The organism is Frankia sp. R82, assembly GCF_023716925.1.
Classification (GTDB): Bacteria; Actinomycetota; Actinomycetes; order Frankiales; family Frankiaceae; genus Frankia.
Genome location: NZ_JAMQQG010000044.1, coordinates 1 through 57,671 on the forward strand (window position 1 = coordinate 1; position 57,671 = coordinate 57,671).

The 57,671-nt window shown below is 71.9% G+C and carries 41 protein-coding genes (1 of these 41 running past the window's edge); 27 read left to right on the forward strand and 14 right to left on the reverse strand.

All coding sequences use genetic code 11. The annotated features are described in order from the left end of the window. Positions 1-206: 206 nt before the first annotated feature. From ND747_RS11155 to ND747_RS11185, 7 genes are all read left to right on the forward strand, one after another. Positions 207-926 (forward strand): acyltransferase, encoded by a 720-nt coding sequence (locus ND747_RS11155; protein ID WP_251733443.1) that lies wholly within the window; start codon positions 207-209, stop codon positions 924-926. A gap of 303 nt (positions 927-1,229) precedes the next feature. Then, complete coding sequence (locus ND747_RS11160; RefSeq protein ID WP_251733444.1) at positions 1,230-4,013, forward strand: aconitate hydratase; 2,784 nt, start codon at positions 1,230-1,232, stop codon at positions 4,011-4,013. A gap of 296 nt (positions 4,014-4,309) precedes the next feature. Then, entirely contained in the window at positions 4,310-5,701 is a 1,392-nt protein-coding gene (gene wecB / locus ND747_RS11165) for a non-hydrolyzing UDP-N-acetylglucosamine 2-epimerase (protein WP_251733445.1), read from the forward strand. Between the two features lie 228 nt (positions 5,702-5,929). Next, positions 5,930-7,192 (forward strand): hypothetical protein, encoded by a 1,263-nt coding sequence (locus ND747_RS11170; protein WP_251733446.1) that lies wholly within the window; start codon positions 5,930-5,932, stop codon positions 7,190-7,192. After that, positions 7,189-8,820, forward strand: a complete 1,632-nt coding sequence (locus ND747_RS29765; RefSeq protein WP_251733447.1) for a toll/interleukin-1 receptor domain-containing protein — start codon at positions 7,189-7,191, stop codon at positions 8,818-8,820. Before ND747_RS11170 ends, ND747_RS29765 begins: the two co-directional genes overlap by 4 nt. A 316-nt stretch (positions 8,821-9,136) precedes the next feature. Beyond that, entirely contained in the window at positions 9,137-9,550 is a 414-nt protein-coding gene (locus tag ND747_RS11180) for a hypothetical protein (protein ID WP_251733448.1), read from the forward strand. A gap of 401 nt (positions 9,551-9,951) precedes the next feature. Beyond that, positions 9,952-12,969, forward strand: a complete 3,018-nt coding sequence (locus ND747_RS11185; protein ID WP_374216210.1) for an AAA family ATPase — start codon at positions 9,952-9,954, stop codon at positions 12,967-12,969. Between the two features lie 37 nt (positions 12,970-13,006). On the opposite strand, the gene ND747_RS11190 is transcribed toward ND747_RS11185, so the two are convergent. Next, positions 13,007-13,846, reverse strand: coding sequence for an inositol monophosphatase family protein (locus ND747_RS11190; RefSeq protein WP_251733450.1), 840 nt, complete (start codon positions 13,844-13,846; stop codon positions 13,007-13,009). A gap of 166 nt (positions 13,847-14,012) precedes the next feature. Here ND747_RS11190 and valS point away from each other — a divergent pair, with 166 nt between their 5' ends. After that, positions 14,013-16,703 (forward strand): valine--tRNA ligase, encoded by a 2,691-nt coding sequence (gene valS, locus ND747_RS11195; protein WP_251733451.1) that lies wholly within the window; start codon positions 14,013-14,015, stop codon positions 16,701-16,703. Between the two features lie 141 nt (positions 16,704-16,844). Next, on the forward strand, positions 16,845-17,987 hold the full coding sequence (locus tag ND747_RS11200; protein WP_251733452.1) for a sigma-70 family RNA polymerase sigma factor: 1,143 nt from the start codon (positions 16,845-16,847) through the stop codon (positions 17,985-17,987). A 407-nt stretch (positions 17,988-18,394) separates the two neighbouring features. Here the strand turns inward: ND747_RS11200 and ND747_RS11205 are convergent, their stop codons facing one another. After that, complete coding sequence (locus tag ND747_RS11205) at positions 18,395-18,910, reverse strand: gamma carbonic anhydrase family protein (protein WP_251733453.1); 516 nt, start codon at positions 18,908-18,910, stop codon at positions 18,395-18,397. A 95-nt stretch (positions 18,911-19,005) separates the two neighbouring features. Further along, on the reverse strand, positions 19,006-19,308 hold the full coding sequence (locus ND747_RS11210; RefSeq protein WP_251733454.1) for a DUF4235 domain-containing protein: 303 nt from the start codon (positions 19,306-19,308) through the stop codon (positions 19,006-19,008). Positions 19,309-19,618: 310 nt separating this feature from the next. Here ND747_RS11210 and dut point away from each other — a divergent pair, with 310 nt between their 5' ends. From dut to ND747_RS11230, 4 genes are all read left to right on the forward strand, one after another. Then, positions 19,619-20,179, forward strand: coding sequence for a dUTP diphosphatase (gene dut, locus ND747_RS11215; RefSeq protein WP_251733455.1), 561 nt, complete (start codon positions 19,619-19,621; stop codon positions 20,177-20,179). Between the two features lie 94 nt (positions 20,180-20,273). Continuing rightward, complete coding sequence (locus ND747_RS11220) at positions 20,274-20,900, forward strand: DUF3710 domain-containing protein (protein ID WP_374216212.1); 627 nt, start codon at positions 20,274-20,276, stop codon at positions 20,898-20,900. A 120-nt stretch (positions 20,901-21,020) separates the two neighbouring features. Then, positions 21,021-21,407, forward strand: coding sequence for an OB-fold nucleic acid binding domain-containing protein (locus ND747_RS11225; protein WP_251733457.1), 387 nt, complete (start codon positions 21,021-21,023; stop codon positions 21,405-21,407). Positions 21,408-21,457: 50 nt separating this feature from the next. Next, on the forward strand, positions 21,458-22,150 hold the full coding sequence (locus tag ND747_RS11230) for a DUF3159 domain-containing protein (RefSeq protein ID WP_251733458.1): 693 nt from the start codon (positions 21,458-21,460) through the stop codon (positions 22,148-22,150). A 49-nt stretch (positions 22,151-22,199) separates the two neighbouring features. On the opposite strand, the gene ND747_RS11235 is transcribed toward ND747_RS11230, so the two are convergent. After that, positions 22,200-22,919 carry a TrkA family potassium uptake protein gene (locus tag ND747_RS11235; protein WP_308204606.1) on the reverse strand — a complete coding sequence of 240 codons (720 nt, stop codon included), beginning with the start codon at positions 22,917-22,919 and terminating at the stop codon, positions 22,200-22,202. Between the two features lie 51 nt (positions 22,920-22,970). Continuing rightward, entirely contained in the window at positions 22,971-23,654 is a 684-nt protein-coding gene (locus ND747_RS11240; protein ID WP_285900343.1) for a TrkA family potassium uptake protein, read from the reverse strand. A 190-nt stretch (positions 23,655-23,844) separates the two neighbouring features. Here ND747_RS11240 and ND747_RS11245 point away from each other — a divergent pair, with 190 nt between their 5' ends. From ND747_RS11245 to ND747_RS11265, 5 genes are all read left to right on the forward strand, one after another. Next, positions 23,845-25,947: an APC family permease gene (locus ND747_RS11245; protein WP_251733459.1), complete on the forward strand. Its 2,103-nt coding sequence runs from the start codon at positions 23,845-23,847 to the stop codon at positions 25,945-25,947. Continuing rightward, entirely contained in the window at positions 25,944-27,308 is a 1,365-nt protein-coding gene (locus ND747_RS11250) for a class I SAM-dependent RNA methyltransferase (protein ID WP_251733460.1), read from the forward strand. Before ND747_RS11245 ends, ND747_RS11250 begins: the two co-directional genes overlap by 4 nt. A 309-nt stretch (positions 27,309-27,617) precedes the next feature. Beyond that, the gene (dxs, locus tag ND747_RS11255) at positions 27,618-29,642 is read left to right on the forward strand and encodes a 1-deoxy-D-xylulose-5-phosphate synthase (RefSeq protein WP_251733461.1); all 2,025 of its coding nucleotides are present in this window, start codon (positions 27,618-27,620) and stop codon (positions 29,640-29,642) included. A 698-nt stretch (positions 29,643-30,340) separates the two neighbouring features. Then, positions 30,341-31,261, forward strand: coding sequence for a lysylphosphatidylglycerol synthase transmembrane domain-containing protein (locus ND747_RS11260; protein ID WP_251733462.1), 921 nt, complete (start codon positions 30,341-30,343; stop codon positions 31,259-31,261). Between the two features lie 872 nt (positions 31,262-32,133). Then, entirely contained in the window at positions 32,134-32,760 is a 627-nt protein-coding gene (locus tag ND747_RS11265) for a hypothetical protein (protein ID WP_251733463.1), read from the forward strand. 105 nt (positions 32,761-32,865) lie between these two features. Here ND747_RS11265 and ND747_RS11270 read toward each other — a convergent pair whose 3' ends face one another. The 8 genes from ND747_RS11270 to ND747_RS11305 all read right to left on the reverse strand — a co-directional run bounded on the left by ND747_RS11270 (position 32,866) and on the right by ND747_RS11305 (position 45,026). Beyond that, positions 32,866-34,275: a DHA2 family efflux MFS transporter permease subunit gene (locus tag ND747_RS11270; protein WP_251733505.1), complete on the reverse strand. Its 1,410-nt coding sequence runs from the start codon at positions 34,273-34,275 to the stop codon at positions 32,866-32,868. 229 nt (positions 34,276-34,504) lie between these two features. After that, positions 34,505-35,128, reverse strand: coding sequence for a TetR/AcrR family transcriptional regulator (locus tag ND747_RS11275; protein WP_251733464.1), 624 nt, complete (start codon positions 35,126-35,128; stop codon positions 34,505-34,507). Positions 35,129-35,909: 781 nt separating this feature from the next. Further along, positions 35,910-37,247 (reverse strand): ferric reductase-like transmembrane domain-containing protein, encoded by a 1,338-nt coding sequence (locus ND747_RS11280; RefSeq protein WP_251733465.1) that lies wholly within the window; start codon positions 37,245-37,247, stop codon positions 35,910-35,912. A gap of 75 nt (positions 37,248-37,322) precedes the next feature. After that, positions 37,323-39,479, reverse strand: a complete 2,157-nt coding sequence (locus tag ND747_RS11285; protein WP_251733466.1) for a 3-hydroxyacyl-CoA dehydrogenase NAD-binding domain-containing protein — start codon at positions 39,477-39,479, stop codon at positions 37,323-37,325. A gap of 75 nt (positions 39,480-39,554) precedes the next feature. Next, entirely contained in the window at positions 39,555-40,781 is a 1,227-nt protein-coding gene (locus ND747_RS11290; RefSeq protein WP_251733467.1) for a thiolase family protein, read from the reverse strand. A 138-nt stretch (positions 40,782-40,919) separates the two neighbouring features. Further along, positions 40,920-42,476 (reverse strand): HRDC domain-containing protein, encoded by a 1,557-nt coding sequence (locus ND747_RS11295; RefSeq protein ID WP_374216211.1) that lies wholly within the window; start codon positions 42,474-42,476, stop codon positions 40,920-40,922. Between the two features lie 312 nt (positions 42,477-42,788). After that, on the reverse strand, positions 42,789-43,628 hold the full coding sequence (locus ND747_RS11300) for a DUF3000 domain-containing protein (protein WP_251733469.1): 840 nt from the start codon (positions 43,626-43,628) through the stop codon (positions 42,789-42,791). A 999-nt stretch (positions 43,629-44,627) separates the two neighbouring features. Beyond that, positions 44,628-45,026, reverse strand: a complete 399-nt coding sequence (locus ND747_RS11305) for a DUF3817 domain-containing protein (protein ID WP_251733470.1) — start codon at positions 45,024-45,026, stop codon at positions 44,628-44,630. A gap of 380 nt (positions 45,027-45,406) precedes the next feature. Here ND747_RS11305 and hemE point away from each other — a divergent pair, with 380 nt between their 5' ends. The 5 genes from hemE to ND747_RS11330 all read left to right on the forward strand — a co-directional run bounded on the left by hemE (position 45,407) and on the right by ND747_RS11330 (position 51,397). After that, entirely contained in the window at positions 45,407-46,471 is a 1,065-nt protein-coding gene (gene hemE / locus ND747_RS11310) for a uroporphyrinogen decarboxylase (protein WP_251733471.1), read from the forward strand. 123 nt (positions 46,472-46,594) lie between these two features. Further along, positions 46,595-48,013, forward strand: coding sequence for a protoporphyrinogen oxidase (hemG, locus tag ND747_RS11315; RefSeq protein WP_251733472.1), 1,419 nt, complete (start codon positions 46,595-46,597; stop codon positions 48,011-48,013). A 70-nt stretch (positions 48,014-48,083) separates the two neighbouring features. Continuing rightward, a complete protein-coding gene (gene hemQ / locus ND747_RS11320) occupies positions 48,084-48,779 on the forward strand; it encodes a hydrogen peroxide-dependent heme synthase (protein WP_251733473.1) in 696 nt (231 codons plus the stop codon). A 539-nt stretch (positions 48,780-49,318) separates the two neighbouring features. Continuing rightward, a complete protein-coding gene (locus ND747_RS11325; protein WP_251733474.1) occupies positions 49,319-49,582 on the forward strand; it encodes a hypothetical protein in 264 nt (87 codons plus the stop codon). Between the two features lie 39 nt (positions 49,583-49,621). Then, positions 49,622-51,397, forward strand: a complete 1,776-nt coding sequence (locus tag ND747_RS11330) for a sugar transferase (protein WP_251733475.1) — start codon at positions 49,622-49,624, stop codon at positions 51,395-51,397. A gap of 27 nt (positions 51,398-51,424) precedes the next feature. On the opposite strand, the gene cysC is transcribed toward ND747_RS11330, so the two are convergent. Further along, positions 51,425-53,266 (reverse strand): adenylyl-sulfate kinase, encoded by a 1,842-nt coding sequence (gene cysC / locus ND747_RS11335; protein ID WP_251733476.1) that lies wholly within the window; start codon positions 53,264-53,266, stop codon positions 51,425-51,427. 35 nt (positions 53,267-53,301) lie between these two features. Here cysC and ND747_RS11340 point away from each other — a divergent pair, with 35 nt between their 5' ends. The 4 genes from ND747_RS11340 to ND747_RS11355 all read left to right on the forward strand — a co-directional run. Further along, positions 53,302-54,147 carry a 3'(2'),5'-bisphosphate nucleotidase CysQ gene (locus ND747_RS11340; RefSeq protein WP_251733477.1) on the forward strand — a complete coding sequence of 282 codons (846 nt, stop codon included), beginning with the start codon at positions 53,302-53,304 and terminating at the stop codon, positions 54,145-54,147. Between the two features lie 189 nt (positions 54,148-54,336). Then, a complete protein-coding gene (cysD, locus tag ND747_RS11345; RefSeq protein ID WP_251733478.1) occupies positions 54,337-55,251 on the forward strand; it encodes a sulfate adenylyltransferase subunit CysD in 915 nt (304 codons plus the stop codon). Continuing rightward, positions 55,251-56,495: a sulfate adenylyltransferase subunit 1 gene (locus tag ND747_RS11350; RefSeq protein WP_251733479.1), complete on the forward strand. Its 1,245-nt coding sequence runs from the start codon at positions 55,251-55,253 to the stop codon at positions 56,493-56,495. The genes cysD and ND747_RS11350 overlap by 1 nt, the downstream gene beginning before the upstream one ends. Positions 56,496-56,702: 207 nt before the next feature. Next, positions 56,703-57,671, forward strand: partial view of an ATP-dependent DNA ligase gene (locus tag ND747_RS11355; RefSeq protein ID WP_251733480.1) — the 5' portion only. Its footprint extends 192 nt past the window's final position; 969 of the gene's 1,161 nt are visible here — the first part of the coding sequence; the start codon lies at positions 56,703-56,705; its stop codon lies beyond the right edge, outside the window.

Below are 57,671 nucleotides of genomic sequence, written 5' to 3' on the forward strand. Positions count from 1 at the left end.
CGCGCGATCCGTGGGCACCGGGCGCATGAGTCCACGCCGCAAGCGGGACGGCCGCCCCCGCCCTGCGCACCCGCCTGCGCACCACCGTGCCCGCCCCTCGTCGCCCACCCACGTCCCCCGGCACGAACGCCGGTGCCGCGGCCGGGCCCGGTGGGAACGGCGCTGCGGATGCTCACGTCCGCCCGGGTCCCGCGGGTGGGGGCCTGGTGCGGCTGCTGCCGGGACTGCCGCGCCGGGTGGTGCGGGCGACCTACCGCAGCTATCTGCTGCGCACCGATCCGGTGCGCTACGCGCGGCGCATCGGGGTCCGGGTGGGGGACGGATGCCGGTTGGTCGAGATCACCGCGGCCACGTTCGGCACCGAGCCGTATCTGATCCGACTGGGCCATCGGGTCGGCATCGCCGGCGGGGTCCGGTTCATCACGCATGACGGCGCGGTGACCCGGCTGCGCCGCAGGCATCCCGACGCCGACGTGGTCGCCCCGATCCGGATCGGTGACGACGTCATGATCGGGCTGAACGCCGTCATCATGCCGGGCGTGACGATCGGCGCCGACGTCATCGTTGCCGCCGGCGCCGTGGTGATGCGGGACATCTCCGCCGGCAGCGTCGTCGCCGGTGCGCCGGCCCGGGTCATCTCCGATGTCGAGCAGTGGGAGCGCCGGGCACTCGCCCGATCGGTGGGCACCGGGCGCATGAGTCCACGCCGCAAGCGGGAGGTGTTCCTGGCCCGCTTCGCCGCCCAGCTCGACGCCGACCTCGACGTCGACCCCACGGCGGAGCGCCGGACCGATCCCAGCACGCACCGCGGTGCCGACCGCGGTGCCGACCGCGGTGCCGACATCGGGGCCGACATCGGGGCCGCGGCGGCGTCCCGGGTGGAGCGGGAGCGGAAGCCGTCTGATATTGTTAGCCTTGCTAAGTAAATGACGTGAGGTGCGACCCAGGACGACAGGGGCAAACCGGGCGTCGAATCGAAGGTCACGTTTCGGTCAACGATTGGTCGATCGGGTCCGTCGGCTGTGTCACAGACCCTCGGGAGCGATCCCTCCCGGTGGGAAATGCCAGGATGGACCCAGAGCCGGCCGACGATGGCCGACGCCGCAGGCGGCCCTGCGTCACGGGTTCGCCGCCGGCGGGGTCGCCATGGCGTTGCCGCAGGGGCGTGGCCATGGTGGCAAGCCCCGCAGCCCGCGGGTGACGGGCGGCGGGTGACGAGGAGGAGAACGATGGACAGCTTCGGCAGTACCGGATCGCTCGCGGTAGGTGACCGCACCTACACGATCAGGCGGCTGGACGCGGTGCCCGGGGCCGGTCGACTCCCCTACAGCCTGAAGGTGTTGCTGGAGAACCTCCTGCGCACCGAGGACGGCGCCAACATCACCGCGGACCATGTCCGGGCGCTGGCGAACTGGGACCCGTCGGCCGCGCCGAGCCAGGAGATCCAGTTCACCCCGGCCCGAGTGATCATGCAGGACTTCACCGGCGTCCCCTGCGTGGTGGACCTCGCCGCGATGCGCGAGGCGATGGCCGCGCTCGGTGGCGACCCGGCGAAGATCAACCCCTTGGCGCCGGCCGAGCTGGTGATCGACCACTCGATCATCGCCGACCACTTCGGCCGTCAGGACGCCTTCGAGCTCAACGCGACGCTCGAGTTCGGCCGCAACCGGGAGCGCTACCAGTTCCTGCGCTGGGGTCAGGCGGCGTTCGACAACTTCACCGTCGTCCCGCCGAACACCGGCATCGTGCACCAGGTCAACCTGGAGTACCTGGCCCGGGTCGTGTTCACGAAGGACACCCCGGAGGGCACGCTCGCCTACCCGGACACCCTGGTCGGCACCGACAGCCACACCACGATGATCAACGGTGTGGGCGTGCTCGGCTGGGGCGTCGGCGGCATCGAGGCCGAGGCCGCGATGCTCGGCCAGCCGGTCAGCATGCTCATCCCGACCGTCGTCGGTTTCAAGCTCACCGGTGAACTGCCCGTCGGCACCACCGCCACCGACATGGTGCTCGTCATCACCGAGATGCTGCGCAGGCACGGCGTCGTCGGCCGGTTCGTCGAGTTCTACGGCGAGGGCGTGGCGAACCTGCCGCTGGCCAGCCGGGCGACCATCGCCAACATGAGCCCCGAGTACGGCTCCACCTGTGCCATCTTCCCGGTCGACGGCGAGACGCTGAACTACCTGCGCCTGACCGGCCGTCCGGCCGCGCAGGTCGCCCTCGTCGAGGCCTATGCCAAGGAGCAGGGGCTCTGGCTTGACCCGAGCTTCGAGGCCGACTACACCACCACTCTTGAGCTCGATCTTTCCACCGTGGTGCCGTCACTGGCCGGCCCGAAGCGACCGCAGGACCGGGTGCCGCTGTCCACCGCGAAGGCCGCCTTCCGCGCCGCGCTGCCCACCTACGCCAAGGCCACCACCCTCGCGAACGGCGGTGCCGACGAGGCCGACGCCGAGTCGTTCCCGGCCTCCGACCCGGCCGCGGCCTTCGCCGACAAGCCGTCGGACGCCCCGGTGTCGGTCAACGCGGTCGCCGGCCCCGTCGCCGACCGTCCGTCCCGGCCGACGCCGGTGACCCTGGCCGACGGCACCGCCGTCGAGCTCGACCACGGCGCGGTCGCGATCGCCGCGATCACGTCCTGCACCAACACGTCCAACCCGCAGGTCATGATCGGCGCGGCCCTGCTGGCCCGCAACGCCGTCGAGAAGGGCCTGACCCGCAAGCCGTGGGTGAAGACCACCCTGGCCCCGGGCTCCAAGGTCGTCATGGACTACTACAACCGGGCCGGGCTCGTGCCGTACCTGGACAAGGTCGGCTTCAACCTGGTCGGCTTCGGCTGTACGACCTGCATCGGCAACTCCGGGCCGCTGCCCGACGAGATCAGCGCCGCGGTCAACGAGGCCGACCTCGCGGTGGTCAGCGTCCTGTCCGGCAACCGCAACTTCGAGGGCCGGATCAGCCCCGACATCAAGATGAACTACCTGGCGTCCCCGCCGCTGGTCGTCGCCTACGCGCTGGCCGGCACGATGGACATCAACCTCGATACCGACCCGCTGGGCACCGGTTCGGACGGCCAGCCGGTGTACCTGCGCGACATCTGGCCGAGCGAGGCCGAGGTCACCGCGGTCGTCGCCGACGCCGTGCAGGCGGAGATGTTCGAGTCCGACTACGCCGACCTCTCCGGAGACGAGCGCTGGCAGGCGCTGCCCATCGGCGACGGCGGCGCGGTCTCCCAGACCTTCGGCTGGGTACCCGACTCCACCTACGTCCGCCACCCCCCGTACTTCGAGGGCATGGCGGCCAAGCCCGAGACCCGCACCGACATCGTCGGCGCCCGGGTCCTCGCCCTGCTCGGCGACTCGGTCACCACCGACCACATCTCACCCGCCGGCAACATCAAGAAGGACTCGCCGGCCGGCCGTTACCTCACCGAGCACGGCGTCGCCCCGCTCGACTTCAACTCCTACGGCTCACGGCGCGGCAACCACGAGATCATGATCCGTGGCACCTTCGCCAACATCCGGCTGCGCAACAAGCTCGTTCCCGGGGTCGAGGGCGGCGTGACCCGCCACCTGCCGGACGGCGAGCAGCTGGCCATCTACGACGCCGCCCAGAAGTACGCCGCCGAGGGGGTCCCGCTGGTCATCCTCGCCGGCAAGGAGTACGGCTCGGGCTCGTCGCGTGACTGGGCAGCCAAGGGCACCTCGCTGCTCGGTGTGCGCGCCGTCATCGCCGAGTCCTACGAGCGGATCCACCGCTCCAACCTGATCGGCATGGGCGTGCTGCCGCTGCAGTTCCCCGAGGGCCAGTCGTACGAGTCGCTCGGCCTCACCGGCGAGGAGACCTTCACCATCACCGGCCTGGCCGACGTGGACGAGAAGACCCCGACCATCACCGTCCAGGCTGGCGACACGTCCTTCGAGGCGGTCGTGCGCATCGACACCCCCGGTGAGGCGGAGTACTACCGCCACGGCGGCATCCTGCTCTACGTCCTGCGCTCCCTGCTCTGACCTTCGTCCCCGCGGTGCCGGCCGGCACCGGCATGCGGCCTCGGCTGCGGGAGCTCGACTCCCGTCAGCCGGGGCCGTTTCCGTCGGGGCTTCCTGGGGGACGAGGCGGCGTGGTCGGGAGGTGGGTGGCGAGAGCGGCCACCGGGACTTCGGGTTACTAGAAAGATACGGAGGGTGATAGCTTCCTCGGTGACGGCTGCGGTCGGCGGAGGTGTCCGGATCGGACGGGGTGCGATCTCGGTCGTCGGTGACTATCCGTGCGTCCGATATATCCGTGCGTGCCGGGGGGAGTCCGTATGCCCAGTGAGACGTCGATGGTGGCGAGGGAGACGTCGGAGCAGACGGGGCCGTCGGTGCCCACCGTGCCCTCCGCGCCGCCGGGTGGCCGGTCGGCCCCGCTGGTGCCGCAGCCCAGTGGGCCACGGCTGCGGCGCGCGCCGGTGGGCGTGGCCCGGCCAGCAGTGGCGGTGCCGAAGGCGTCCGGACCCCTGGAACGCCGGTTGAAGGTGCTGGTCCTGGTCGGTACCCGCCCGGAGGTGGTCAAGCTCTCCCGGGTCCTCGCGGTCCTCGACCGCGCCGTCGACCTGCGGCTCGTGCACACCGGGCAGAACTACGACCACGAGCTGTCGCAGATCTTCTTCGACGAGCTCGGCGTGCGCCATCCCGACCACACGCTCGACGCCGCCGGCGCCACCCCGGCGGAGACGATCAGCCGGCTGATCGGCCAGATCGACCCGGTCCTCGCCGCCGAGGCACCCGATGCCGTACTCATCTACGGCGACACCAACACCTGCTACGCGGCGATCGCGGCCAAGCGACGTCGGATCGCGGTGTTCCACCTCGAGGCCGGCAACCGCTGCTTCGACGAGCGGGTCCCCGAGGAACTCAACCGCCGGGTCGCCGACCAGCTCAGTGACGTCCACCTGGCCGCGACCGAACGCGCCCGCGGCCACCTGCTCGCCGAAGGACGCCCGACCGAACGCATCTTCGTGGTCGGCTCGCCCGTGCGGGAGGTGCTCACGCACTACGCCCCGCTGATCGACACCTCCACCGTGCTCGCCACCCTGGGCGTCCAGGTGGGACGGTACCTGGTCGCCAGCATCCACCGGGAGGAGAACACCAACCGGCCCGAGGCCCTGCACGCGCTGGTGGAGTCGCTCAACCGGCTGGCCGTCCGGTACCGGCTGCCTGTGATCGTCTCCACCCATCCGCGTACGCGTGACCGGCTTGCCGAGCTGCGCCGCGCCGGTCGGGCCCCACTCGTCGACGACCGGATCCGGTTCTGCCGGCCGTTCGGATTCAGTGACTACATCGCGTTGCAACGGGCGGCCCTGTGCGTGCTGTCCGACAGCGCCGCCCTGACCGAGGAGGCCTCCCTGATCGGGTTCCCGGCCGTGCTCGTGCGGGACGCCCATGAGCGCCCCGAGGGGATGGATCGCGGTGTGCTGGTGTCCAGTGTGCTGCACCCCGACCGGATCCGCGCCGCCGTCGAGCTGGTCGTGCGCGAGGCCGAGAGCGACCGCCGCCCGCGGATCGTCGCCGACTACGCCGCGGACGACGTCTCCCGCCGCGTCGTCCACATCATCGTCAGCTACGTCGACCACATCCGCCGCACCGTCTGGTTCGACGACCCGCCCCTGCCCACCGGTTCGGCCTCGACAACGTCGGCCCCCGCGGAAAGCCACTGACACTCGCCGATCCATTGCTCGGTGTAATCGAATGCCCGGGCTCGTCGCCTGCTCTTGAGCAAGAACCCATGGTCGTGCGGGTCGGGTCTCACCGTCGTCGGGTGATCGGCGTTGCTCCTGGTAATTATCGAAAGTGAGATCGACGGTCACTCCCCACCCGGTCCCAACCGGCTGCCGCGTTCAACCTGAGATGTCGTAATCTGTGGCGATCGGGTGATCGGGGGCGGTATGTGGGGCGCTGACGGCATGCAGATGCCCGGCTGGCACGGAAACGACGGTAACGCGGCCTATCTGGACAAGACACTTCGGCACCAGCCGATCGAACTTGCTCTGGACGAAAGCGTCTCCGGCCTGGAGATCTGGCGGATGTTCGCCCGGGCGACGCTTGTGTCCCTGTTCGTGATGGTGGCCTTCTTCACGCTTGCGATCGTGGTCGCGCTGCTGCAGGGGCTTTCTGACAGCAGCGGTGACAGCGGTCTGGGTGGCTTCGGCTACGCCGCCGCCGGAACCCTGGTCAAGATGGGCACCTTTGTCTCCACGGCTGTCTTCTGGATCCTCTTTCTGGTCCTACGGCACCGGGAGCCGGTCGGGGAATGGCGCGTCCTGCTGGCGGACTCCGCCGACCGGACGACGTCCGTCTACACCCAGATCGCTGGCACGGTACGAAAGCGTCAGATTCCAGTGAACGTGTCCTATCGCCGGGTCGCGACCGGGCTGGGGCGCCGCGAGGTCAGCAGTCGCCTGATCCTCACCTATGAGGACTACACCGCCTACGTCTCGGTCTTTCCGTACGGCACGGGCCTGTACCTCGGCTGGATGATGTGGCGGAACCGGCGTGGCGCGAAGCTGGTCGTGCAGTTTTTCGCCGACCTTGTCGGCACGCTGCTGGGGCGGACGGATCCCGAAGGAAGGATGTTGCGAACGGAGTCGGCGCGGGCGATGCGGGAGGGAGTGCATGCCGCCTGTCGCGAGGGCCTGTATGTCGCTCTGGACGGACGCGATGTACCTGCCGAGTTCGGCTTTCCCGACGGTCTCCCGCCCATCGACGAGCAGCGGGTTCCGGTCGCCCACGCGAGCCGAACCGCGCCGGCCGGCCCAGTTCCCGCGCCCGGTACGGGGCCCCGACCATGGCCATCTGGTCCGGCGGTGCCACCCGGTCAGCCCGGCCAGCCGTGGTCACCGAGCCAGCCGGCGCCACCAGGGCAGCCGTGGCCGCAGCAGCAGTTTTGGCAGGCGGAGCAGCCTCAGCAGTCCTATGGACCGGGAAGCTACGGGCCGTCGGGTCATGGTGGCGAGGTGGGGCAGTCGCTGCCTCCTGGACTGCCACCGGCCCCGTTCTGGGACGCTGCTGATCACCATCAGCAGGACATCGACCGGACCTACAGCCCGGAGTCCGACAATCCTTATCGGATTTACCCGTCGCAGGAGCAGGCGCACGGGCCTGTTTCACCCTGGCCACCGCCGGACGAGGAAGCCGGGACGCATCGGTGAGTGCGCACGGGGCGCCAGGGGAGGACGACGTTCTGATCGAGGCGTCGGAACTCGGCATCTGGGCATGGGTTGGTCTGCGGCTGTTCCCAGGCGGCCAACGGGCGACGGCGGCCACGCCAGATGCCCTCGCGGACCAGCACCACGCCGCCGCTCGGGCGGGCGACCAGGAGTGGCTGGCTGCGCATGGCACCGCGGGTGACGGAAACCGGTTCGAGATTCGGTATACCAACGATCCATCCACCAGGACGGTCAGCGCCGTTCTGCTCGGCCAGATCCACCGTCCGCCCCATGCCGGAACCGATATCGTCGCCGCCGCGCGGGTCCTGCGCGACGACCTGGCCGCGACCCCCGGCCACGTGCGGGCCGAGGCGCTCACCTCGGCGGACGAGATCCGCCGCCAGCTCCGGCCGTTCACGCCGGATCTCGGCTCGGTGTTCGAGGTCCGAAAGCGGCTGGCCTGGGCGCCCTGCACCCGCCGGGATACCGGCCGGTGGATCTGCCTGGCCGTCGTCCCGTTCGATGGCGGCGGGCTCACCTGGGAGGCGGTGTGGGCAGAGCTTGCCGACCTGCCACACCGGGCGCTGGTCAGCGTGTGCCTGGAGCCCTATTCGATCAGCCCGGGACTGCGGATCCGTCTGCAGAATCTCGCCGGTGAGTACACCCGACTGGCCGCGCCAGGCACGGCGGTGCCGGTCTGGGGTGTCGCGGTCGCCTCCGATCCGTTCGCCGCGGCCGTTGCCCCGCTCTACCTGGACGCGGTGCGGCGCTACGTCGGCCGCGTCTACCGGCTGCGCATCTCGATCGTCAGTGAGGCACCGCTGCCGGCCAGGTTCGCCGAGACGCTTGCCGGCACGGTCAGTGCGTCCGGCGACGGCGCCGCGGTGGTGTGCCGCCCGGTCGGGCACGAGGCGCAGCTGGCCTGGCAGCACATCGCTGTCTCCGGCCAGGGCTGGCTGGACGCCGCCTACCGTCAGGGCGTCCCGCCGGGCCAGTTGAGACCGGAGGAGCAGATCCTCACCGATCTGGTGGACGCGCGAGAGGGCGCCGCAGCCTTCCGGTTGCCGTACCAGCTGCCCTGGCGTCGCCCCCTGTTCGACTCGGGCGAAGCGCCCGCCGCGTCCGCCGCGTCCGCCCCGTCGGTGCCGGCTGCCGTAGAGCGCTACGACCTGTTCGTCAGCTACAGCCGGCTCAACGGAGAATGGGTGCACACCGTTCTTGTGCCTCGGCTGCGCGCGGCGGGTCTGCGGGTGGCGATCGACAGCGAGAACTTCCGGATCGGTGCCCCGATCCTGAGTGAGATCGAGCGCGTCCTGGAGGAGAGCCGCCGCACCCTGCTGGTTCTCACTACTGCCTACCTGCGCAGCGAATGGGCCGAGTTCGAGCACCTGCTGACCCAGACCGCGGATCCTGCCAACCGCCGGCTGCGCATCATCCCCATCCTGTTGGAACCGGTCCGCCTGCCGGCTCGCATCGCGATGCTGAACCATCTCGACCTGAGCCGACCACAGCGGGTCGAGGAGGGTCTGCACCGGCTGATCGGACAGCTCCTCGGTCCGGTGGGTGCCGGTTCGGATCAGGGATCTCCCGGATCCGGAAACGGTGATCGTCCCGAGAACTGGGGGACGTAGAGTACTGAACCGGCTGTGGAGGGTGACCACACCTGCCCGGGTACTGGGATGCCACCGTCACGTTCGTCCATGCCGTCGAAGAGGGAACCGCGAACACCCGCGGCGCGCTCGACTCCGGCGACCCGTTCGACCTCCTCGCCGACGTCGGGGCCGGCCATGGCCCCCCGGCCCCCCGCCGCCAGCCGGTGTTCTCGGCGCCCTGGCGGGCCTCCGTCAGGATGAGGGTGGAATCAGGGATCTCCCGGACGCAGAAGGTACCCGTCGTCGCGAAGGCTTTGGGACGCCAGGCACTGAACAAACTGTGGAAGGTGACCGGATGCCCGGGTACTGGGATGCCACCATCAAGTCCGTCTATGCCGTCGAGCAGGCGACCGAGAACACGCTCGGCGTGGTCAATCCGGGAGGCGCGTACGACATCCTCGCGGATGTGGAGGTCGGCGGCGGGCTCATCTCGTTCGGTGGCGCGAAGTATGTCCTGACCGTCACCGTGCGGAACCAGAGCACCTATCAGATCGTCTATACGGACAGCGCCACGGGTACCTTCTCCCCGCAGGGTGGTCAGCTGCCGCCGACCGCGAGTCAGGAGATCCGGGTGGCGGTGCCCGACACCGGGACCGCCAGCGAGGGCGACGTGCTCGACGTGATCGCCACCTTCCGGCTCACCTCCGGCGCCTTCACCAACGCGACCACGGACACGAGCCCGCGCTTCGTGGTCTCGAACCCGCTCTGACTGGCGGGCCGCCAGCCGGCGTCGCCGAGTCGACGCCGGCCGGCGGAAATATTTGTACCGAATAAGAACCTGGGATGGCCCCGGCGGGATTGCCGCCGGGGCCATCCTGTCTGTAGCGGTATGGGCGCCTCGCGGCGGTAATGCGGCGTTTGGTCCGGTCGGTGCTGTCGCTCGGGTGGCAGCAGCCTGCCTGACACCTGGCCTGGCCATGAAAGCGGCCGAAAGGCCAGGTCAGCGATATTTTTCGGGATGGTTGCGCCGCTGGGGTGATCAGGGGTCGATGGTCCTTTGTTGAGGTGTGCCACGAAAAAGCATGTTGGATGCCGGCGGTCCACGGCAGGATTACGTACACGGCAACGGCAACGGCAACGGCAACGGCGTCGCGGGGAGGGACGATCGTCGTGGAAGGTGCGTGGGTTGTCACCGAGAAGAATTCGCGGACATATCCCGGCCTGGTGGGTCGGGATCGGGAAATCCGGTTCATCGAAAGCCTGCTTTCTGGTGATGTCTCACGCTGTAACACGTTGGTCATGCGCGGCGAGCCGGGGGTCGGGCGGACCGCGCTGTTGCGGCATGCCGAGTGGCGGGCCACCACACCGGGCGGGCCGTCGGCACGGGTGCTGTGGCTGCGGGGAGCCGAGTCGGAGTCGGCGCTGCCGTGCGCCACACTCGCCGATCTGGTGCTGCCGTTGCGGGGGTGTCTGGGGGAACTCCCCGATGCGCAGCGCTCCGCGCTGGAGATCTGCCTCGCGCTCGGGGAGGGCGCACCGCCCAGCCCGTACGCCGCCTGCGCGGGCACCCTGAACCTGCTCGCCGCCGCGGGGGAGCAGCATCCACTGCTGGTGCTCGTCGATGATCTGCAGTGGGTCGACGAGGTGTCGCGGCAGGTGCTGCTGTTCGTCGCCCGGCGGCTGGTACGGCAGCGGGTCACGATGCTGATGGCGATCCGTGCGGATGCGGTGTCGATGATCGACGGCTCGGGACTGCCGGGCATCGAGGTGGGCGGGTTGTCCCGGGACGCCTGCGCCGAGTTGTTCGCCTCCCGCGGCGTGCCCATTGCGCCGTGGGTGCTCGAGGATCTGGTGCACCGGCTGGGCGGTAACCCGTCGGCGTTGCTGGACACGGTGGAGGCGCTGCGCGCGACGCAGCTCGGTGGGAACGAGCCGGTGCCCGAGTTGCCCGCGCCCGGGCGGCGCCTGCACCGGGCCTGGGCGGAGCGCATCGACGAGCTGCCCGAGTCGACCCGGGCAGCCCTGGTCATGCTGGCCATCGGCAACGGCCTGCCCGCGGCCACCCTGGAACGCGCCCTCGTCGTCGATTCCGGTTCGCTCGCCGACCTCGACGCCGCCCACCGGGCGGGCCTTGTCCGCCACGGCGAACGTCTCCCGTCTGACGCCGGGTTGGGCACTGCCGGGTTGGGGGGTGCTGGGCTGGGGGGCGCGGTGAGCCTGGTTCATCCGCTGCTGCGGGCGGTGGTGCTGGAACGGGCGTCCCCAGCGGCACGGCTGCGGGCCCAGGCGGCCCTCGCCGAGGCCTGCGACGGGGATGCCGGGGTCTGGTTCGCGGCCGCCACGGCCAGCGGGCCGGACGACGAGATTGCCCTGGCGCTCGCCGAATCAGCGAGGCCCGCCCGCGCCCGGGCCGGCTACGGGGCATCGGCGCAGGCCTGGCACCGCGCGGCCGAGCTCACCGCCGACCATGCGCTGCGGAGTGCACGGTTCCTGCGGGCGGCGACGGATGCCAGCCTCGCCGGGTTCGCGCAACAGGCCTGCGCCTGGGCGGACGCGGCAGGCCGGGACGGCACCGACCCTGCCGTGCGGGCCGATGCCGATCTGATTCGCGGCCGGATTCTGATGTGGTCGGGACATCCGACCCGGGCGTACGAGCAGCTGGTCCACGCGGCGGTGGCGGCGCGGGAGCACGACCCGGGCCGGGCGGCGGCGCTGTTCGCCGAGGCTGTCCAGGCCGCGCTGCTGGTTGGCCGGACCGACCTCGCGGTCCGCACCGCCGGCCATGGCACGTCACCGGCCGGGTCCCGCGGCGCGTCGGATGGCGTGGGCGGCGAGGACGATCTGCCCGGGCACGGTCAGGGCGGGCTGATCTACCGGGCACGCGCTCTGGCCGTGGCCGGTGAGGTGGAGACGGCACGGGTGTGCCTGCGCGATGCCGCCGACCAGCTACGCGCCGCCGACCCCGTCGCCGACCAGCAGTTGCTCACCGTTGCCGGCCACACCCTGCTCGACCTCGAACGGGAGCCCGCCGCCGCGCGGTTGTTGTCCACCGTCGTCGAGGAGGCCCGCCGGGCCCATGCCCCGGCCATCCTGCCGTACGCCCTCGCGGTGCGTGGCCAACTGGAATGCTGGCGCGGCCTGTGGGCCGCGGGGTACGCCGACGGTGAGGATGCGCTGCGCTGGGCCGAAAAGCTCGGGCAGGTTTCCGCGCTCGGCCACAGTCTGGTCCTGCTCGCCCGGATCGACGCGGCCCGGGGCGACCGCGAGCTGTGCGAGCGGCGCATCGCCCGGCTCCGAGCCGAGTCCGGCCCGTATGGCATCGATCTGCTCGACCTGCATGCCGACAGCGTGCTGGGCCTGGCCGCGATCGGGGACGGCGACCACGACGCGGCGGCGCTCGCCCTGACTGCCGCGTGGGACCGGGCCCGTCGGCACGACCCCGGCAGCCTCATGGCGATTCCGCTCGCCGCGGACCTCGCCGAGGCGCTCATTCGCGCCGGTGACCAGGCCCGCGCGACCCCGATCGTCGACTGGCTCGCGCACCGGGCCCGCGCCACCGGTCTCGCCTGGCCCGCTGCCGTCGCGGCCCGCTGCCGTGGGCTGATGGCCGACGGGCTCACCGCTGCCGAGGCGGCGTTCACCGACGCCGATCGGGCCCTGGATCGGCGTCGAATGCCCTTCGAGCGGGCCCGGACCCGGCTGTGTCAGGGCGAGGCCCTGCGACGACTACGCCGCCCCGCCGCGGCCCGGCCGCCGCTGCGGGAGGCTCGCGTCCTGTTCGAATCCCTCGGCGCCCGCCCCTGGGCCCGGCGGGCCACCGCCGAGCTGCTCGCCGCCGGCGGTGGCGGTCGCAGCCCGCAGGCAGGCCCCGACCACGGCCTGGATCGTGGCTCGGGACGCGGTGCGCACCGCGTCCCGGACCATGGTCCGGATCGCCGGCCCGGGCCCTGGGAGTCCGGTGCCTCACCGGTGCCGATCGACCAGCTGACTCCCGCCGAACTCCAGGTTGCCCGTGCCATCGGCGACGGGATGAACAACGCCGAGGCCGCCGCCGCTTTGTTCGTCTCCCGTAAGACCGTGGAGACCCACCTGACCCGGGTCTACCGCAAGCTCGGTCTGCGCTCCCGCTCCGAGCTGGTCCGCGCCCTTGTGATCGCGCGTGTCCCGGGCCCCCGGTCGGATGACTGAGCACGGGTCCGGCCCGACCGGTCAGGCGGGCGGGCGGTCAGTCGCGGTCGGCGGGCGGGTCCTCGGCAAGCAGCGCGACCAGAGGTGCGTACAGGGCTGGGGGAGCGGCGACGGTGAGGCCCTCGCCAGCCGGGCCGCCCCGCAGGTCGCTGACCCGCAGGCCGGCCTCGGCGGCGATCAGGCCACCGGCGGCGTGGTCCCAGGGCTTGAGGCCGCGCTCGTAGTAGGCGTCGAGGGTGCCGGCGGCCACGGCACACAGGTCCAGGGAGGCCGCGCCCATCCGGCGGATGTCGCGAACCCTCGGGATCACCCGGGCAACCACCGTGGCCTGGGCAGCCCGGCGACCCTCGGTATAGCCGAAACCGGTGGCGACCAGCGCATGGCCCAGCTCCGACTCGGTTGATCCGGTCAGCGCCACGCCGGCCTGGGATGCACTGCCGGCCGAGGCCGGCGCGTGGCGAAACGCCCCGCCGCCGCGGGTCGCGGTGTAGGTGACGCCCAGCGCCGGGGCGTGCACGACGCCGGCGACGACCTCGCCGCCCACCTCGGCGGCGATCGAGACCGCCCAGTTCGGCAGGCGGTAGAGGAAGTTGACGGTGCCGTCGAGCGGGTCGACGATCCAGCGCACCCCGGTGGAGCCGGGGGAGTCGGACCCCTCCTCGCCGAGCAGCCCGTCACCCGGGCGCAGTTCGCCGAGCCGGCGCGCTACCAGCGCCTCGGACGCCCGGTCGAGCGCGGTGACGATGTCGGTCGGCGAGGACTTCGTCGACTCGGCGGCCACCGTCCCCTCCCGACCCAGGGCAAGCAGCTCCCCGGCCTCGCGGGCGATCGTCAGGGCGACGTCGAGCAGGACGTCCGGATCGGGCAGGTCGCTCATCGGAGGGCGCTCCATGCACTCGGGCGGTCGGGGCACGTGACGGTTCGCCGACGTGGCACGCTCATCCTGCCAAGAGCTCACCGATCGCGTACCGATACCCGGCGGGGACGGAGCACGCGGGGTGGTGGGGGTCGGGAACGATCGGCGGGCCCGTAGGATCGTTGTCGTGGTTGCAGCAGACGGATCGGACCGATCGACCCGCGGGGTGCCCGCGAAGCCCGCCCTCGACGGCATCGAGGCACGCTGGTCGGCCGTATGGCAGGACGAGGGCACGTATGCCTTCGACCGCACGGCCGAGCGTGCCCGGGTGTACTCCATCGACACCCCGCCGCCGACCGTCTCCGGGTCGCTGCACGTAGGCCACGTCTTCTCCTACACGCACACCGACGTCGTCGCCCGCTTCCAGCGGATGCGTGGCCGCGAGGTCTTCTACCCGATGGGGTTCGACGACAACGGCCTGCCGACCGAGCGTCGGGTGCAGAACTACTTCGGCGTGCGCTGCGACCCGTCCCTGCCGTACGACCCGGCGTTCACCGCGCCGGCGAAGCCCGGCAAGGACCAGCTGCCGATCTCGCGGCGCAACTTCGTCGAGCTGTGCGAGCAGCTGACCCTCGAGGACGAGAAGGGCTTCGAGCAGCTGTGGCGCCTGCTCGGCCTGTCCGTCGACTGGTCGCGCACCTATGCCACCATCGACGCCCGCTCGCGGGCCGTCGCGCAGCGGGCGTTCCTGCGTAACCTCGCCCGCGAGGAGGCCTACCTCGCCGAGGCGCCGACCCTGTGGGACGTCACGTTCCGCACCGCCGTCGCCCAGGCCGAGCTGGAGGACCGGGAGCGTCCCGGCGCCTACCACACGCTGGCCTTCCCTCGGACGGCCGCACCCTCCGGTGCCGCTGTTGCCGAGGTCGCGGCGGGGTCCGACGCCGATCCAGTGATCATCGAGACGACCCGGCCGGAGCTGCTGGCGGCCTGCGTGGCGCTGGTGGCACATCCGGACGATCCGCGCTACCAGCCGCTGTTCGGCTCCACGGTGCGCACGCCCCTGTTCGAGGTCGAGGTGCCGGTGGTCGCCCACCGGCTCGCCGACCCGGACAAGGGCTCCGGCATCGCCATGATCTGTACGTTCGGTGACCTCACCGACGTCATCTGGTGGCGCGAGCTGCGCCTGCCGACCCGGGCCGTCGTCGGCCGGGACGGGCGGCTCGTCCCCGACGCGCCGGACGCGATCACCTCGTCCACGGGACAGGCGCACTACGCCGAACTCGCCGGCAGGACGGTGCACAGTGCCCGCACCCGCATCGTCGAGCTGCTCACCGAGTCCGGCGCGCTGCGCGGCGAACCGCGGCCGATCAGCCATCCGGTGAAGTTCTACGAGAAGGGCGACCGCCCGCTCGAGATCGTCACCACCCGCCAGTGGTACATCCGCAACGGCGGGCGGGACGAGTCGCTGCGCGCCCGGCTGCGCGGCCGTGGCCAGGAGCTGGCCTGGCACCCCGAGTACATGCGGGTGCGGTACGAGAACTGGGTGGACGGCCTCAACGGCGACTGGCTGATCAGCCGCCAGCGGTTCTTCGGCGTCCCGTTCCCGGTCTGGTACCCCCTGGACGAGGACGGCACCCCGCGCTACGACGCGCCGATCATCCCCGACGAGGCGTCGCTGCCCGTCGACCCGTCCAGCGACCTGCCGCCCGGCTACACCGAGGCGCAGCGCGGCGTGCCCGGCGGGTTCGCCGCCGACCCGGACGTGATGGACACCTGGGCGACGTCCTCGCTCACCCCGCTGATCGCCAGCGGCTGGGGCAGCGACCCGGACCTGTTCGCCCGGGTCTTCCCGATGGACCTGCGCCCCCAGGCCCACGAGATCATCCGGACCTGGCTGTTCTCCACCGTGGTGCGTTCCGAGGCCGAGTTCGGCGTGCTGCCGTGGTCGAACGCGGCGATCTCCGGCTGGATCCTCGACCCGGACCGCAAGAAGATGTCGAAGTCCAAGGGCAACGTGGTCACCCCGCTGGCCACCCTGCAGGAACTCGGCTCGGACGCGGTCCGCTACTGGGCCGCCTCCGGGCGCCCCGGTACCGACACCGCCTACGACGTCGGCCAGATGAAGACCGGGCGTCGCCTGGCCATCAAGATTCTCAACGCCAGCCGCTTCGCGTTGGGCCTCACCGCCGAGCCAGATGCCACCGAAACGGGTGTCGCCGAAACGGGTGTCACCGAGACCGCGCCGGATGCCGTCGCCTCCGAACCGGCGCGTCTGGCGGCCGCGGTGGTCGAGCCACTGGACCGGGCGCTGCTCGCCGCGCTCGCCGACGTCGTGGACGCGGCCACCGTCGCGCTGGACGGCTACGACTACGCTCGGGCACTCGAGCTCACCGAGTCGTTCTTCTGGCGGTTCTGCGACGACTACGTGGAGCTCGTCAAGGGCCGGGCCTACGGCTCGTTCGGTGCCGAGGGCGCCGCGTCCGCGCAGGCCACGCTGACGGTGGCGCTCTCGGCGCTGCTGCGGCTGTTCGCCCCGGTGCTGCCGTTCGTCACCGAGGAGGTCTGGTCCTGGTGGCAGACCGGCTCGGTGCACCGCGCCCCCTGGCCGGACGCGGCCGAGATCCGCAAGCTCGCCGACTCCGGCCGTCCCGACCTCCTCGACGCGGTCGGCACGGCGCTGGCCGGTGTGCGCAGGGCCAAGTCCACGGCGAAGGTGTCGATGAAGGCCGAGGTCGCCGAGGCCCGCATCGCCGGTGACGCCGACGTCGTCGCTCTCGTCGGGGCCGCCGCCGCCGACCTGCGCAGCGCCGGCGGCATCCGCGAACTCACCCTCACCCCCACCACCGGCGACCTCACCGTCGACGTAACCCTGGCCTGACCCCGCGTCCGTTCTGGGAACCGTTGCAGGAGCGGTGGCGGTGGCGGTGGCGGTTCCGCGGAACCGTGGACGTCTGCGTGTCACGTCCGCGCCGGCTCGCTCGTCCAGGTAAGGAGGCTGTCGAGCCCGCCGGAGGTTTCCATGACGTCGACCGACCCGTCGTCCCCCGTCTCGTCCGACCCGGATGTCTCGTTCGTCCTGGGCGCTGCGTCCGAGGCGGCAGCTGCTGGGGTGGCGGCGCTGGCCGAGGAGTTCGAGGGGGAGCGGGGGCATCTGCGGGCGGTGGCCTACCGGCTGCTCGGGTCGTTGGCCGACGCCGAGGACGTGGTGCAGGAGGCCTGGCTGCGGCTTCAGCGGGTCGACGCGGATGAGATCGACGATCTGCGGGCGTGGCTGACGGTGGTCGTCTCGCGGTTGTGTCTGGACCAGCTGCGTTCGGCCCGGGTCCGGCGGGAGGGATATGTCGGCCCGTGGCTGCCCGAGCCGCTGGTCCGCTGGTCCGGCGGTGGCAGGGGCGGCGGTCGCGGTGGCGAAGTGGACGGGCTGGGTGCGGGGGTCACCGGATCAGGTGCCGTGGTCGGAGCCATCGGGGTAACCGGAGCCATCGGGGTAACCGGGGCGGTCGCCGCGGCCGGGACGACCGGCGGGGTGGACGGGCAGGCGGATCCGGCCGACCGGGTGACGCTTGCCGAGTCGGTGAGCATGGCCATGATGGTTGTGCTGGAGGCGCTGAGCCCCGCCGAACGGACGGCCTTCATCCTGCATGACGTGTTCGGCTACGACTTCACCGAGATCGCCGACGCCACCGGACGAACCCCGGCAGCGGCCCGCCAGCTCGCCAGCCGGGCGCGCCGGCACGTCCGGGACCGATCGGTGCGCTTCGAGCCTGATCCCAGGCTGCGCCGGCAGGTCGCCGACGCCTTCCTCACGGCCGCCGCCGGCGGCGACCTCGCCGGACTCACCACCCTGCTCGACCCGGACGTCATCGTCCGCTCCGACGGTGGTGGCCTTGCCCGCGCGGCCCGCCGTCCCATCTTCGGCGCCGACCGCGCCGCCCGGTTCGTCATCGGCATTATCGACAAGGGCCTGGTCGACGCCGGCCCGCAGGCCTGGACCCGCCCCGTCGAGGTCAACGGTGAACCCGGCTTCGCCTACCACGACGGAACGCAGCTACGTACCATCGCCAGCCTGCACATCGTGGACGGCCGGATCGCCGAGATCAACATCGTGGTGAACCCCGACAAGCTCCGCCACCTCACCGCCGCCTCCACCCACCCGGCCTGACGATGATCGAACCCGGCACCTGGCCCGACAGTCGGCCCGCTGGCTCGGTCCGATGCCTGCCCGCCGTCTGCCGTCCGCCGACCAGCCGTGAGAAACCGTCCGCATCCGAAGGATGGCTCAGAGCGTCAACTGCTACGCCTCGTGACCATCCGGCCCGCTGACGGCCGTATCGCCGGCGCACATCGACTGGTTGATGGGTGCTGGCGACACGCCCGGGACGCTTCTACCGGGACGAAAGGGGCAAATTCGCGAAATTAGCCCTGTACAAGGACCACAAAGATCGACACGCCCGGGAATTCGTGGTGTGGCGGCGCAGGAGTGTAATAACGGTGCGTAGCTGCCAGGTCGATGGTGCCGGCGGTTAAGCCGAGGGTGCTGGGGAAGCTGGCGGTGGTCGATGCTGGCGGTCAGTCGAGGCGGCGCAGTTCCCTGCGGTAACGCTGGCCGTTGGCGGCGTAGATCGAGGCGCCGAGGAGCTGGATCGACGGATCGTTGCCGGGGACGATCGTGGCTGGGATGCCCAGCGCCCGGGACCGCTCCGGGACCCGGGTGCCGCCGACGACGACGGCGCCGGCCCCGACCAGCGCGCCCCGCCCGATCCGCACCCGGTGCAGCACGATCGAGCCGGAGCCGATCAGGACACCGTCCTCGACGACGCAGCCCTCCAGATGGGCCAGGTGCCCGACGGTGCAGTCGTCCCCGACAACCGTCGGGTACTCGTCGGTGGCGTGGATGACCGTGCCGTCCTGGATGGAGGACCGGGCGCCGATGATGATGCGCCCGTAGTCGCCGCGTAGCACCGCCGACGGCCACACCGTCGACTCGGGCCCGATCGTCACCGACCCGATGACGGTCGCGTCCGGATGGACGTAGGCGGTCGGGTCGATGGCGGGGACGGCATCCCCCAGGGCGTACACGGCCATCCGAGCTCCTTGCCGGTGAGGATGTGGTGCGATCGGCCCATCCTGCCCGCCGTGCCGCCCTGATGCGGGCCCGGCCGGGGACCCGACCGGGAGGGCTAGTCGATGTCCAGCTCGGGTCGGAGCATGCCGGGAGGCGGGGCGCCGGTGGCCCTGGCCCAGGTGCGGGCGGCGGCGCGCTCGGCTGCCAGGCGTCCCAGGCCGATCGCCAGGCCCGAGATCGCCGCCCAGGCGATGGCCTCGACCAGCGCCGTGTCCGGGTCGGCCGGGTTCACCGGCGGATCGGACCGGCGCACCTTCTTGTATGCGAGGGTCACCCCGCGGCTGGCCGCCGTTCCGGCGAGCGCGGTCGCCGCGCCGCCGACGACCTTCCAGCCCAGTTTCGATGCCGCCTTTGCCACCCCAACGTCCCTTCTGCTGCTGAGCGGCCCAGGTGGGCCGGCTCGTGCTGTCCTTTCCCGGATGCCGTCGGTTACTCCAGACCGGCCGACGCACCGTACGCCGTCCGCCGTTCCGCCTTCCTATCTGATCACGTCGGCGTGCGGATTACCGGCGGTGGGACGGCCCGGGTCGGGAGACGGCGCACGATGGCCTAAGGTGCTGAACCGTAGTGGCTCCAACCATCAGTAGCTCCGACCACCAACAGGTCCGGCCGTCAGCATGTCTGGCCGTCAGCATGTCTGGCCATCCCGTGGCAGAAGCAGGAGATCGATGACCGCCACCGAGCCGACCATCACCACCCCACCGGGGTGGTATCAGGGAGCGGCCCATCCGGGGCAGGGGCAACCGGGTCAGGTGGAGGTGCTCGTGCGACGGCTGGACCCGGAGCTCGCCGGGCCGGTCTACGCGCAGCCGTCCGACGCGGGTGCGGACCTGGTCAGCGCGTCGGATGTGACGCTGGCACCGGGGGAGCGGGCGGTGGTCGGGACCGGGACGGCGATCGCGCTGCCCGAGGGGTATGCGGCGTTCGTACATCCGCGCAGTGGTCTGGCCGCCCGCCACGGAGTGACAGTGGTCAACGCGCCGGGGACGGTGGACGCCGGTTACCGTGGTGAAATCAAGGTTGTTCTGATCAACACCGATCTGTCCGAACCGGTGACGTTGCGGCGGGGGGACCGGATCGCGCAACTGGTCGTCCAAAGGGTCGAGCATGCGCTGTTCCGGGAGGTCGACGAGCTGCCCGGTTCGGTGCGGGGCGTCGGCGGCTTCGGCTCGACCGGCGGTTTCGGAGAGACAGGAATGGAGACCACGGGTGTTCGGCCGCCGGCGTAGAGAAGCAGAGTCAGACGACGCGCCGGAGGGTACGCCGGGATCCAGGTCCGGCGCGGCGCAGGCCACGGCCAGCGAGGACGGCCTCGGCCAGGCCATCCCGGACGTGCCGGACGGCCCGTACGACGTCACCGAGTCGCCGCAGGACGGCGTGCACCGGCTTGACCTCGGTGCGCTGCGGCTGCCGGCGTTGCCGGGCGTCCAGGTGCAGTTCCAGGTGGAGGAGGCGTCGGGGCAGCCGCTGACCGTGGTCGTCACCGACGGGCGTAGTGCGATGGAACTGTCCGTGTTCGCCGCGCCGAAGAGCCGGGGGCTCTGGGACGAGGTGCGCGCCGAGATCCTCGCGGGGGTCGAGGCGTCCGGCGGGGCCGAGGCCGGCGGCTCGTTCGGGCGGGAGCTGCGGATTCCGCTGCCCACGGGGCGGCCCCGGGAGTCCGTCCCCGCTCGCATGATCGGAGTGGATGGGCCGCGCTGGTTCCTGCGGGCCGTGGTGACCGGTGCCGCGGGCAGTGATCCCGGCGCGGCGCCGCTGCTCGAGGAGACCCTGCGCCGGGTGGTGGTGGCCCGTGGTGACGAGGCGATGCCGGTGCGGGATCCGCTGCCGCTGACCCTGCCTCGGGAGGTCGCCGACCATCCGGACGGTCCCGGCGCGGCGACCGCCTCGGCCACCAGCGGACGTCCCGGGCTGCCCACCCCGGGCGTGCGTACCGCCGAAATCCGCTGACCGTCCGGCTACGTCGCCAGATCACTCGATTGGGCGGCTGTGCGGGGGCACACTGTCCTTCGGTCGTTCGTTGCAACAGACGTGTCCGGGCAGACCTGCTCGCGCGGGATCGGAGGAGCGGTGGGCGAGCCACGCGGTTGGTGGGGGCGCAAACTCCACAGGCTGACTGCTGGGGTCAACGAGCTCGACGCCGAGGACCTGCAGGCCGCCGCCGCGGCGGCCGGCGCCGCCCCGGTGAGCCGCTGTCGGGACCGGGATGAGATCTGCGTCGCGGGTACCATCCAGGCGGTGACGGTCCGGGCCGGCTCCGGGGCGCCGAACCTCAAGGTCGACCTGTACGACGGCAGTGGCACGGTGACCCTGGTCTTCCTCGGCCGGCGCGACATCCCTGGCCTGCGGGCCGGTGCACCGGTCAAGGCCTCCGGCCGTGTGACGCTGTCGGATGACCGGCCGACCATCTTCAATCCGCGTTACGAACTGCTACCGGTGTCCTCCGCCAGCGCCTAGCTCCGCCCGGCGGCAGGTAACCGACCGACCGACAGGAATCTCCACCGACGATGCCAGGACTGCCCGCTCCCGAAACCCCGCCGACGACGCTTTCCGAGGCCATCGGCGGGCCACGGGGAATCATCGACAGCTCCCTGCCCACCGTGGCGTTCGTGGCGGTCAACGCTCAGGCCGGGCTGACCGCCGGGATCGTGGTCGCCGTCGTGGCCGCCGCCGCGTTGCTGGTGTTGCGGATCGTGCGGCGCGAGCCGGTGCAGCAGGCCTTCTCCGGGTTGTTCGCGGTGGCGTTCGCGGCGTTCGTCGCCTCCCGTACCGGGGACGCGAAGGGCTTCTTCCTGCCCGGCATCGCCAAGAACGCCGTGGGCGTGGTGGTGGCGCTGGCGTCGGTGGCGTTGCGCCGGCCCGTCGTCGGCTATCTGATGGCCGGTCTCGACCTGCGCTATCTCGGGTGGCGCGACGATCCCCGCCAACGGCGGGCCGCGATTTGGGCCACCCTGGTGTGGGCCGTGGTGTTCGGGGTGCGGTTCGTCGTGCAGGGTGTGCTCTACCTCGCCGATCAGGACGGCTGGCTGGCGGCGGCGAACATCGCGCTCGGCCTGCCCCTGTTCGGTGTCGCTGTCCTGGCGAGTTTCGCCATCGTGCGCCGTCTCGCGCCGCTGCCACCCAACCCCCCCGGTCCGGCCGACCCGTCCGTCGTCGAAGGCGAGGTTGTCGCCAGTGACCGGCTCGCCGACGAACGGTAGGGGCGGGGCATCGGCGGGGCGTCGGGGCCGGTGGAGCCCGGCACGCTGATCATCCGTCGATGGGCGCGGGCGGGCCGAGCAGAACGGCGAGCTGGTCCTCGGCCTCGGTGCTGGTGACGACGGCCAGCACCTCGTCGCCCGCCTCGAGGGTGGCGTCGGGGGAGGGGATCACCGGGCGCCCGTCGCGCAGGATCACCACAAGCGCACTGTCGGCGGGCAGCTCGATCTCGCCGACAGCCCGTCCGGCGACGGGGGCATCCGCGGCGAGGGTCAGTTCCACGAGCGAGGCGTCGCTCTGGCGGAACCGCATGAGACGGACCAGATCTCCGACGCTGACCGCCTCCTCCACCAGCGCGGTGAGCAGCCGTGGCGCGGACACGGCGACGTCCACCCCCCACGACTCGGTGAACAGCCACTCGTTGTCGGGATGGTTCACCCGGGCCACCACCCGGGGCATCCCGAACTCGGTCTTCGCCAGCAGCGAGACGACCAGGTTCACCTTGTCGTCCCCGGTGGCGGCGACGAGCACGGCACAGTCGTGGAGTCCGGCGGCGTCGAGCTGGGCGAGCTCGCAGGCGTCGGCGAGCAGCCACCGGGCGCCGGGCAGCGCGTCCAGGCGGACCTTCGCCGGGTCCCGTTCGATCACCAGCACCTCGGAGCCGTTCTCCAACAGCTCGGCGGCGATCGACCGGCCGACCTTGCCGGCGCCGGCGATCACCACCCGGCGCCCGGACGGGCGACCAGCCGGCCCGGTCGCGGCCGTCGCCACCGCGGCTGTCGCTGGTACGGCGTTTCCTGCCGGTACGGCGGATGCCACGGCTCAGCCCTCCTCGGGACCGCGGCGCAGGACCACGTCGGCCTGGGCGGCGTGTGCCTTGACGACGGCCACGTGCAACACATCGCCGTCCTGGACGAGGGTGCGGGCGTCCGGCAGGATGCCCTCACCGAACCTGGTCACGCACACCACCCGCACCTCGGCGGCCTCCTCGAGCTCACGCACCCGGCGCCCGATCCAGCCGGAGCCGGGCGGGGCCGCGGTGAGTACCACCGAACCGGACGGGTCGGACCACTGCGGGGTGACCGCCTCCGGCAGCAGCCGGCCGAGGATCTGGTCACGCGTCCAGCGCACCGTGGCGACCGTGGGGATGCCAAGGCGTTCGTACACCTCGGCGCGGCGGGGATCGTAGATGCGGGCGACCACCCGCTCGACCCCGAACATCTCCCGGGCGACCCGGGCCGCGATGATGTTCGAGTTGTCGCCGCTGGACACCGCGGCGAACGCCGCCGAGCGTTCGATGCCGGCCTCGATCAAGGTGTCCCGGTCGAATCCCATGCCGGTCACCCGCTGACCGGCGAAGTCGGCGGGCAGCCGGCCGAACGCCGCCGCGTTCTGGTCGATGATGGCCACCGAATGGCCAAGCCGTTCGACCGCGCGGGCGAGCGCGGAGCCGACCCGGCCGCAGCCGAGGATCACCACATGCACGAGGGATGACAGTAGCCTCATCTGATCCCCGTGGCGCGAATCCTCCCGCGAGCGTTCCGTATGCGGAGCCCGATCGGAGGTTGGTCCGTGGTTGACCGGTGCGCCGCGCCGACAGCATGGCTGACCTCGACGGCCGGGCGACCGAACGGCAGATCTGTGTCCCATGTCACAGTTTCGATCAGTGGTCCGCCGCGTCGGTAGCATCCCCCGCGTGGCGCTCACGGACCGGCTGAAGCGCGGCTTCGTCGGTCGACCGATCGGCAGCGATCGGCTCGGCGAGACGCTGCTGCCCAAACGCGTGGCCCTGCCGGTGTTCGCCAGTGACGCGCTCTCCTCCGTTTCGTACGCGACGGAGGAGATCCTGCTGGTCCTGTCGCTGGGTGGGCTGGCGTTCTATCACGTCTCACCGTGGCTGGCCGGCGCCGTCGTCGTCCTCATGCTGACGGTGGTCGCCTCCTACCGACAGAACGTGCACGCCTATCCCAGCGGTGGTGGCGACTACGAGGTCGCCTCGGTCAACCTCGGCCCGCGTGCCGGCCTGCTCGTCGCCAGCGCCCTGCTGGTGGACTATGTGCTGACGGTCGCCGTGTCGGTGTCCGCGGGCGTGGCGAACCTGATCTCCGCGGTCACCGGGCTCGCCCCGTACCGGGTGGTCATCGCGGTGATCATCGTAGTGGTGCTGACGATGATCAATCTGCGGGGGGTACGCGAGTCCGGCACGGCGTTCGCCATCCCGACCTACGGGTTCGTCGCCGGCGTCTTCGTCATGATCGTCACCGGGCTGATCCAGACGGCGACCGGGCACACCCCGCGGGCCGAGAGCGCCGGCTACACGGTCGTCGCCGAGCACGACTACGCCGGGTTCGCGCTCGCGTTCCTCGTGCTGCGGGCGTTCGCGTCCGGCTGCACCGCGCTCACCGGCGTCGAGGCGATCAGCAACGGCGTGCCGGCGTTCCGCAAGCCGAAAAGCCGCAACGCCGCGACGACCCTGCTGATGATGGGCCTGATCGCCGTCACCATGTTCGCGGGCGTCACCGCGCTCGCGCTCATCGCGGACGTCCACGTCGCCGAGCGCGCCAGTGACCTCGTCGGCGCGCACGGCGAGCAGCCCACCGTCATCGCCCAGGTCGCCGCCGCCGTGTTCGGCCACGGCTCGGTCGGGTTCGTCTACATCGCCACGGTGACGACGCTCATCCTGATGCTCGCCGCCAACACCGCGTTCAACGGCTTCCCGGTGCTCGGCTCGATCCTCGCCCGGGACGGCTACCTGCCCCGCCAGCTGCACACCCGCGGTGACCGGCTGGCCTACTCCAACGGCATCGTGGTGCTGGCGAGCTTCGCCGTCCTGCTGATCATCGTCTTTCACGCCGAGGTCACCCAGCTCATCCAGCTCTACATCCTCGGGGTGTTCATCTCGTTCACCCTCAGCCAGACCGGGATGGTCCGGCACTGGGCCCGCATCCTGCGGCCGGGCTCGGACGACCCGCGGGCGGGCAGTCCGCTGGGCCGGCGGCGCATCCGCCGCTCGCAGACGATCAACTTCATCGGTGCCTGCCTCACCGGCACCGTGCTCGTCCTGGTGCTCATCACGAAGTTCACCCACGGCGCCTGGATCGTCTGCCTGGCAATCCCGATCATCTTCGTGGGGATGCGCGGGATCCGCGGGCACTACGACCGGGTGGCCATCGAGCTCACCCCGGAACCCGGCCCGCCCACCCTGCCGTCGCGGGTGCGCGGCGTCGTGCTGGTCAGCAAGATCCATGCGCCGACGCTGCGAGCCCTCGCCTACGCCAAGGCGACCCGGCCGCACAGCCTGGTCGCCCTCACCGTCGCCGTCGACCAGGCCGACGCCGACCGCCTGCGCACCGCCTGGCAGGAACGCGGCATCAGCATCGACCTCGTCGTGCTCGCCTCCCCCTATCGTGAGGTGACCCGCCCGGTGCTGGACTACGTCGCCCGCATCCGCCGGGAAAGCCCGCGCGACGTCGTCTCGGTGTACGTGCCCGAGTACGTCGTCGGCCACTGGTGGGAGCATCTGCTGCACAACCAGAGCGCCCTGCGGCTCAAGGCCCGGCTGTTGTTCCAGCCCGGTGTGATGGTCACCAGCGTGCCGTGGCAGCTTGCCTCGTCCAGCCGGGTCGAGGGTCGGGTCGAGCGGATCGGCGCCGGCGCCGTCCGCCGCGGCCAGTCCGCACCGCAGGCGGCCCCGGCGCCGTCTGCTTCGGCTGGCGCGGCTGGGGCTGGCACGTCTGGGCCTGCCACGGCCACAGTTTCGCCCGCGCCGGCTCCGGCAGCGTCCGGGGAGAAGGAATGACTCCCGCTCGGCGGGTGTCGGTGCCGGCCACACCATCGTCACCGGCGGGTCCGGCGGGTCCGGCGGGTCCGGGCGTGGTCGGGACGGAACGGGAACTGACGGTCGGCCGGATCGCCCACGGCGGGTTCTGTGTCGCCCGCGACGAGGGCCGGGTGGTGTTCGTCCGGCATGCGCTGCCGGGTGAGCGGGTACGGGCCCGGATCACCGACGACACCCACGACCGCTACTGGCGGGCGGACGCCGTGGAGATCCTCCAGGCATCGCCCGACCGGGTCCCACCCCCCTGCCCGCACGCCGGACCGGGTGCCTGCGGCGGCTGCGACTGGCAGCATGCGACGCCCGCGGCGCAGCGACGGGGCAAGGCCGACATCGTCACGGAGGCACTGCGCCGCTTCGGCGGTGTGGACGTCGGCCCCCTTGTCGTCGAGGCCGTCCCCGCCCTCGCCGGCGAGCCCCACGGGTCTGGTGAGTCCCACGGGCCTGGCGGGATCGACGGGCTGGGGTGGCGCACGCGGATGCGCTTCGCCGTCGCCGCCGACGGGCAGGTCGGCCTGCGGGCCAGCCGCTCGCACGAGGTACTGGCCACCCCGGACTGCCGGATCGCGCATCCGCTGGTGCGCGCGGCGCTCGCCGGACAGCGTTTTCCCGGTGCCACCGCTGTGGAGGTGGCCGCGAGCCCCGCCTCCGGTGAGGTGGCCGTCGAGGTCCACACGGACGGTGGGGGGCGCGGCCCGGGGGCGCCAGTGGCACCGGATGCGCCCATCGGTGCCGGTCGGATCGTCGAAACGGTCGGTTCGCGACGGTTCGCGGTCGGGCCGGGGGTGTTCTGGCAGGTGCATCCGGGTGCCCCGGAAGTGCTGGTCGAGGCGGTCCGCACGGCGCTGCGACCGCGGGTGGGAGAGACCGCGCTCGACCTCTACGCCGGCGCGGGGCTGTTCGCTGCCTTCCTCGCCGAGGATGTCGGGCCGTCCGGCCGGGTCGTCGCGATGGAGTCGGACGCGGCGGCCGTCGCCGCGGCCGCCGACAACCTCGCGGATCTGCCGCAGCTGTCGCTGCGGGCCGTGCGGGTGACGCCCGCGACCGTGCGGGGCGTGCTCGGCGCTGGGCCGTCCGCTGGGCAGGTGCACTGCGCGGTCCTTGATCCGCCCCGGGCCGGGGCCGGGGCCGAGGTCGTGGCCGCGCTGCTGGGCCACCACCCACGTGCCGTCGCCTATGTCGCCTGCGATCCGGTGGCGCTTGGGCGCGACCTGGCCACCTTCAGGGCTTGTGGTTACTCCATGACAGCGCTGCGTGTGTTCGACCTGTTTCCGATGACGCAGCATGTTGAATGCGTAGCACTGTTCGAACCCAACGTCAGGTAGCTCGGAGTGCTCGCTTCATCCCGAAAAGCCGTGATTCATGGTGGTGGGGGGTGTGGCTGCTCGCCTGTGCGGCCGGGTGATGCCACGGCGTGTTGTTGGGTGACCCGCCGGCACGCGACACTCTTCTACGTGCCCGAATCCGAACAAACGGTGGGCGCCAGAGGCGGCTGATACTACCCCGTCGGGACCTATTACCCTGCGTTCCACGAGGAACTCACATGTCGTCTGGGTGTCTGCGGGGCCCCGGCTGACCTGCGTAGACTTTGCCGGACCCGGACCGATCCCCTTTCGGGAGAGGGAGTTCCCGCCGTGTCGCTTCTGTCCACGATCAGCTGTCCCCAGGACGTCAAGCGCCTCGACCACGAGGAGCTCGGCACCCTGGCGGCCGAGATCCGCGATTTCCTCATCCACGCCGTTGCGCGTACCGGGGGCCACCTCGGCCCCAACCTCGGGGCCGTCGAGCTGACGCTGGCGATCCACCGAGTGTTCGACTCGCCGTTCGACCGGGTCCTCTGGGACACCGGGCACCAGTCCTACGTCCACAAGATGCTCACCGGTCGGGTGGACGACTTCGACGGGCTGCGCCAGAAGGGCGGCCTGTCGGGCTACCCGAGCCAGGCGGAGTCCGAGCACGACATCATCGAGAACTCGCACGCCTCGACGGCACTGTCGTACGCCGACGGACTCTCCCGTGCCTACGCCCTGCGGGGCGAGGACCGGGCCGTCGTCGCCGTCGTCGGTGACGGCGCGCTGACCGGCGGTATGTGCTGGGAGGCGTTGAACAACATCGCCGCCGGCGACCGTCCCGTCGTCGTGGTCGTCAACGACAACGGCCGGTCCTACGCGCCGACGATCGGTGGTCTCGCCGACCATCTCGCCGCGCTGCGCCTGGCCCCCGAGTACGAGCAGGTCCTCGACGTCGTCAAGCAGGTCCTCGGTCGCACGCCGCTGGTCGGCGCGCCGCTGTTCGACGCGCTGCACGGCATCAAGAAGGGCATCAAGGACGTCGTTCAGCCGCAGGGGATGTTCGAGGATCTCGGGCTGAAGTACGTCGGCCCGGTCGACGGGCACGACACCGCCGCGGTCGAGTCGGCCCTGCGCCGGGCCCGTGACTTCGGCGGTCCAGTGATCGTCCACTGCGTCACCCGCAAGGGTTTCGGCTACCCGCCGGCCGAGCAGGACCAGGCCGACAACTTCCATGGCGTCGGCGTCATCAACCCGGTCACCGGCAAGCCGATCTCCACCGCGAAGAGCACCAGCTGGACGAACGTCTTCTCCGACGAGATCGTCCAGATCGGTGCCGAGCGGCCCGACGTGGTCACCCTGACCGCGGCGATGCTGGCCCCGGTCGGCCTCAGCAAGTTCGCCAAGGCCTACCCCGACCGGGTCTTCGACGTCGGCATCGCCGAGCAGCACGCGGTCACCTCCGCCGCGGGCCTGGCCATGGGCGGGCTCAAGCCGGTCGTGTGCCTGTACGCGACCTTCCTCAACCGCGCCTTCGACCAGGTGCTGATGGACGTCGCCCTGCACCGCCAGCCGGTGACGTTCGTGCTCGACCGCGCCGGGGTCACCGGTGAGGACGGCGCCTCCCACAACGGCATGTGGGACATGTCGTTCCTGCAGGTCGTCCCCGACCTCGCCATCGCCGCGCCGCGCGACGCGCCGACCCTGCGCGCCGAGCTGCGCGAGGCCGTCGCGACCACGGACAAGCCCACCGTGGTGCGTTTCGCCAAGGGCACGGTCGCCCCGGACATCCCCGCCATCGACACCATCGGTGGCGTGGACGTGCTGTTCCGGTCCCCTGCCGTCGCCCAGCGCCGTGAGGTGCTGCTCGTCTCGGTCGGCGCGATGGCCGTCACCGCCCTCGAGGTGGCCCGCCTGGTCGCCAGCCAGGGCATCGGGATCACCGTCGTCGACCCACGCTGGGTCAAGCCGCTGCCCATCGCCCTCGTCGACCTCGCCCGGGACCACGACCTCGTGGTCACCATCGAGGACAACGGCCGGGTCGGGGGCGTCGGCTCGACGCTCGCGCAGCTGCTGCGTGACAACGACGTCGATGTCCCGCTGCGCGACTTCGGTATCGCCCAGCGCTTCCTCGACCACGGCAAGCGCGACCAGATCCTCGCCGAGGTCGGTCTCGCTCCGCAGGACCTTGCCCGCAAGGTCGTCGAGGCCATCGCGAAGCGCCAGCCCGCGCTGGAGGACGACCCGTCCGCGGCGCCGGCGGCTGTCGCTTCCGGCACATCGGCCACCTCTGGCGGCAAGGCGAAGGCCCCCGCCGCCCAGCGCACCGGCGAGCACTCCGCCGCCCAGCGGGTCGCCGACAAGCACTGACGCGCTCCACTGCCCACCGCGCAAGCGCCCCGGTCCGTCCTGCCTCGGACCGGGTGGGTCGGCCCCACCCGTCTCGGGTCGGGCCGACCCGTCCGCCTGTCCCATCGCCCGGATCGTCCGGCTGAGCTCCTGGTCGTTCGCTGACGGGACGGGACAGACCGGCGCCAGCCCTACAGGGGAGACACCGCATACTCCCCAGTCCGAACTCGGTACTCGTCACACCTTGCAGCGGGCCGTGCGGCACGATCGCGCCATGCGGGTCGTCGTGGCGGGCAGAACGGACGCGAACCCGCCCACGGCGACCCGTGCAGCTCACGGACCCCCGCCGCGACCGGCAACATCGTTGCAGATCGTGACACTGCCCGTTGGTGGGTCGCTCTGTCGGAACGCCCGGTCGGGCGGTTCGGACCGGGTGGCTCGGCGACGTGGTTCGCATCCGTGGCCCGCTGATGGCACGCCGATGGTCTGCCGAGGGTCTGCCGAGGGGCGGCGAGGTTGCCGGGTGGGGCGCGGCCTAGTCTGTTCTGGTGGGTCAGCACTCCGCGTCGGGCGCACGAGCACTGGCGGATGACGCCCCGGTTCCGGCATCGCCGGTCCCGAGCGCGCCCTCGGCCTCGGGTTCCGTCCCGAGCTCGTCCGCGGGGTCGTCGGGGCAGCGGAAGGAGCCTGGTTCGGGGGGGCGCGGGCCGCGTTGGTGGGTGACGCGGGGGGCGCTGGTCGTTGCGCTCGGGCTGCTCGCGGTGGCGCTGGTCGGCCAGTGGCACGATGTGCGGGACTCGTTTGCGCTGCTCACGGTGGGTGGCGTGGTCTCCTCCGGCCTGCTGACCATCGTGGCCGTCGGGACGACGGTGTTGTCCTGGCGTGCATTGCTGGCGGGGCTCGGGGCGAAACTGCCGTTGCGGGCGGCGGTGCGGATCTTCTTCGTCGGGCAGATCGGCAAGTACATTCCGGGCAGCGTGTGGCCGGTACTGGCGCAGATGGAGCTCTCCCGCGACTACGGGGTGTCCCGGCCGAAGGCCGCGTCCGCGAGCCTGGTGGTGCTCGCGCTGGCGGTTCCCAGCGGTGGGCTCGCCGCCGCGGTCACGCTGCCGTTCGTCTCCGCGGATGCGTTGGCGCAGTACTGGTGGGCGCTGGTCGCGGTGCCGGTGTTCGCGGTGCTGCTGTATCCGCCGGTGCTGTCCAGGCTGCTCGCGCGGGCGTTTCGGCTGTTGCGTCGGCCGGGGCTGGACGTTCCGTTGACGTTGCGTCCGGTGGCGGCCGGGGCGGGGTGGCTGCTGCTCAGCTTCGTCTGGTACGGCCTGGCGACCTGGCTGCTGGTGCGCGACCTCGATCCTGGGATCGGCGGCGTGCGGCTGATCGTCCTGTCGCTCGGGGCGTATGCGCTGGCCTGGACCGCGGGGTTCCTGGTGCTGGTGCTACCGGCTGGGGCAGGGGTCCGCGAAGCGGTCCTCGTCCTGGCGCTCGCGCCGGCGATCGCGAGTGGTCCGGCGACGGTGGTCGCGTTGGTCGCCCGGTTGCTGGCCACCATCGCCGATCTGGTGTGGGCCGCGATCGGCGTGGCGCTGCGCCAACGCCAGAGCGGCGGCCCCGAGACGGGCGAACCGCCGAGCTCCGGCTGACGGCCGGCCGGGCTCCGGCCCACGGCGACGGCCCGTCCGCAACGATGGCGCGTCGGATACGCGATCCGGGCTGCCCGATTCCGGTAAATCCGGGCAGGATAATGCCATCATCGGCGGTTGACGTCCAAAACGGCGTCCGCTGGGGGCGGGTCGCGGCGCGAGGGGATCAGATGAACGGACCGGGCAACGACAACCCGTCCGACGAGCACGCACCGGGTGGTGGCCGGCTGCCCACACCGGGATGGAACGGCCCGCCGTCTCCCGCGGATGAGACGCTGCGAGCCGCCCCCGTCGACCGGGATCTGTCCTCGCCCGCACAGCGCCCCGTCCCCCCGGCTTCGGCCTTTCGGCCCAGGCCGGCCGGGCCGGCCGCGCCTGCGGGCCCACCGGAGGGGACCGGGCCGGTCGCGGCGACCGGAGCCGCCACCACCGGTGCCGCACGGACACCCAACGTTGTACCTGGCCCGTTCGGGCCATCCGCGCCGATGGGATATCCGCCGCCCGGCGATTCTGGCGCAGCCGGTCATCTCGGCGCGTCGGCTCAGCCTCGCGCATCTGGTTATCCCGGTGCGAATGGTCAGCCAGGGGCAGCCAGTCAGAGTGGCTGGTCCGGGTCCGCCGGGTCATCGGGTTACGGGCGGCCGGCTGGTCCGCCGGGACCACCAAGCCCATCCGGACGGCCAGGCCCGGTTGGCCCGCCGCGTCCGGCGGTTCCGTTGCATCCGGCGAGTCCGGCAGGCCGGCCGGGTCCGGGGTGGTCAGGCCCGGTCGGGCCGGTGCAGCGGCAGCCGGGGCCGTCCGGGCTGGTGGAGCCGTCCGCGCCGATGGGGCCGTCCGCGCCGATGGGGCCGTGGGGGGCGGCTGGTCAGCCGATGGGACCACTGGCGCGCAGTGCCTGGGGCAGTCCGATCGGGCCGGGTGGGATGCCGTTGTCCGGGTCGGCGCCGCGCCGGCCGACGCGGTGGATCGTGCCGCTCGTGATCGTTCTCGTGGTCGCTGTGGGCGCGGGTGCGGCCGGTGTCCTGGTGCTGAGCCGCAGTGACAAGGGTCCGGCGAACGCCGTGCGGTCCTATCTTGCCGACGTGCGGGCCGCCCGTTACGACGCTGCCTACGGCAGGCTCTGTGCGACGGTTCGCGGGACGCGCTCCCAGGGCGAGTACAGCACCATCATGCGGGCCTTCGACGGCGTCCGGGGCACGGTCGCCTCCTATGCGGTGCGTACCGTGCAGACCGTCCATCCCAGCGCTGCGGAGACGGTGCGCACGGTTCAGGTGGACGTCCAGCGCAGCAGTGGCAGTGCCAGCCGGGAGTCGTATGACGTGCACAGGGAGTCCGGCGGATACTGCCTGCTGACGTTCGGCCCGCCCTTCTCGGTCGGCTCGGGTGACGGTCCGGGCAGCGGGACGGATCCCTTCGGGGGCGGTCGCAGCGGCGGTGGCAGCGGGGGTGGTGGTTCGGTCGGGCCGGGCGACGGCGACGCCTCGGTCCACGCTGCCTGAGCCCAACCGGCCGAGGGTCGGTGAAGGATGCGAATCCTCGACCAACCCTCGGCCTGATGCCTGATGCCTGATGCCTGATGCCTGCGGGCCGGTGCCGGCCGAGTGTCAGCCGGCAGCCTGGGCGCCCACCGGGTCCGGTCGGTCGGCGTGGACCGCGGCCGGCCTGTCGTCGGTGCTGGTGGACAGGGCGGACTGGGCCCCTCGGCGCGGCAGGGCGAACGCGGCGAGCAGGGCCATCGAGACCGCGATCGCGCCGAGCAGGACCGCGGGCCGGGTGCCGTCGATGATGGTGGCAGGGGTGTCATAGCCGCCGCGAGCGGCGAACACCGAGGACAGCACGGCGATGCCGAGCACCCCGCCGAGCTCACGCAGGGCGTTGTTCGTTCCGGACGCCAACCCCTGGTACTGCTGGGGGACGACGCCGAGCGCGACGGTGGCGACCGGCACGAAGAACAGCGCCATCCCGACGCCGGAGATGACGAACGGGCCGACGAGGGCGCCGTAGGCCAGGTGGTCGGACAGCACGAGGCCCATCCAGGCCAGGCCGATCGCGTTCAGGGCGAGCCCGGCGAGCAACAGGGGTCGGCCACCGATGCGGTCGGAGACGGGCCCGGCAATCGGGGCGATCAGCAGCGGCATGGCCGTCCACGGCAGGGTACGGATCCCGGCCTCCAGCGGCGAGTAGCCGTAGACGTTCTGCAGCGCCTGCGCCAGCAGGAAGATCGAGCCGAACATGCCCATCGAGAACAACAGTGCGGTGGCGTTCACCGCGGCGAATCCGCGGATGCGGAACAGGCTCATCGGCAGCATCGGTGCCCCGCCACCGCGGGCAACCCGCAGCTCCCAGGCGACGAACGCGGCCACGCCGATGGCACCGGCGATGAGCGCGGTCAGCACCGGTGTGCTCGTCCAGCCGTGCCCCTCGCCACGGACCAGCCCGAAGACGATCCCGAACAGACCCGCGCTGACCAGCGCGACCCCGGGCAGGTCGAGGCGCGACGTGCTGGTGCGCGACTCGGCCAGCGCACGCAGCCCGATCGGCAGGGCGATCAGACCCACCGGCACGTTCACCCAGAAGATCCACTGCCAGCTGACCCCCTCGGTGATGGCACCACCGATCAGCGGTCCGACCGCGACGGCAAGCCCGGTCATCGCGCCCCAGATGCCCAGCGCCGCCCCGCGCCGTTCGGGCGGGACGGCCCCGGCGAGCAGCGTGAGGGTCAGCGGCAGCACGAACGCCGCGCCGACGCCCTGCACCGCCCGCGCGGCGATCAGCGCCTCGATGTTCGGCGCGAGCGCCGCGGCGGCGCTGCCCGCGGTGAACACGGCGAGGCCGCCGAGGAACACCCGGCGTCGGCCCAGCCGGTCTCCGAGTGCCGCCCCGGTGAGCAGCAGCACCGCGAACGGCAGGGTGTAGGCGTTGACGGTCCATTCCAGGCCCTCGAGGCCCGCACCGAGGTCGGCGCGGATCTGGGGGAGCGCCGTGGTGACCACGAGGTTGTCCAGGGACACCATGAACGCGGCCAGGGAGGTCACGACGAGCGTCCAGGCGGTGCTGGGGCGTCGGGTCACGACCGTTCTCCTTTCACTCTTCACTGCGAGGGGTTCGCGGTTTGTTGTGAGTGCTCACTAGCCTCAGAAGGTAGTAAGTGACCACTACCTTCTTGGGTGAATGTCTGGTGGCGGACACTGAAGGCGGATGTCGAAAGCCGGCGCGCCGACGCCTGGGTGGGGCGGGAAGGCCTCAGTCGGCGGTGGCTGGAGGCTCGTCCACGGCGTCGTCGGAGGTGGAACCAGGCGACCCGGGGTCGGGGGAGAGGAAGGTCGGGGAACAGATGATCTGCGCCCATCGGTCGTCGATGGCGGGCAGGTCCATCGCGACACTCACGTTGATCAGCATCCCGTGCGCGAAGAACACCCGGATCTCGTCCTCGGGCAGGCCGGTGACCCGTTCCACCGTCTCCCACAGGCGGCGGAACCCGGTGCGGGTGGCGACCCGCACGTCCGGGTCGTAGCAGCCGGCGTAGGCGTGCAGCTGGGTGAGCAGGTAGGTACGGTCGGCGAGCAGCTCGGAGTACGACTCCTTCATCGCATCCATCGCGGCCTCACCGGTCAGCTCGCCCGCGGCCTGCTCGAACAGCGCGGCGGTGCGGGCAAAGGTGCTCTCGACGACGGCGATGAACAGGGCCTTCTTCGTCGGGAACAGGCGGAACAGGTACGGCTGCGAGATGCCCGCCCGCGTGGCGATCACCTCGGTGGACGTGCCGGTCAGCCCGCCCTCGGCGAACTCCTCGACCGCTGCCGCGAGCACACTCGCCCGCCGCTGCTCGGCGCTCATCCGCGCCCCGCCGTCCGTCCGTGTTGCCATGCCTCGTAAGGTAGTGGCCACTCACTAGCCATGTCAACGTCGGGACCCGGAAGACTTTCGGCCGCATCCCTGGTAGCGATCATGGTGTTCCGCGAACCGGGCCACCAGACGCGGGGTCGGTGGCCTCTTCCTGCCTGCGTTCCGTGCGCAGGCCGTGGCCAGGGCGTGGCCAGGGCGAGCCTCGCCCGGCCCGATCACGCCTCCACGTGGGCCGCCATCCAGACGGTCGCGACCCGCCATCAGCGCCGAGGCGCCGCACACCTGAATCCGCTGCTCCAACGAACGCCTGGACCGTGCCGGCCGTGCCGGCCGCGGCATCCTCTCACGCGTGCGCTCAGCATCTCCTGAGGGTCTGTCCGTGCTTCCGGCCTGCGTCCCGCGTACGTGGGCCGTTGCGATCCCACGATCCGCGGGTCCGGTCCGACCGGTGGTCCTGGCTCGTCGAGATGTAGGCGTGCCATCACGTGCCGCGCAGATATGTCGGAGAGTGACTGCCCTGGGTGCCGGCGGACGTCCCGCCAGCACACCCTCGCACCCATCCGCCCCAACCCCCGTCGGCCGATACTCTCTGTGCCAGCTATGTCACTCCATATGACAAAAATGGCTCGTCGTGGGCACCCGAAAGGCAAGATCCATTCTTGCCGAGGCTTAGTGAAGGATCGGCAGGCCGGAATCTTCACTCCGCCTCGGCAAGAATCCGTGACTTTGCGGAATGGTCGCCGTCCAAGGCGGGGGCGGGGGTGGTGGGGCGGTGGGGCGGTGGCCGTTTGTGCAGGCCGGATCAGAAGGTCGAGGTTTCGGCGTGGATGTGGTGGCGGTCCAGGCCGGCGGCGCGTAGCGAGCGGACGGTGGTGGCAACCATGCCGGGGGGTCCGCAGACGTAGGCGTCGTGGTCGGCGAGCTGGGGGACGAGGGTGGTCAGACGATGACAGGAGAGGGGATCGTCCTGGTCTCCGCCGTCGCCGGTGGGGGCCGGGCCGGTCAGGTAGTGCACGGTGGCATCCAGGTCACCGGCGAGGTCGTCCAGTTCGGTGCGAAAGACGATCTGGTCGGCGCGTTCCGTGCGGTAGAGCAGGGTGACGGCGAGGTCGTCGTCGACGTCCTCGAACAGGGCGCGCAGCGGCGCGATGCCCATGCCACCCGCGACGAGCAGTACCGGCCGGCGTTCGCGGGCCTGTGCGGTGAGGGCGCCGTAGGGGCCGGAGACCAGCAGCCACCGGCCGGGGGTCAGCCCGGCCATCGCGTCGCTGTAGTCACCGACGGCCTTGACGGTGAACCGCAGTTCGTCCGGCCGTGGCGCCGCGGACAGCGAGAACGGGTGGGAGTGCCACCACATCGGCCAGTCCAGTGCCCGTAGCCGGAAGTACTGCCCGGGGCGGGCACCCACCGCGTCCAGGGCCTGCCCGGAGACGATGATCGACACAATCCCGGGAGCCTCCGCCTCGACCGCGGCGACGGTGAACTGGTGGCGCAGCGTCAACCGCACCGGGGCGAGGATCCGGTACCAGCCGAGCGTGCCCAGCGCGGCCAGGTGCAACCCCGTCCACAGCACCCGGACCGGGCTGGACAGCAGGTCCGGGCCGTACAGCTGATGGGCGAAACTGATCGCGATTCCGGGGTAGACGACCAGGTGCAGTAGATGCCACCAGCCATACGACATCGTCCGGCGCAGCGCCGGCACCGAACTGACCGTCGCGACCAGCAGCAGCACCAGGCCGATCACCGCCAGCCACACGTACGGAAGGTCGACGACGACGCCGATGAGCCCCGAGGCGAACGGCGTCCCCACGGCCGCCGCGTTCGAGGCTACCGCCAGCACCGCGTGCGCGGCGGTCACCGCCAGGAACGACAGCCCGCAACCCACATGGATCAGCCGCGCCGGCCGCATCGCCACGGTGTGCTCGAACCAGGGGATCCGCGCGGCCAGCAGCACCTGGACGACGCCCAGGTACCCCGCGGCCAGCCCGCACAGCCGCGCCGCGGCCCCCGACCCGCCACCCGGGCCGGACGGTGGCCGCTGCAGCACCCGGTAGGCCCACCATCCGGCGACGACCAGTGCGCCCCCGGTGACCATCCCCACCACGACCGTGGACGGACGTAGCGCCCGAACGGTCGACATAACCCCAAACTAACCCGCGACCTGCGCCGCCCGGGATCCGGGGCGGCGTCCGTCCGCGGGACCCGGCTCGTCTGCTCAGACGGGGAGGGTGGCGACCCCGGGTGGGGTGAAACGCGCGCCGGTGACGGCCTCGCTGATGCCGGTGCGGTCCAGGTAGGGGGTGATGCCGCCGAGGTGGAACGGCCAGCCGGCACCGAGGACCATGCACAGGTCGATGTCGGGCGCCTCGGCGACGACCTTCTCCGCGAGCATCAGGTGGATCTCCTCGGCCAGCGCCCGCAGCGCCGCCTCGCGTACCTCGGCCGCGCTCGGCGGCGCGACGCCGCCGGCGGCGGCAGCGTCGCGCAGGACCGCGGCGGCCTCGGGATCGATCGTCTGGGTGCCGTCGGGGGCAGCCAGGTAGATGCCGGCCTTGCCGGCCTCGACGAGCCGGGCGAGGCTGGTCGGCGAGCGGAAACGGTCCGGGAACGCGGCATGCAGGGTCTCGGCCACATGCAGGGCGACCGGCGGGCCGACCAGGGCGAGCAGGGTCAGCGGGGACATCGGCAGGCCCAGCGGGTCGAGGGCGTGGTCGACCTCGTCGAGCGGGGTGCCGAGCTCCGCGGCCCCCAGCACCTCGCCGAGGAAGCGGGTGAGCAGCCGGTTCACCACGAACGCCGGCTGGTCGGCGACGAGGACGGCATTCTTCTTCAGGGTCTTCGCCACGGCCAGGGTGGTGGCGATCGTCGCGTCGTCGGTGCGGGCCGCGCGGACGACCTCGACCAGCGGTAGCACCGACACCGGGTTGAAGAAGTGCAGACCGGCGACCCGTTCGGGGTGGGCGAGCTTCGCGGCCATCTCGGTCACCGACAGCGCCGAGGTGTTGGTGAGCAGCACGGCCTCGGGGGAGACCACCGCCTCCAGCTCGGCGAACACCGTCTGCTTGATCGCCAGATCCTCGAAGACGGCCTCGATGACGAGGTCGGCGTCGGCGAAGGCGTCCTTGGTCAGCGAGCCGGTGACGTTCGCCTTGTACCGGTTGGCCTGGTCGGCGGTGATCCGTCGGCGCAGCAGCAGGTTGTCGATCTCCCGATGGACGGCGGCGACACCCGCGTCGAGGCGGGCGGCGTCGAGGTCGGTGAGCACGACCGGAACCTCGAGGCGGTGGGCGAAGACCAACGCGAGCTGGGAGGCCATCAGCCCCGCCCCGACCACACCGACCTTCGTCACCGGTCGGGCCAGCGCCTTGTCGGGCCCGCCGACCGGGCGCCGGGCCCGCTTCTGCACCAGGTCGAACGCATACAGGCCGGCGACCAGCTCCCCGGAGACCGACAGGTCCGCGAGCGCCTGGGTCTCCGCCTCGAAGCCGTCCGCCCGCGTGGCGGTCTCGGCGAGGGCGATCAGGTCCAGGGCTCGGTAGGCGGCGGGCGCCGCGCCGTGCAGCCGGCCGTCGGCGAGCCTGCGACCGTCCGCGATGGCCTGCGCCCAGGCGGCGCCGCGCTCCACCGGGGTGCGTGCGGCCACCGGGTCGATCTCGCCGCGCAGCACCCGCCCGACCCAGGCCAGCGACTCCTCAAGGAAGTCGGCCGGTTCCAGCAGCACGTCACCCAGGCCGAGCTCGAATGCCTTCGGGCCGGTGAGCATCCGGTTCTGGCTGAGCGCGTTGTCGAGGATGACCTGGATCGCCCGGGCCGGTCCGATCAGGTTCGGCAGCAGCTGGGTGCCACCCCAGGCCGGGACGAGACCGAGGAACACCTCCGGCAGGGCGAGCATCGGGATGCCGCGCGAGAGCGCCCGATGGTCGCAGTGCAGCGCAAGCTCCAGGCCACCGCCGAGAACTGCCCCGTTGACCAGGGCGAACGTCGGTACCCGCCGGTCGCCGAGGCGCCCCGAACCCAGCCGGACGAACGCGTCATGCCCGAGCCGGCCGAGTGCCTCGAGCGCCGGCCGCACCGCGGCCGGATCGGTGATCGACGAGCGGAACGCGAGGTCCGCACCGACGGCGAAGACGAACGGCTTGCCGGTCACCGCGATCGCGGCCACCGGCGGCTCGTGCGCCTCGATCTCGTCCACCGCGGCGAGGATGCCGCGCAGCCCGGCCGGACCGAACGTGTTCGGCCGGGTGTGGTCGTGGCCGTTGTCGAGGGTGACGAGCGCGACCGGGCCGGCCACCCCGGGCAGCGCCACATAGCGGACATGGGCCGCGGTCACGACCTCGTCCGGGAACTCCAGCGTGACCTCGTCGTCGCTCATGGCGCCTCTCCTGAAGGCTCGCGGATCAGACTCGCGGGTGCGGACTCGCCGACATGCACGGATCCGGCGGCGGGCTCAGCCCGCGTCGCCGCCGGGGGTGACGGCCGGGTGGTGCGGGTTCTCCCAGATCGTGGTCGCGCCCATGCCCAGCCCGACGCACATCGCGGTCAGGCCGTAACGCACCTCGGGATGCTCGGCGAACTGCCGGGCGAGCTGGGTCATCAGCCGCACGCCGCTGGACGCCAGCGGATGGCCGAGCGCGATCGCGCCGCCGTACGGATTGACCCGCGGATCGTCGTCGGCGATGCCGAAGTGGTCCAGGAAGGCGAGCACCTGCACGGCGAACGCCTCGTTCAGCTCGAACAGCCCGATGTCGTCGATCGACAGACCGGTGCGCGCCAGCGCCCGCTCGGTGGACGGGATCGGCCCGATGCCCATCACGTCGGGACCGACACCGGTGAAGCCGTAGCCGACCAGCCGCATCTTCGCCGGCAGGCCGAGCTCGGCGGCCACCTCGGCGGCGGCGAGCACACAGCCGGTGGCCCCGTCGTTGATGCCCGCGGCGTTACCGGCCGTGACCCGTCCGTGCGGACGGAACGGGGTGCGCAGCCCGGCCAGCCCCGCCAGCGTGGTGGATGGTCGCGGCGGCTCGTCGGCGGTGACGAGATCCCAGCCGGACTCGGCGTGCCGCGCCGCCATCGCCACCAGATCCGGCTGGATCTGACCGTTCGCGTAGGCCTTCGCCACCTTCTCCTGGGACGCGAGCGCGTACGCGTCGGCCCGCGCCCGGGTGATCGCGGGGAAGCGGTCGTGCAGGTTCTCCGCCGTCGAACCCATGATCAGCGCGGACGGGTCGACGAGCTTCTCGGCGATGAACCGCGGGTTGATGTCGGCGCCCTCGCCCATCGGGTGACGGCCCATGTGCTCCACGCCGCCGGCGATCGCCACGTCGTACGCGCCGACCGCGATGGACGACGCGGTCGTGGTCACCGCGGTGACCGCACCGGCGCACATCCGGTCGATCGCGTAGCCGGGCACCGACTCGGGCAGCCCGGCGAGGATCGCGGCCGTGCGACCGATGGTCAGCCCCTGATCGCCGATCTGCGTGGTGGCGGCGATCGCCACCTCGTCGACCCGCTCGGGCGGCAGCGACGGATTACGCCGCAACAGCTCCCGGATCACCCGGACGATCAGATCGTCCGCCCGGGTCTCGGCATACACCCCCTTGGCCTTGCCGAACGGCGTTCGCACACCGTCGACGAAGACCACGTCACGCACCTGGCCGCGGGCTGATCCGAACACGCTGGCCTCCTCGCCGACGGCGCCCCGCCACCGGCTGTTCGCCGAGAACGCCGACCGGCCACGATCGGCACCGGCGTGGACGCCACACCGGCACGGCCACTCTACGCCAGAGGTTACCCGCGGGTAGGAAGTTGCCCGCTATGCGCCGGACGAGCCGCCGGACGCCCCGGCCGACTCGCCGGACGGCCCGCCCTCGTGCGCGGGCGGGGCCCCGTGGGCGGTCGCGCCGCGCGCGCCTCGTCCACCCCGGCCGCCGCGGGTCCGGGTCCGTTCCGTCCCACCCTCGCCACGTCCGTTTCCGCTTCCACCGCGGCCGGACGGACGGGTACCCGCCCGGTCCACCGGTCGGCCCGCGGCCTCGGCATCTGCGGTCTGCACCCCGCTGTCACCAGCCCCGCTGTCACCAGCACCAGCACCGGTACCAGCAGCACCGGCAGCGGTGCCCCGGCTGACGGCCCTGGCCTCGGGCGGCGGGTCGGCCAGGGCTGTCAGCAGCACCTCGGCGGTGAGCTCGCACTGCCAGGGACGGGCACCGCCGGCGCCCAGCGCCGCCCGCACCGCCGAGCCGGTCAGCGGGCGCGGTGGTGACCAGGCGAGTCGCCGGGACAGCGCCGGTTCCAGCAAATTCTCCACCGGCATCGTGTGTGCGGCGGCAATCGTGGCCAGCCCCGCGCGCACCCGGGCCAGGCGGGCCGCGGCCACCGGGTCCCGCTCCGCCCAGCGGTTGGCCGGGGGGAGCCCGTCGCCGTTGGGGCCGGCCGGCGCCGGCAGTTCGTCGTCGGGCAGCGTGGCGGCACCGCGCAGCGCGTCCATCCAGGTGCTGGCGGTGCGCCGGATCCGGGGACCAGAGAAGATCGGTAGGCGGATCAGCGCGGCGGTGTCCGCGGGAGCGTTGAGCACCGCGTCCATGATCGCACTGTCCGGCAGGACCCGGCCGGGGGCCACGTCACGGGTGCGGGCGAGCCGGTCGCGTGCGGTCCACATCGCCCGCACCGCGGCGAGCTGGCGACGGGTGCGGGCCCGGTGGATGCCGCTGGTCCGTCGCCACGGTTCGGCTCGCGGCTCCCGCGGGGGTGCCGCCGCGATCGCCGCGAACTCCTGCCGGGCGAACTCGATCTTGCCCTGCTCGTGCAGCTCGGCCTCGAGGGCGTCGCGCAGCTCGACGAGCAGCTCCACGTCGAGCGCGGCGTAGCGCAGCCACGGCTCGGGCAGCGGGCGGGTCGACCAGTCGGCCGCCGAATGGCCCTTCTCCAGCCCGTAGCCGAGCACCCGCTCGACCATCATGCCGAGCCCGACCCGCTCGTAGCCCAGCAGCCGGCCGGCGAGCTCGGTGTCGAACAGCACCGACGGGCGCAGCCCCAGCTCGGCCAGGCACGGCAGGTCCTGGCTGGCGGCATGCAGCACCCATTCGGCGTCGCCCACCGCCTGCTGGATCGCCGAGAGCTCACCGAGGGCGATCGGGTCGAGCAGCAGCGAACCCGTGCCGCGGCGGCGGATCTGGATCAGGTAGGCCCGCTGGCTGTAGCGATAGCCGGAGGCGCGCTCGGCGTCGAAGGCGACCGGACCGGTGCCGGCGGCGAGTCGGGCGACGGCCGCAGCGAGCTCCGCCGGTTCGGTGAGCACGGGAGGGACGCCGTCGACGGGCACTAGCAGCGGGATCGGCTCGCGGACGCTGCTGTCGGGCTCTCCCTCCACGTTTGCGCTTACACCCCCGCTGACCTGCTCTGTTGAATCTGGAACCGTCGACGTCACGATCGGCGATCGTACGTCTGAATCCTCGCGGAGGCAGCTGCGCTGTTCAGCGAATCGCGCCGATTATACGCATGGTAGCGGGTCTGGCTGTTATGATGGCCAGATCGGTTGACCCCATGCGGTCCGGGTCAACACCGGATTCTGTGCCCCGTGTGGGTCCATGCGCCATCAGGGGCCCCTGGGCCATCATGGTCGGGGCGGCTCTGTCAGGGTCGGGCGCCACGCCACGCCTGGCCCTGAGCCCGACGGTGGCGGTCAGGCGCGGCGCTGGGGCAGGGGTACGACGCCGGACAGCGCCGGCGGCAGCCCGGCCATCGCGGCGAGCAGATCGCCGAAGGCAAGAACATGGGCCACGGCCTCCGCCGGACTCCACATCGGCGCCAGCCCGTCGGTGCCGGGGCGTGCTCCTTCGGGGGGCAGTGCCCGGTCACCGGTCAGCGCCCAGTCGGGCGACCACGAGCAGCGCAGCTCCACGTCGAAGGAGTCGCCCTCGGCGCGCAGCACGCCCAGGCGCCGAGAGGAGGTCGTCGTCACCGTGCCACCGAGCGCGTGGGCATGCGCCCCGTGGGAGGCGAGCGCCTCGCCCAGCCACGACCAGGCCACCTCCGCCAGCAGCGGGTCGGCGGCGATCTCCGCGTCGACCCCGGCCCGGGCATAGCAGACGATTCGGGCGGTGCCCTGCCAGGCGGGTTGACCGCCCGGATCCATGAGGACGATCAGGCGGCCGGTCGCGGTATCGGCGGAGTCGCCGGTCAGGCCGCCGGCGAGGGCGAACGCATACGGTGCGAGCCGGGTCGGGGCGCTCACCTCGTGTGCGGTGATCTCCGGGCGTAGCCGCCCGACCCCGGCGCGCATGGCGTCGGTGACCGCCTGAAAGACCTGCGGGCTCGGCTCGTACGACTGCGCGGCCCCCATGACGGCAACGGTAGGGCGTCGACCTTGATCGCGCTGTGCAGACGTCGGAGCGTGGGGATTCGACCCCGTTGCGTGCGGCCGGTTGCCGCGGCGCAGTGGGACGGCGCCGCGGTCATAGGCCGGGCGGGTGGCGGTGCTGTGCAGGCTCGCGCCGGAATCCGCCGGGCTGTGCAGACTCACGCCGGAATCCGCGGGACGGACCGCTCCCGCCCCCGCATCTCCCGAGCCCACGCCTCCCGGATCAGCTCTGACGTGGCTGCCCCCCGGACACCTGTCTCTTGGACACCTGTCTCTTGGACACCTGCCTCCCGGACACCTGTCTCCCGGACGAGGGCGGACCCTTGGCCCACGTGGACGGGTGCCGGAGCGTGGGCGTTCGGTGCCGATCCCACCAGCACGGCCGAACCGCACCCGGTGCAGGCCCGCTCCGGACAGTCCAGCCCGTGCCCGTCAGGGCAGGGGGGCTGCTCGAACGCCCGCTCGCCGCCGCAGACCGCGCAGTCGAGCACGACCTGATCGCCGAGGCCAACCCGGACCAGTTCCACTCGCGTCTCACTCCCCGCCTGTCGGCCCGTCACAGGAACACGGATCAACGTGCATCCTCTGCCCACTTTCCGACCGGACAGACGGTGCCACGGCGGACGTAAATGTCCGCGCATTCCCCGCGGCGTGTCGCGTGAGCCCGTCTCGGCCGGGTGTGGACCGGACGTCCCAGTTCGGGCGACTCGTGGCTTTTGATCCGCGTGTCGAGGGGTGGACCAAGGGGTAGCCACGGTCAGGGTGCGATCGGTGGTCGCTGGGCACGGTGATAGCCGGGCGGAGCGACCACGGTCCGGGGCGTCGCCAGTCATGGCGGCGATGGACCCGCGCTATGCGCGTGGAGTTACAGCAACGCACTCCCCGCCACCGCGCCCCGCAACCGATCCCAAAGCAAGATCCGCCCACGCAGGTCATCGTGGGCGCATATCGGCCACGAACACCCTCACGACGACCCATGTGCACCCTGGACACCCGCAGCCTCCGAAAACGGCGTCACGGAACGCGGCCATGGTCCAGGGGCGACGCCGCGTCCCACGAACAGGCCGCGGTGGGCTCGGCGAGGGCGGAGGCTCGGCGAGGGTGGCGGCTCGGCGAGGGTGGCGGCTCGGCGAGGGTGGCGGAAGGTCCTGGAGATGCGTCCTAGGGGCGGCGGGCGGCGGGCGCGGGCTGGGTGGTGCTGGTGGCAGCGGCGGTGCCTGCGGCCAGGGGCGGTCCGCCGGGGGTGCCGGGCGCGCCGGGGCGCAGCCAGTGCCGTTCGACAAAGAACGGAGCCACCGGCAGTACTGACGCCACGAGCGCGAGGATCGTGCGTCGCCGGGGCCAGCGTCCGACGAAGGCGAGATAGCCGACCAGGGCGCAGTAGCTCATGAAGAGCACGCCGTGGATCGGCCCGAGGACACGGACCCCGCCGGGGTGGTCCGCCGTGTACTTGATCACGGTCGCGACGAGTAGCAGCAGGAAGGACGTCGCCTCGGCGAGGGACACCGCGCGGGCGGCGGTGAGGATCGGGGAACCGTCGGGGCGTGCCTGAGCGGTCATCGGTGATCTCTCCGTCATGAGCGGGAAGGTGGGAGGCGAAGTGGCCGGGAAGGGGGCGAAGCGGCCGGGTGGTGACGCGGGGGACGTCGGCGCGGGCAGGAGGTCGGAAGTCCGGTGGTTCGCCTGGGTGGACAGCCGATTGCGTCACACTCGGCTGCCCGTGGGGCGCGTGGTCCGGATGGACCGGCGCGGCCGGGCGGGCGGGGTGGAACCGGCTGGGAGCAGGGACTTCTTCTACTGAGAGTAGAAGATAGCCGACGGTCAGGAGGGGGTAGCGGTGGCATCGTGACCATGCCGACGCCGCCCTTCACCCGCGCGAGCCAGCCCGCGTGAGCCCGGTCGCACCCGCACAGTCGCGGCGGGCATGCAACGATCGAGGCATGTCAGTCGTCCACATCGACGCCGGCGTCGGCGCGCGTCGGCCGGATCTTGCGGCCACGGCTCCGTTCCTGCGTGCCTGCCGGGGCGAGCGGCCCGCGACCACCCCCGTGTGGTTCATGCGCCAGGCCGGTCGGGTGCTGCCCGAGTACCGCAGCCTGCGGGCCGGAATCCCGATGCTCGACTCGTGCCGCGACCCGGCGCTGATCACCGAGATCACCATGCAGCCGGTCCGCCGGTTCCGTCCGGATGCCGCGATCTTCTTCTCCGACATCGTCGTGCCGCTGGTCGCCCTCGGCCTCGACATCGACATCGTGGCCGGGGTCGGGCCGGTCGTCGCCGAGCCGATCCGCGACGCGGCCGGCGTCGCGGCGTTGCGCGAGCTCGAGCCGAACGACGTTCCCTACATCGCCGACGGGGTCCGCACCCTGCTGCGCGAGCTGGGCGGCACCCCGCTGATCGGCTTCGCCGGCGCGCCGTTCACCCTGGCCAGCTATCTCGTCGAGGGTGGTCCGAGTCGCAACCATCTGCGGACCAAGGAGCTGATGTACCGCGAGCCGAAGCTCTGGCACGACCTGCTCGACCGGCTGGCCGGGATCACCACCGCGTTCCTGCAGGTCCAGGTCGACGCCGGGGTGGATGCCATCCAGCTGTTCGACTCGTGGGCCGGCGCGCTCAGCGAGGCGGACTACCGTCGCTACGTCGCGCCGCACAGCGCCCGCGTGCTCGGCGCGTTCGCCGGGCAGGTGCCCCGCATCCACTTCGGGGTCAACACCGGCGAACTGCTCGCCGTGATGGGCGAGGTCGGCGCGGATGTGGTCGGCGTCGACTGGCGGGTCCCGCTGGACGTCGCGGCCCGCCGGGTGGGTCCGCACCGGGCGCTACAGGGCAACCTGGACCCGGCGGCGGTCTTCGCCCCGCACGACGTGCTGGACGCCAAGATCCGGGACGTGCTGGCGCGCGGCACGGCGGCCCCGGGGCATGTGTTCAACCTCGGGCACGGCGTGCTGCCGGAGACGGACCCGGGCGTGCTCGCGCACATCGTGGACGTCGTCCACGCCGGTTGACACCGCCGGCCGGGCCGAGCGCGGCGGATCGGCGGCCGGCGTCGGCGTCGGTGAATCATGGTGAATCCTGGTACCAGCGGACCTGGTGACCGGGTCGGAGTTCGGCGAGAGGGCGGCAGGAACGTGCGGGTTGTCATCGTCGGTGCGGGTGTTGCCGGGCTCTCCGCCGCCCACGCGCTGGCCGGCCAGGCCGAGGTCACCGTGCTGGACGCGGCCGCACGGGTCGGCGGGAAGCTGCACACGACACCGATCGAGGGGATGGACGTCGAAGAGGGGGCCGAGTCGTTCCTCGCCCGGGTTCCCGACGGTCTGCGGCTGGCCCGCCAGATCGGGCTCGGTCATGACGTGGTCCATCCGGCGACGACGTCCGCGTCGCTGTGGATCCGTGGCCGGCTGCGGCCCATCCCGCCGAACACGCTGCTCGGCGTGCCCACCGACGTGCTCGGCCTGATCCGCTCGGGGGTGCTCTCGCCGTGGGGGATGCTGCGGGCCGCCGCCGACCTCGCCCTGCCCCGCTCACAGTTCCCCGACGACCCCACCGTCGGCGCGTTCGTCGGGGCGCGGGTCGGGCGGGAGGTCGTCGATCTGCTCGTCGATCCGCTGCTCGGCGGGGTGTACGCCGGCCGGGCCGACGCGCTGTCGCTGCGGGCCACCGTGCCGCAGCTGGTTCCCATCCTCGCCGAGGACCGTTCGCTGCTACTCGGCGCGCACCGGGTGCGGGCCCGCACCGGCCCCGCGACCAGTACCGCGTCCACCCCGGTGTTCGCCAGCGTGCGCGGTGGGCTGGGTGGGTTCGCGCTGCGGCTGGCCGAGCGCTGCGGCGCCACCGTGCGCACCGGTGTGTCCGCGCGCGCCCTGGAGCGCACCGCGTCCGGGTGGCGGGTCGTGTGCGGGCGTGACCGTGGCGGGCAGACCCCCGAGCCGCTCGAGGCCGACGCGGTGATCCTTGCCGTGCCCGCTGGGGTGGCCCGGTCCCTGCTGCGCCCGCACGCCCCGCATGCCGCGGCGCCGCTGGCCGGGGTTCCGTACGCCTCGGTCGGGCTGGTGACACTCGTCTACCGGGACGTCACCCCGCCACCCGGCAGCGGCTTCCTGGTGCCGGCGCGGGCGGGAACCTCGGTGAAGGCAGCGACGTTCCTCACCAGGAAGTGGCCGCATGTCGGGGTCGACCGGCTCACCGTCGTGCGGGCAAGCCTCGGGCGGGCCGGTGCCGAAGGCGACCTGACCCGCGGTGACACCGAGCTGGCCGGCCTCGCCGCCGCCGAGATCGCGCAGATCACCGGGCTGCTGGCGCGGCCGATCGCGACCCGGGTCAGCCGCTGGGAGGGTGGGCTGCCGCAGTACCTGCCGGGTCACCTCAACCGGGTCGCCGCCGTGCGCCGGTCGTTGCCGGCGGGCCTGGCCCTGGCCGGCGCCGGTTACGACGGGATCGGCATCCCGGCCTGCATCCGTTCCGGTGAGGCGGCCGCCGCCGCGGTGCTGCGGGGCGGCGTCCGCGCCGGGCACGGCGGCCCGACGCAGCCTGCGGCTCCCGGTGTCTGACCGAGGTCCCGAAGTCTGACCGAGATCCCGGCCGGGGTGGGCCCGGCCGGCCGACCATGGAGACCGTCGAATGCCGGAGTCCACGAAGTCCGCCAACGAGCTCAACGCCGAGCTGCTCTACACCGGCTGGTCGGTCTTCGCCGCCGACCGTCCGCTGCCCGCCGAACGGGGCGCCCTGATCGATGAGGTGACGGCGCTGCTCGATGGCGCCCTGGCGAAGGATGTCTACACCCGTGGGCTCTACGAGCTGTCCGGCTACCGGGCCGACGCCGACCTGATGCTGTGGTGGACCAGCCCCGACCCGGATCTGCTGCAGGAGACCTATCAGCGGTTCCGCCAGACCACCCTCGGCGCCCACCTGCGCCCGGTGTGGTCGTCGGTCGGGCTGCACCGCCCGGCCGAGTTCAACCGCAACCACATCCCGGCCTTCGTCCGCCGGGAGGACCCCCGTTCGTATGTCTGCGTATACCCGTTTAATCGCTCTCTGGAGTGGTATCTGCTGCCCGATTACGAGCGACGGGGGATGCTCGCCGAACACGGCATGATGGGACGTGAGTTCGAGGACGTCCGGGCTAACACCGTCGCCTCGTTTGGTCTTAACGACTACGAGTGGCTGCTCGCCTTCGAGGCCGACGAGCTGCACCGGATCGTCGACTGTCTGCGCCATCTGCGTGCCAGCTCCGCGCGGCGGCACACCCGGCTGGAAACCCCCTTCTACACCGGCGCCCGCAAGCCCGTCGCCGACCTCGTCGCCGCCCTGCCGTAGCCGGGCAGCTGTGTCGTAGCGACCTGCTGGCCTGCAACAACAGCAGTCGGCGTCTGCCTGGGCGCCCCCACCCGTCCGGCAGACGCCGACCGTCTCGTGGCCGTGCCCCCTGCGGCGACGCACGCGTCGAATCGCGGGGCACGGCAGGTGTTTCCCGGGTGCCGGCACGAGTCCGGAAGCTCGGACGCCCCAGCCGCAGCCTCGGAACATGACGCACAGTAGCACTGCTGCTGGTTTCTGTATACGCAGCGTGTCGCCTGCGCCCCTGGTCCCTACATGTCGTGACCGGAGTGCAATCGCGGAAATCCAATTGCGCCGAGTTATCGGATCCTGCCTCCATCTCTGTTACCTTGAGTCGCCACAAACGGACGGTTACCGCTGTGGCAACGGGCGATCTATCCGCCTCGAACGGGTGGGTGCCATATCCGCCCGCTGATGGTTCGGCCTGAGTGGGCCGGTAACGTTGCCCGTGAGCAGGGGCGCCTCATGCCAGGTGTTCGGTCTGGTCCGCCACGGCGGGCATGGGAGCGATCATGGGCATGGCGTCCCAGGCCTGCGAGCAGGTGCGAGTCGTCCTCGCGCCGCCCGAGGCCCTCATTCAGTGGCGGGGGAAGATCGCTGGAGGTCCGGTCGATGCATCACCGAAAGATGAGCTCGCCGCCGCCGGAGCGACTCCCGGCCAGATGCGGTCGGAACAGGTTCTCGCGTCGATCGAACGGGATAAACCGACCGCGCCGCGCCGGGTGGTCGATGCAGTGCGGGCGGCCGAAGGACTGGTCACCCCAGGGGGCAGAACGCTGTGAACCAGCGCAAACCGGACTAGTCCAGCGGTGACCGACACCATGTCGGGTAACCGACGCAATGCCGGCCCGAACGTCGTTGCCGGCCCGAACGTCGTTGCCGGCCCGAACGTCGTGACCCGGCCGCGGGACGAGCAGGGCGTCGGCGTGCACTACCCGCCGCAGGCCCGACCGCAGTACGAGCCGGACGGCGGGCACCCCAGTGGGCCCTACGAACCGGGCGGACCGGGTGGACTGGACGGGCCCGCCGGGCTGCCGGGTGAGCGTCCGGGTGGCCGGTCGCGGCGCGGGTCGAGCGCCGGGTCGCTGGGCTCCTCCGTCGGCCGGCACAGTGCCGCCCGGGCGGGAGGTGTCGACCCGTCCCTGGCCTATCGGGCCCAGGTCAACTGGGAACGGCGCTACGTGCGCCTGCTGGTCACGTTCGACGCGGCGGCGTGTGTGGTCGCCGCGGCGGTGGCCTTCGTCGTCCGGTTCGGCAATTTCGTCAGCTTCGACACCGAACCGGTCTCGATCAAGCCATACATCCTGATGACGGTGCTGCTGCCGTTGGCCTGGGTGCTGGCGATGTCGCTCAACCGGGCCTACGAGAGCCGGTTCCTCGGTGGCGGCTCCGAGGAGTTCCGCCGGGTGGTGAACTCCGCCGCCCGGCTCACCGCCACGGTGGCCATCGCGTCCTATGCCACCAAGGCCGAGATCGCCCGAAGTTACGTGCTCATCGCCTTCCCGGCAGCCACCATGCTCTCGGTGGCGGGGCGGGTGATCGGCCGCGGCATCCTGCACCGGATGCGCAGATCCGGGCGCTGTCTGCACCGAGTGCTCGTCGTCGGCGCCGGCGAGTCGGCCGCCACGCTCGTACGCCTGGCCCAGCGGGACCCGACGTCCGGCTGGGCCGTCGTCGGCGTCGTGCTGGACCGCTCGCCCGGCCGGCACAGCCACGACCGGCCCGAACGCAGCGGTTTCGACCTGCTCGGCGTGCCGATCGTGGGCACCTCCGAGACCCTGCACACCGCGATCAGCGCCACCCACGCCACCACGGTGGCGATCTGCCCGCAGATGGACGGCGAGACCCTGCGCCGGGTGCTGTGGACGCTGGAGGGCAGCGACGTCGACGTGCTGGTCTCCTCGGCGCTCACCGACGTCACCGGTCCGCGGATCTCGATCCGCCCGGTCGCTGGCCTCCCGCTGCTGCACATCGAGGAGCCGGAGCTGTCCGGCACCCGCCGCGTGATGAAGGGCGTGTTCGACCGGTTCGTCGCGATCGCGGTGATCCTGGTGTTCTCCCCGCTGCTGCTGGGCCTCGGCCTTGCGGTGCGGCTGACCAGCCGCGGCCCGGCGCTGTTCAGGCAGACCCGGGTCGGCCGCGGCGGTGAGCACTTCACGATGTTCAAGTTCCGGTCGATGTACATCGACGCCGAGGCGCGCAAGGCCGACCTCGAGTCGCACAACGAGCGGGCCGAGGGCCTGCTGTTCAAGATGCGCGACGACCCCCGGATCACCCGGGCCGGCAAGTTCCTGCGCAAGTGGTCACTGGACGAGCTGCCGCAGCTGTTCAACGTGCTCAACGGCACCATGTCGCTGGTCGGTCCGCGTCCGCCGTTGCCCAGCGAGGTCGCCCGCTACGAGGATGACGTGCACCGCCGCCTCATGGTCAAACCGGGCCTGACCGGCCTGTGGCAGATCAGCGGCCGGTCCGACCTGGAATGGGACGAGTCGGTGCGCCTCGACCTGCGCTACGTGGAGAACTGGTCGTTGGCCATGGACTTCGTCATCCTGTGGCGCACCGTCTTCGCCGTTCTGCGTCGGGAAGGCGCCTACTGACCGGGCTGGCCTACTGACCGGGCTGGCCTACTGACCGAGCCAGCCGGCCAGGCGCAGATGGTCGAGGACCCGGTCGACGGACTCCTGCGGGGACAGCCGGGCGGTGTCGACGGTGACGTCGGCGTCGTCCGGCACCTCGTACGGGTCCGACACACCGGTGAACGCCGGGATCACCCCGGCGCGGGCCTTGGCGTACAGGCCCTTGCGGTCACGGGCCTCGCACACCTCGACCGGCGTCGCCACATGGACGAGCACGAAGCCCGCGCCGGTGGCGCGGACCATCTCCCGCACCTCGGCGCGCACCTCGGCGTAGGGCGCGATCGGCGCGCACACCGCGGTGCCGCCGGCCCCGGCGACCTGCGCCGCGACGAACCCGATCCGACGCACGTTGGTGTCCCGGTCGGCCCGGTCGAACCCGAGGCCCTTCGACAGGTGGGTGCGCACCACGTCCCCGTCGAGCAGCGTCACCCGACGCCCGCCCTCCTCGAGCAGTCGACAGACCAGTAGCCCGGCGAGCGTCGACTTGCCGGAGCCGGACAGCCCGGTGAACAGCACCGTCAGTCCCCGCCGGGAGCGCGGTGGCACCGCCCGGGTGAGTTCGGCCGCCACCGTCGGCGGAGTGAGTTCGGCGGGGATCGGCCCGCCGGCGTCGAGCAACGACGCGAGCTCGTCGCGTCCCGGCGCGCCGATGGCCGGACCGATCAGGCTGCCGGACAGGCCGTAAGCGCTGGCCAGCTGGGCTCGTTGGGCGGTGAGCCGGGCAAGCTCAGCTGCCTCGTCCGTACCGGCCGCGTCCGCGGTGGCCCGTCCGGTCCACTCGTGGTCAGCCGCCGCGGCACCGTCCATGACCGTGGACGGACCGGTCAGGATCGTTGCGCTCATCCCCGGCTCGCGGGGCGTCACCAGCAGCGGCGAGGGGACGGCTGGCACGAGCACGAGCAGGCTCTGGCGGCCGTGTGACGCCTCGCCGGCCCCGGGACGGCGATAGGGGTCGGGGGTCGGTTCCCGGTGGCGTCCTGCCCCGCCGGCTGTCAGAGCGTCCGAGGCCAGCGCCTCCGAGGCGAGCGTCGCTTCGGAGGGACGCAGCGGCGCATCCACCGCGTCCAGCGCCGCCAGCAGGCAGCGCACCCGAAGATGATAGCGGGCGTCCGCCGGGTCGGCCCCGCCGACCGGGGCGAGCACCACGCAGCGCTTGCCCTGGCGGGTCAGCGCCCGGATGCGTCCGACGTCCGCGGTGTGCAGCAGACCGTCGGCCCACACCGCCCAGGCGGCTCCGGAGTCGACCTGGGGACCGATCCAGCCCCGGGCGCGCAGCTCGGCCCGCAGTCCGTCCGGGGTGAGCCGCAGGTTCGGATGGTCGGGATGGTCGGGCAGGCGCACCCCCTCGACCTCACCGACCAGGCGCACCCGATCCACCCCGCCCGGTGCGGAGCCCGAGTTCGCGCCGGCAGCCGAATCCGGGTCCGGACCCGCGCTCGAGTCCAGGCCCGAGCGCGGGTCCACCACCGGGATCGTCGCCCGCAACTGCAGAACGGCGATCATCACGCCCTCGGCATCGCGCAGCGCGACACTCGTGCCGGGCTCCGGCACCTGTGCCCCGGACCCGGAGCCGGCCGCAACGATCAGCGCCGGCACCGGCACCCCGGCCACCTCGTCCTGCGCCGGATAACCGGGATGTGGGCCGAACGCACCGACGAGCAGCAGCTCAAGCTCAGCCAGCTGGCGCGGCGTGAGGGTCAGTGACGGCCAGTCCCGGGAGGCCGCGGTCAGCTCCGCCGCACGGGCCGGGCCAACCAGTGTCAGCAGTGGATCACCGCCGGTCGGGGACGCGTCGTGACGATCAGGATCCGGATGGGAGGTGGCACTCACACCCGCGACCGTAGCGGGTGACAGACTCCCACCCGATGAACACCGACGACACCAGCCAGCCGGCTCGCGTACCCGTCGATATCGCGACCGACGAACTCGACGACCATGACCTGGCCCGGCGTCTGGCCACGGATGCCGGCAAACTGCTGCTCAGAATCCGCGAGGAGGTCGGGTTCGCCGAACCCGCCACGTTGCGCGACGCCGGCGACGCCCGCTCGCACCAGCTGCTCGCCCGAGCTCTGGCCCGGCACCGTCCGCTCGACGCGGTGCTGTCCGAGGAGGGCGTGGACGACCCGGCGCGGCTGTCCGCCGACCGGGTCTGGATCGTCGACCCGTTGGATGGCACCCGTGAGTTCGCCGAGCCCGGCCGGACCGACTGGGCCGTCCACGTCGCCCTGTGGCAGCGCGGCGAACTGGTCACCGGCGCGGTCGCGCTGCCCGCCCTCGGCATCACCCTGCCGGGTGCGGACGGCCCGCCGCTCGCCTCGCCGGTGGCGAACCCGCCGCGCATCGTCGCCAGCCGCACCCGGGCCCCGCTGCTGGTCTCCCAGGTCGCCGAGGCGCTGGGGGCGACGATCGTCCCGATGGGCTCGGCCGGCGCCAAGGCCGGTGCGGTCATCCGCGGCCAGGCCGAGATCTATCTGCATGCCGGTGGCCAGTACGAATGGGACTCCGCGGCGCCCGTCGCCGTCGCCAGGGCGGCCGGCCTGCACACCAGCCGCCTCGACGGCTCTCCGTTGCGCTACAACCGCCCCGACCCGTTGCTGCCCGACCTGGTCATCTGCGCGGCGCCGCTGGCAGCGGCCGTGCTCGCGGCCATCGCCGCCGCTGCCGGTCCCGACCATGGTGGATCGGGAGGACAGTCGCAGTCCTTCCGGTGACCGCGGCCGCTGTCGGCGGTTGGTGCGGCGAGGTGGCTGGTGTGGTGACAGTGATCGTTGTGGTGACAGTGGTCGGTGTGGTGCCGGCGGTGTGACGTGGGTGAGCGGCTTAACGTCGGCGAAACCAGCGTACGGCCGGTGGGGTCGGCTACTTTGGACGGATACACCGGCTCGACGAGGGGTATCCGCGTGCCTGTCACGGGTTACGAGCTCACCCACCTGCAGATGCTCGAGGCCGAGGCGATCCACATCTTTCGTGAGGTCGCGGCCGAGTTCGAGCGTCCCGCGCTGCTGTTCAGCGGCGGCAAGGATTCGATCGTCATGCTGCGGGTGGCGGAAAAGGCCTTCTGGCCGGCGAAACTGCCGTTCCCGCTGCTGCACATCGACACCGGGCACAACTTCGACGAGGTGCTCGCGTTTCGTGACCACCGTGCCGAGGAGCTCGGCGCCCGGCTGATCGTCGCGTCGGTGCAGGCGGCGATCGACGCGGGCGTGTTGACCGAGGACACCCGCCCCGGCGCGTCCCGCAACCAGCTGCAGACCCCGGTGCTGCTCGACGCGATCGCGGACAACCGCTTCGACGCCGTCTTCGGTGGCGCCCGGCGCGACGAGGAGAAGGCCCGGGCCAAGGAGCGGGTGTACTCCTTCCGGGACGAGTTCGGCCAGTGGGACCCGAAGAACCAGCGGCCGGAACTGTGGTCGCTGTACAACGGCCGGCACCGACCCGGCGAGCACATCCGGGTGTTCCCGCTGTCGAACTGGACTGAGCTTGACATCTGGCGTTACATCGCCCAGGAGCAACTCGAGATCCCCTCGATCTACTACGCCCACCGGCGTGACGTCGTCGAGCGTGACGGCATGCTGCTCGCCGTCACGCCGCTGACCCCGCCCCGGGCGGGGGAGACCGCCGTGCCCCGGCACATCCGGTACCGGACGGTGGGTGACATCACCTGCACCGGCGCGGTCGAGTCGATGGCGGCCACCGCCGAGGAGGTCATCGTCGAGGTCGCGGCGACCAGGATCACCGAACGTGGTGCCACCCGGGCGGACGACCGGGTCAGCGAGGCCGCCATGGAGGACCGTAAGCGGGAGGGGTACTTCTGATGGCCGAGCTGCTGCGGGTGGCGACCGCCGGATCCGTCGACGACGGCAAGTCAACGTTGATCGGCCGGTTGCTCTACGACACGAAATCGCTGTTCAGTGACCAGCTTGCGGCGGTCGAGCGGACCAGCCGGGAACGCGGCGACGGCTATGTCGACCTCGCCCTGCTCACCGACGGCCTGCGCGCCGAGCGCGAGCAGGGCATCACCATCGACGTCGCCTACCGTTACTTCGCCACCCCCCGGCGTTCGTTCATCCTCGCGGACACCCCCGGGCACGTGCAGTACACCCGGAACATGGTCACCGGTGCCTCGACCGCGGACCTCGCCCTGCTGCTCGTCGACGCGCGCAAGGGTGTGGTCGAGCAGACCCGCCGGCACGCGTTCCTGGCCTCGCTGCTGCAGGTGCCGCATCTGGTGCTGTGCGTGAACAAGATGGACCTCGTCGACTTCGATCGGGAGATCTTCGAAAAGATCAAAGAAGAATTCCGCCACTTCGCCGCGAAGCTCGAGATCGTCGACGTCACCGCGATCCCGGTCTCGGCGCTCGGCGGTGACAACGTGGTGTCCCGCTCGCCCAGCACTCCCTGGTACGACGGAAGCTCGCTGCTGCATCACCTGGAGGAGCTGCACATCGCCTCCGACCGCAACCTCATCGACGTCCGGTTCCCCGTGCAGTGGGTGGTGCGCCCCCGCAGCGAGGAGCTGCACGACTACCGCGGCTATGCGGGCCAGGTCGCCGGCGGGGTGCTCAAGCCCGGTGACGACGTCATCGTCCTGCCCTCGGGCCTGAGCACCCGGGTGGCGGGGATCGACAGCTTCGACGGTCCGATCGCCGAGGCGTTCCCCCCGATGTCGGTGACCATCCGGCTCGAGGACGACCTGGACGTCTCCCGCGGTGACCTGATCGCCCGGCCGAACAACCAGCCCACGGTCGGCCAGGACATCAACCTCATGGTTTCCTGGATGGTCGACGCGCCGCTGCGCCGCCGGGCCCGGATCGGCATCAAGCACACCACCCGCTCGGTGCGCGCAATGGTCACCGACATCTGCTACCGCGTCGACATCGACACCCTGCACCGGGACGAGACCGTCGAGACGCTGGCCCTCAACGACATCGGCCGAATCGTCCTGCGCACCACGTCCCCGTTGTGCTACGACCCCTACCGCCGCAACCGCACGACGGGCAGCGTGCTGCTCATCGACGAGGCCACCGGCACCACCCTCGGTGCCGGCATGATTCTCTAGCCGCCCCGGCCTCGGCGTTCCCCACCCAGACGTCGGCTGATTCGGGCTTCGCCTCGGGGTCGGTTCCGGTGCTCCTCTGCTCCTTCGTGGCTTCCATCGCTGCTTCGGCGCCGGCCCCGCTCGTTGACGGGCCGCTGGCTGGCGCCCGCCGGTCGGTTCCCGGTGTGCCCCGTGTTGCCGGCGGCGCGGGTGGGGCAGGATCGACAGGTGGACCTGCCCGTCATGCCTGCGGTGAAACCGATGCTGGCCCGTGCCGTTGAGGAGATCCCGCCCGGTCTGCACTACGAACCGAAATGGGACGGCTTCCGGGCCCTGGTGTTCCGCGACGGCGACCAGGTGGAGATCACCTCGCGGACCACGAAGTCGATGACGCGTTACTTTCCCGAACTGGTCGACGGGCTGCGGGCGGCACTGCCCCCACGCTGTGTGCTCGACGGCGAGATCGTCGTCGCCGGCCGGGACGGGCTCGACTTCGAGGCGCTGCAGCAGCGGATCCACCCGGCGGTAAGCCGCATAGCCCGCCTCGCGGCCGAGACCCCGGTGTCCTTCGTCGCCTTCGACCTGCTCGCCCTCGGCGACACCGCCCTGCTCGACCACCCCTTCGCCGACCGCCGGGCCCGCCTCGCCGCCCTGCTCGACGCGCTCGGCCTCGAGCGAACCGGCCCGATCGCGGCTGGCCCGATCGCGGCTGGCGTGGAGACAGCCGGGCATGCGGCGGCCCGCCGCGTGCACCTCACTCCGGCCACCGACGATCTTGACCTGGCCCGTCGGTGGTTCGAGCAGTTCGAGGGGGCGGGCCTCGATGGCATCATCGCCAAGGCGCCGGACTCCTCCTACGAACCCGACCGGCGCACCATGTTCAAGATCAAAAATGTGCGGACCGCGGACTGCGTCGTCGCCGGCTATCGTCCGCACAAGTCCGGCTCCGACGCGGTCGGTTCCCTGCTGCTCGGCCTCTACCCGAATCCCGACCACCCGGACCGCGCCGCTTCGGGGCTGGCCGCTTCGGGGCTGGCCGCTGTCGGGGTGACCTCGGCGTTTCCGATGGCACGACGCCGTGAGCTGGTCACGGAGCTGGCCGATCTGGTCATCCCGATCGCCGAGCATCCGTGGGCGCCCCAGGCGATCGGAAGCACCCGTACACCCTGGGACGCGGGGGAGAGCCGGTGGGCGGCG

Coding starts and splice junctions, on each gene's coding strand:
- hemE (WP_251733471.1), top strand. CDS start 45,407: ATGTCAGTCGTCCACATCGACGCCGGCGTCGGCGCGCGTCGGCCGGAT.
- ND747_RS11160 (WP_251733444.1), top strand. CDS start 1,230: ATGGACAGCTTCGGCAGTACCGGATCGCTCGCGGTAGGTGACCGCACC.
- ND747_RS11180 (WP_251733448.1), top strand. CDS start 9,137: ATGCCCGGGTACTGGGATGCCACCATCAAGTCCGTCTATGCCGTCGAG.
- ND747_RS11240 (WP_285900343.1), bottom strand. CDS start 23,654: ATGAGGCTACTGTCATCCCTCGTGCATGTGGTGATCCTCGGCTGCGGC.
- ND747_RS11330 (WP_251733475.1), top strand. CDS start 49,622: ATGTCGGGTAACCGACGCAATGCCGGCCCGAACGTCGTTGCCGGCCCG.
- wecB (WP_251733445.1), top strand. CDS start 4,310: ATGCCCAGTGAGACGTCGATGGTGGCGAGGGAGACGTCGGAGCAGACG.
- ND747_RS11205 (WP_251733453.1), bottom strand. CDS start 18,910: ATGGCCGTGTACGCCCTGGGGGATGCCGTCCCCGCCATCGACCCGACC.
- ND747_RS11170 (WP_251733446.1), top strand. CDS start 5,930: ATGTGGGGCGCTGACGGCATGCAGATGCCCGGCTGGCACGGAAACGAC.
- ND747_RS11250 (WP_251733460.1), top strand. CDS start 25,944: ATGACTCCCGCTCGGCGGGTGTCGGTGCCGGCCACACCATCGTCACCG.
- ND747_RS11305 (WP_251733470.1), bottom strand. CDS start 45,026: ATGACCGCTCAGGCACGCCCCGACGGTTCCCCGATCCTCACCGCCGCC.
- ND747_RS11280 (WP_251733465.1), bottom strand. CDS start 37,247: ATGTCGACCGTTCGGGCGCTACGTCCGTCCACGGTCGTGGTGGGGATG.
- ND747_RS11325 (WP_251733474.1), top strand. CDS start 49,319: ATGGCGTCCCAGGCCTGCGAGCAGGTGCGAGTCGTCCTCGCGCCGCCC.
- ND747_RS11350 (WP_251733479.1), top strand. CDS start 55,251: ATGGCCGAGCTGCTGCGGGTGGCGACCGCCGGATCCGTCGACGACGGC.
- ND747_RS11230 (WP_251733458.1), top strand. CDS start 21,458: ATGCCAGGACTGCCCGCTCCCGAAACCCCGCCGACGACGCTTTCCGAG.
- dut (WP_251733455.1), top strand. CDS start 19,619: ATGACCGCCACCGAGCCGACCATCACCACCCCACCGGGGTGGTATCAG.
- ND747_RS11285 (WP_251733466.1), bottom strand. CDS start 39,479: ATGAGCGACGACGAGGTCACGCTGGAGTTCCCGGACGAGGTCGTGACC.
- ND747_RS11200 (WP_251733452.1), top strand. CDS start 16,845: ATGACGTCGACCGACCCGTCGTCCCCCGTCTCGTCCGACCCGGATGTC.
- ND747_RS11190 (WP_251733450.1), bottom strand. CDS start 13,846: ATGAGCGACCTGCCCGATCCGGACGTCCTGCTCGACGTCGCCCTGACG.
- ND747_RS11275 (WP_251733464.1), bottom strand. CDS start 35,128: ATGGCAACACGGACGGACGGCGGGGCGCGGATGAGCGCCGAGCAGCGG.
- ND747_RS11270 (WP_251733505.1), bottom strand. CDS start 34,275: ATGGTGTCCCTGGACAACCTCGTGGTCACCACGGCGCTCCCCCAGATC.
- ND747_RS11265 (WP_251733463.1), top strand. CDS start 32,134: ATGGGACCACTGGCGCGCAGTGCCTGGGGCAGTCCGATCGGGCCGGGT.
- ND747_RS11340 (WP_251733477.1), top strand. CDS start 53,302: ATGAACACCGACGACACCAGCCAGCCGGCTCGCGTACCCGTCGATATC.
- hemQ (WP_251733473.1), top strand. CDS start 48,084: ATGCCGGAGTCCACGAAGTCCGCCAACGAGCTCAACGCCGAGCTGCTC.